The sequence below is a fragment of the Brevundimonas sp. UBA2503 genome, assembly GCF_002341485.1.
GTDB classification, from domain to species: Bacteria; Pseudomonadota; Alphaproteobacteria; order Caulobacterales; family Caulobacteraceae; genus Brevundimonas; species Brevundimonas halotolerans.
This window is the reverse complement of record NZ_DDOD01000022.1, coordinates 68032-121421: the sequence shown is the minus strand read 5'-3', so window position 1 is coordinate 121421 and position 53390 is coordinate 68032. Positions and strand designations below refer to the sequence as shown.

The following is a 53390-nucleotide window of genomic DNA, read 5'->3' as shown; positions in this document are numbered from 1 at the left end:
AGCACCATGGCATTGCCGTCACCCGTGCAGGTGTGGGCGCTGGTGGCCGAGAAATAGGCGCGGCCGTATCCGCCGGTGGCCAGAATGACCATCTTGGCGCGGAAGCGGTGCAGCTGGCCGGTGTCGAGCTGGAGCGCGGTGACGCCGGTGCAGGCGGCGGGGCCCGAGGCCTGGTCCTGCATGATCAGGTCCAGCGCGAAATATTCGACGAAGAACTTCACCTCGCGGCGCACCGACTGGCCGTACAGGGTGTGCAGGATGGCGTGACCGGTGCGGTCCGCGGCGGCGCAGGTGCGCTGCACCGGGCCCTCGCCATAGTTTTTGGTCATGCCGCCAAAGGCGCGCTGGTAGATCTTGCCTTCCTCGGTGCGCGAGAAGGGCACGCCCCAGTGTTCCAGCTCATAGACGGCCTTGGGGGCCTCGCGGACCAGATATTCGATGGCATCCTGGTCGCCCAGCCAGTCCGACCCCTTGACGGTGTCGTACATGTGCCATTTCCACGAGTCCTCGCCCATATTGCCGAGCGAGGCCGAGATGCCGCCCTGGGCCGCGACCGTGTGCGACCGGGTCGGGAAGACCTTGGTGACGCAGGCGACCTTCAGCCCCTCGCGGGCTGCACCCAGCGCCGCCCGCAGGCCCGAGCCCCCGGCGCCCACGACGACGACGTCATATTCGTGATCGACGAATTCGTAAGAGGCCAAACGACTAGACTCCGAAGCCGGCCGGCAGCGGGTCAGAGCCCACCGCCAGTCGTGTGATGAACAGCAGGCCGATGACGGCCAGAGACAGGCACAGCAGGGTGTTGAGGCCGAGCAGCAGGCCCAGGGTCGAGCGCTTGTGGATGTAGTCCTCGACGATGACCGTAATGCCCATATTCATGTGCCACAGGGTGACCAGCCAGGTGGCGGCCAGCAGCCAAGCGTTCAAGGGCTGGACGAACCAGTCAAGCGCGCCTTCATAGCCGGTGCCGGTGATCATGGCGGCGGACCACAGGGCCCACAGGGTCAGGGGCACCAGCACCAGCGACGACAGCCGCTCGGCCAGCCAGCCGCCCGCGCCCTTGCGCTCGGCGACCTTGACGTTCTTGCGATAGACAGACCTGTGCGCGCTCACAGCGTCACCTTTCCGGAAGCGAACAGCCAGCCCCAGAAGGCCAGGGTGGCGACGACGGCGAACACCAGGGTGATCGTCGTCAGGGTCGAGGCGCCCTTGGGCGACAGGCCCGCGCCGGTGTCCCAGATCAGGTGCCGGACCCCGGACGCCAGATGATAGAAGCCCGCCAGCGACAGGGCGAACCAGATGAGCAATCCAAACGGCGACCCGGCCAGACCGACAAAGGTGCCATAGGCCTCGGGCCCGAAGGCCAGCGCCCCCAGCCACAAGGCCACCAGCACGGTGCCGCCTGCGAGACCCGAGCCCGTAATGCGGTGCAGGATCGACCCCAGCATGGTCACATGCCAGCGCCAGATCTGCAGGTGGGGCGAAGTCGGACGGACGCGGCCGTTCGGCTGGGGAGTGTAGAACTGGGGCGGTCCGGCCTGATCGGCGGGGCTGCCCGAAAGGGGTTCCGACATGCGAATGGTTCTCAAAAAACCCGGGACAAATCAACGGACGGGAACGGCCAAGGCTTTAGAGAGCCGCGCGAGCCCCTGTCAACGAAACGCCGTGTCACAGGGGAAGTTACGAGACCGGAAACGTGCCGGGCAGGCGGGGTGGCCATCTGCCGCAGTCGCGCGTTAGGGTCGGACCATGATCGCGACTGTCCCTGCTTTTCTGATCGTCCTGTCCGGCCTGCAGGATCCCGGCCCGCCGCCGCAGGATCCGGTGCCCCTGCCCAGCCAGTCCCTGTATGAGGCCCCGGCCATCCGCCCGTTCGAGCCACCTGCAGGCTTCGGAGATGATGGTGCGGAGGGTGACAACAGCACCGGCACCTATCGCGGGCCGATCCGCGGCATGGTGACGATCAATGCCTATGAAGGTCAGTTCGAGGCCGGACCGACCGATGCGGCGCTGGCCTATGACCAGGGGGTGATCTCGGCCGAGATGCGCATGGATCAGCGCATGGGCCCGATGGACGGCGCCTGGCAGCTGGTCGATCCCGAGGGTGGTGTGCTGATGTCGATCGTGCTGGTCGATTATGGGCCGGGGCAGCCGATCGAGGGGGCATGGATGTCGCGCACCACACCCGCGGCGGGCACCCTGACGTCCGGAAGCCGGGACGGAGACACCGTCAGCCTGCTGCTGATCGGGGAGGGGCCGACCGAGGGCGGGCGGCTGGAGTTGCAACGGGTCGGGCGCGGCTGGTCCGGCACGCTTCAGGGCGAGCGCCGTCGCCTGAGAGTCAGCCTGGTCCCGAAACCGGACTAGGCTGCGCGGATGATCGCCATCAGGGTCTCGCGCTCGACATCTGGCCACGGCTGAGGTGTGCCGCGTCCCCAGACCGGATCGGGCCAGACCGGATCATCGCGCCTGCGCCCGATGACATGCAGATGCAGCTGGGCCGTGACATTGCCGAGCGCCGCCAGGTTCAACTTGTCGACCGGTCGCTCCAGCACCTCGCCCATCTGCCGGACCAGCGCTCCGGCGCGCAGCCCCTCGTCCAGAAACCGGGTCCGGTCCTCCGGCGACAGGTCCTCGATCTCGACCCTGCCGGGCACGCGCGGGATCAGGATCAGCCACGGAAAGCGCGCGTCGTCCTGCAGCCGCACCTGACACAGCGGCCAGTCGGTGACGGCAAGGGATCCGGCGTCAAAGGCCGGGTCGGCAGCAAAGGCGGTCATGCCCCAGCCTTGCAGTGCGGTGCGCCCGGGTCTAGACCGCCGCCCAGACTTTTTACCTCCCCATCGCTGACTGGAGACTGCCCATGGCTCGCGCCAAGATCGCCCTTATCGGTGCCGGAATGATCGGCGGCACCCTGGCCCACGTTGCGGCGCGCGAGGCGCTGGGCGACGTGATCCTGTTCGACATCGCCGAGGGCATGCCGCAGGGCAAGGCGCTGGACATCGCCGAGGCCACCGCCGTGATCGGCACCGACGTCTCGCTGAAGGGCGCCAATGCCTATGAGGACATCGCCGGCGCCGACGTCTGCATCGTCACCGCCGGTGTGCCGCGCAAACCCGGCATGAGCCGCGACGACCTGATCGGCATCAACCTCAAAGTCATGAAGGCTGTGGGTGAGGGCATCAAGGCGCATGCCCCCAACGCCTTCGTCATCTGCATCACCAACCCGCTGGACGCCATGGTGTGGGCCCTGCAGAAATTCTCGGGCCTGCCCAAGGAGAAGGTCGTCGGCATGGCCGGCGTGCTCGACTCGGCCCGCTTTGCCTATTTCCTCGCTGAAAAGACCGGCGTGTCGATCCAGGACATCCACGCCTGGACCCTGGGCGGTCACGGCGACGACATGGTGCCGATGGTGCGCCACTCGACCGTCGGCGGTCTGCCCCTGCCGGACGCGGTGTCGGCCGGAATGCTGTCGCAAGGCGAGCTGGACGCCATCGTCGAGCGCACGAGGAAGGGCGGCGGCGAGATCGTGGCCCTGCTGAAGACCGGCTCGGCCTTCTATGCCCCGGCGGAATCGGCCATCGCCATGGCCCGCTCCTATCTGCTGGACCAGAAGCGCGTCCTGCCCTGCGCCGTCTGGTTGTCGGGCGAATACGGTCTGTCGGACCTGTATGTCGGCGTGCCGGCCCTGATCGGCGCGAACGGCGTCGAAAAGGTCATCGAATTCTCGACCAATGACGATGAGAAGGCGATGTTCAAGAAGTCGGTCGAATCCGTCCAGGGCCTGATCCAGGCCTGCAAGGACATCGACGCCTCGCTGGCCTGAACCTGATCCCTCGTGATCCTGCCCGCGATCAGTTCGTGGGCAGGGTCACCGGGGCCGGGGCCGTGGTCTCGTTCGTGGGGGCGATCAGGCCTTCGATGAAGCGGGCCAGCAGTTCCAGCCATACGACCGTCGGGTCGTTCAGCTGATCGACGCCCAGACCAGCCAGCAGCAGCACGTCGAACTGCAGCACCGCGGACGGCGTGCCATCGACGTTCGACTGCAGATAAGCCTTCACAAAGCGCTGCTCGCGATTCCAGGCATTGATCCGGTCCAGCGACAGGCCGTCGGCCACGATGTTGGCGGCGAACTGGATGTCCTGACAGCGGCCCGCAGCGTCGCAGCCGTAGAAGAAGATCAACCAGTTGGCGCTGCCGTCATTGACCCGCAGCAGGGTCTGGCCCTCGATGGTCTGCGGCGCCTCGACCGTGGCGCCCTTTTCCATCAGCCAGGCGCGAACCTCCGCGGGGGTCAGGCCGACGACGGCCTCCTGCGTCGGGGCTGCGACCGGGACGGCCAGGGACGCCGCGCCCGGATCGGCGGCGGCGAGGGCGGGCATCGCCATCAGCAGGGCGGGGGCGGCGATCAGGGGCGCAAGGGCGCTCAAACGACGAAACATCAATATCTCCCTTTGAGGTTCATTTATCTGTGGGGGGCGAGGGGGGCGATCCTGTGGCGGACAACCAGGCCTTGCCGGTCATTTCCTTGAGGCGCGATACGGTGCGGCCAAATTCGAAGGTCTCCAGCCCTTCGGGATAGAGGTCCTCGGCCGGGGCGGCGGCCAGAACCACCAGCCGTGTGCGGGCTTCATACAGGGCATCGATCAGCGTCACCAGACGGCGGGCGGCGGCGTGGTCGTCGGGGCGGAGGACCGGCACATCCTCGAGGAACAGGGTGTGGAAACGGTCGGCCAGCGCCAGATAGTCATTGGCGCCCAGCGCCCTCTGGCACAGGTCGGCAAAGGTGGCGCGCGCCATGCCCCCCGCCGTTCGTTCGATGACCAGGTCGCGGCCCGTGACCTGCATATGAGTGGGCTCTTCCGGCTGGTCGCCTTTCAGGTCGTCCCACAGTTTGTCGAAGGCCATCCGGCGGCCCGTGTCGGCGGGGGCGTACCAGACGCGCGAGGTGGCCAGCCGGTCGATGCGCCAGTCTCTCGATCCCGCAACCTCGACCCTCTCGCAGCGGGCCTCGATGAGGTCGATGAAGGGCACGAACAGCTCGCGGTTGACGCCGTTGAGATAGAGGTCCTGCGGTCGGCGGTTCGAGGTCACGGCCAGCACCACCTTGTGCTCGAACAGGGCCTGGAACAGCCGGCCAAGGATCAGGGCGTCGGCGATGTCGGTGACCTGCAGCTCGTCAAAGCACAGCAGGCGGGCCTCCGAGGCGATCAGGGCGGCGACGGGGCCGATCGGGTCGTCGCCCTTCCACTGTCCGAAGGTGGCCTTGCGCGCCCGCTTGTCGCCCTCACGCCAGCGGCGCATCAGGATGTGAACGCGCGACAGGAAGGCGTGGAAGTGGGCGCGGGTCTTTCGCGGCTCCTGAATATTGGCGAAGAACAGGTCCATCAGCATGGACTTGCCGCGTCCGGGCGGGCCATACAGATAGATGCCGCGCACCTCGGGCACGCCGCCGAACAGGCCGCGCCGCTTCAGATCCTTTTCCAGCCGGGCGAGGGCTTTCAGGGCCGCGTCCTGACCCGGATCGGGCTTCAGGGAGCCGTCTTTCAGCTTTTTCGCGTGGACGCGTTCGATACGGGAGACCATGCGACGGGGATAGCGGGCGTCGCCGCGACTGAAAAGCGATTGCGTGGCCCGGGGGAATGACTACATGCAGGGCCTGCACACCCCCCGCCCCCAAGCCGCGATCAATCGCGTCGCGCGCCCGGGCGTCCGAAGAACAACCCGCCCTCAAGCAGCGAGGCTCCGTGAGCCAAGCGATAGGGCATAAGGATAAAGCCATGGGCTATCGCGTCGCCGTCGTAGGCGCCACCGGCAATGTCGGCCGGGAAATGCTGAACATCCTCGAGGAACTGAACTTCCCGGTGACGGAGATGCACGCGGTTGCGTCGCGCAAGTCCAAGGGCATCGAGGTCAGCTTTGGTGACTGGACGGTCAAATGCGAGAGCATCGACAGCTTTGACTTCTCGACCGTCGATCTGGTGCTGATGAGCGCCGGCGGCGATGCCAGCCGCGAATGGTCGGAAAAGATCGGCAAGGCCGGTCCGATGGTGATCGACAATTCCTCGGCCTTCCGCATGGATCCGGACGTGCCGCTGATCGTGCCCGAGGTGAACCCGGACGCGATCAAGCTGGCGACGAAGAAGAACATCATCGCCAACCCCAACTGCTCGACCGCCCAGCTGGTGGTGGCGCTGAAGCCCCTGCATGACGCGGCGAAGATCAAGCGGGCGGTGGTCTCGACCTATCAGTCGGTGTCCGGCGCGGGCAAGGCGGGCATGGACGAGCTGTGGACCCAGACCAAGGCCATCTATGGCCTCGGCGACGCCCGTCCCAAGCATTTCCCCAAGCAGATCGCCTTCAACCTGATCCCGATGATCGGGGCCTTCCGCGACGACGGCTATACCGAGGAAGAGGCCAAGATGTGGGCCGAGACCCACAAGATCCTCGACCCGGACATCCAGCTGACCGTCACCTGCGTGCGGGTGCCGGTGTTCGTCGGCCACTCCGAATCCGTCAATCTCGAGTTTGACCGTCCGATCTCGCCGGACGAGGCGCGGGAAATCCTGCGCGAGGCGCCCGGAGTGCTGGTCGTCGACAAGGCCGAGGCCGATGGCTATGTCACGCCGATCGACGCGGCCGGCGAATTCGCCGTCTTCGTCAGCCGTATCCGCAAGGACCCGACGGTCGAGAACGGCCTGAACCTGTGGGTGGTGTCGGACAATCTGAGGAAGGGCGCGGCCCTGAACGCTGTGCAGATCGCCCAGCTGCTGGACGAGACCGGCATGATCAAGCCTGCCGGCGGCTATCGCACCCTGACGGTCTGAGGTGACGACCGCCGCGCCCGACGGCCGGGCGGCCCTGCTGGCAGGGCTGGGCTGCTATGTCCTGTGGGGTCTGTCGCCGCTGATCTATCAGCCGATGGGTGCGGCGGGGGCGGATGCCTTTGAGATCATGGGCCACCGGGCAGTCTGGGGCCTGCTGTGGGCCACCGTGCTGGTCCTGTGGGCGCGCCAGTCGGACCAGGTCAAGGCCGCCTTTGCCGACCGCCGGACGCTGGGCTGGCTGATACTCTCGACCGGCCTTATCGCCCTGAACTGGGGCCTGTTCGTCTGGGCGGTCAACAACGGCCACACGCTGGAGACCAGCCTCGGCTATTATCTGAACCCGCTGTTCAACATGGCGCTGGGGGCCTGGCTGTTCCGCGAGCGGATCAGTCGCGCAGGGCTGGTGGCCATTGCGCTGGCCGCCACAGGCGTGGCCCTGCAGGCCGTGGCACTGGGGCGGCTGCCGATCATCTCGCTGACGCTGGCGGTGTCGTTCGCCGCCTATGGGGTGATCCGCAAGCGCGTGCGCGCCGATGCCCAGGCGGGCCTGTTCGTCGAATGTTTGATCATGGCGCCGTTCGGCCTGGCGTGGCTGATCTGGCTGCACAGTCAGGGGGCGGGGGTGTTTTTCGACAGTCCGAATGCCGCCTTCTGGCTGGCCATGGCCGGGCCGGTGACGGTCGGGCCGCTGGTGCTGTTCTCGTGGGCGGCGCGGCGCCTGCCCCTGACCACCATCGGCTTTCTGCAGTTCGTCGCCCCGACCATCAGCTTTGTCATCGGGGTCAGTCAGGGCGAGGATTTCACCTGGCTGCGCGGGGTGTCGTTCGGCTTCATCTGGCTGGGGGCCGCCGTCTTCCTGTGGGCGGCCTGGCGCCGGGCGCGACTGGCCCGCAAGGCGTTGGAATCCCAGGCTGAACCGGTCTAGCTGACCGCGCGGCGAAGGGTCAGCAGGGCCTGCTCGGTCAAAGCGACATCGCCGACCGCCAGAATGCGGCCGTCGTCCTTGGGGGTGTTGCCCAGCCAGTCGGTCACCGTGCCGCCCGCGGCCTCGACCAGGGCGACCAGTGCGGTCCAGTCCCAGGGCTTGAGCGCGGTCTCGGCGACCAGATCGATATGGCCCGAGGCCAGCATGGCATAGGCATAGGCATCGCAGCCCAGCCGGGCGAGGCGGGCGGTGGCGCGCACCTGTCGCCAGGCGCCCAGTTCGGCGCCGGTGAAGATGTCGGGGTCCGTGGTCGAGATCACGGCGTCATTGAGCCTGGGACAGGCGCGGGTGGCGATCGGCGTGTCTGTTCCACGGGCGACGCAGCGGGCGCCCGACGGGCCGCCCAGAAACACCTCGTCCAGATACGGCTGGGCGACGGCGCCCACGACCGGGCGTCCCTGATGGGTCAGGCCGATCAGGGTGGTCCACAGCGGCAGGCCGGCGACGAAGGCGCGGGTGCCGTCGACGGGATCCAGAACCCAGACCCATTCGGCATCGGGCCGGTCGGCGCCATACTCCTCGCCGACCACGCCGTGATCGGGAAAGGTGGACTCGATCAGGCGGCGCATGGCCGCCTCGGCCCCCCGGTCGGCCTCGGTCACCGGGTCGAAGGCGCCCGGTTCGCCCTTGTCCTCGGCCACAGCGCCCGTGCGGAACAGGGGCAGGGTCACGCCTGCGGCGACGCGGGCAAGCTCGAGGGCGAAGGCTTCATGTGCGGTCATGGGTGGGCGGCATACAGACGCCGCCGCCCGTCGTCACCCATTTAAGCGATGGCGTCGCCTTCCGAGTGCAGCGACTTGGCCAGATCCAGAAGGCGACGGCGCGGCCGCTCGCCCAGCTGGTAATAGGCCTGGATCAGGTCGAGGGTTTCCTTGCGGGAAAACATCTCACCCCCCGCACCCCCGGCGGTCTCGCTGCGCTCCAGCGCCTCGGTCAGGCCGTCATAGAAATAGCTGACGGGGGTCTCCAGCGCCTCGGACAGCTGCCACAGGCGGGCGGCCGAGATGCGATTGGCGCCGCATTCGTATTTCTGGATCTGTTGAAAGCGGATGCCGACCTGGGTGGCCAGCTGCTGCTGAGTCAGGCCCAGAAGGCGGCGGCGGCGGCGCAGACGGCGCCCCAGGTGAAGATCGATGTCAGTGGCCATGGCCAGTTTCCCCGTGTTGCGACCTGTCCCGAAACGGAACGGCTCGCCCTCCACGCGGCAAACCTCATGCCGGTATCGCGTCACGAGGGAATGACAGCGTTCGGCGATTGCGTCGGAATCCCGTCCTTCATGCAACCCGGCGCGACGGAGCGCATTTAAGGTTCAGCTTGGACACATATGGAAGGACGCACACATGAACATCATTTTCTGGATCATCGTCGGTATCATTGCCGGCTGGCTGGCTGAACAGATCATGGGCCGCAGCCACGGCCTGCTGACCAATCTGATCGTCGGTATCGTCGGTGCCGTGATCGGTGGCTTCCTGGCCAATGCCCTGGGCTTTGCCTGGGGTGGCTGGATCGGTTCGACCATCGTCGCCACCATCGGCGCCATCATCCTGCTGTTCCTGCTGGGACTGGTGAAGCGTCGCGCCTGATACGGGTGACGGACTGAAAAGAGAAAGTGCGGCTCCTTGCGGGGCCGCCCTTTTTTCATGTCCGGTTGAGCGCAAACCCTATTCGGGGCGGATGCGCTTCTTGCGGAACGAGGGGTTCAGGGTCTGCTTGCGCAGACGGATCGACTTGGGCGTCACCTCGACCAGTTCGTCCTCGTCGATATAGGCGATGGCCTGTTCCAGCGACATGACGCGCGGCGGTGTCAGGCGCACGGCCTCGTCCTTGCCCGAGGCGCGGACGTTGGTCAGCTGCTTGCCCTTGATCGGGTTGACGTCCAGGTCGTCCCAGCGGCTGTTCTCGCCGATGATCATGCCCTGATAGGTCTTTTCGCCCGCTCCGACGAACATGACGCCGCGATCCTCGAGGTTCCACAGGGCAAAGGCGGCGGTTTCACCGTCCGAGTTCGAGATCAGCACGCCCTTCAGGCGGCCGGCGATCTCGCCCTTGAAGGCTTCATAGTGGCTGAACACGCGGTTCAGCACGCCCGAGCCGCGCGTATCGGTCAGGAATTCGCCCTGATAGCCGATCAGCGAGCGCGACGGGCATTTCAGCTGGATGCGGGTCTTGCCGGCACCCGAGGGACCCATGTCGGTCATCTCGGCCTTACGCGCCGACAGCTTCTCGATGACGATGCCCGAGAACTCGTCGTCGACGTCGATCATGACGTCCTCGATCGGCTCCAGCTTCTCGCCGTTCGGACCTTCCTGGAAGACCACGCGCGGACGTGAGATCGACACCTCGAAGCCTTCGCGGCGCATGTTCTCGATCAGCACGCCCAGCTGCAGTTCGCCGCGACCGGCCACCTCATAGGCGTCGCCGCCCTGGGTGGTGGTGACGCGGATGGCGACATTGGCCTCGGCTTCTTTCAGCAGGCGGTCGCGGATGACGCGCGACTGGACCTTGTCGCCCTCGCGGCCGGCCAGCGGGCTGTCATTGACCGACACGGTCATGGAGATGGTGGGCGGATCGATCGGCTGGGCGGGCAGGGCGTCGGTGACTTCCATGGCGCACAGGGTGTCGGCCACGGTCGCCTTGGACATGCCTGCAATGGCGACGATGTCGCCCGCCTCGGAGCCCTCGTCCAGGGCCGTCCGCTTCAGGCCGCGGAAGGCCAGAACCTTGGTGATGCGGCCGCGCTCGATTTCCTTGCCTTCGCGGTCGAGGGCGTGGATCGCCATGCCGGGGACAGCCTTGCCGCTCTCGATCCGGCCGGTCAGGATTCGGCCCAGAAACGGGTCCGACTCGATCAGCACGTTCAGCATCTGGAACGGCTTGTCCTTGTTCTCCTGAACCTTGGGCGGCGGGACGTGGTCGACGATCAGGTCGAACAGCGGCGACAGGTCGTCATTGGGCTTGTCCAGGTCCAGCGTCGCCCAGCCGTTGCGGCCCGAGGCGTAGATGTGGGGGAAGTCCAGCTGCTCGTCGGTCGCGCCGATGGCGGCGAACAGGTCGAAGGTCTCGTTGTGGACCCGGTCGGGATCGGCGTGGGCGCGGTCGACCTTGTTGATGCACAGGATGGGACGCAGGCCCATCTTCAGTGCCTTGGTCAGCACGAATTTGGTCTGGGGCATGACCCCCTCTTCGGCATCGACCAGGATGACGCAGCCGTCCACCATGCCCAGGATCCGCTCCACCTCGCCGCCGAAGTCGGCGTGGCCGGGGGTGTCGATGATGTTGATACGGGTCTCGCCCGCCTTGCCGTTCCAGAGCACCGAGGTGCACTTGGCCAGGATGGTGATGCCGCGCTCTTTTTCCTGGTCGTTGGAGTCCATCGCGCGTTCGGTGGTCGCCTCATTGGCTCGGAAGACACCGGACTGGGCCAGCAGCTGGTCCACGAGGGTGGTCTTGCCGTGGTCGACGTGGGCGATGATGGCGACGTTGCGAAGGTTCATTGGAATATCAGACGTGCAGGGCGGCCGGCAGAGGCGGGCCGCAGGGTGAGGGCGACGGTGCGGGGAGCGCGCGCCTCATACAGGGCCGCGCGACGAAAGGCCAGCCATGGTCGCTTGGCGGTGCCGTTCCGTCGGTCTACAGCAGCGCCATGCCCGAACTTCCCGAGGTTGAAACCGTCAGGCGAGGTCTGGAGCCGGTGCTGGCCGGCGCCACCCTCGACCGGGTGCGCCAGAACCGCGCCGACCTCCGCTTTGCGTTTCCCGACCGGTTCGTGGACCGGATGGAGGGGGCGACCGTCCTGTCGGTCGGGCGGCGGGCCAAATATCTGCTGATGCCGCTGTCGACCGGCGAGACCTGGGTGACCCATCTGGGCATGACCGGGCGGTTCACCCTGGACGGCGAGATGCTGGGTGAGTTTGAGACCGACGCCCCGGCGAGGGGGCCGCATGAGCACCTGAGCCTGTACGCCACGGGCAAGGGCGTCGCCACGCGGGTGGGCTATGCCGACGCGCGCCGGTTCGGCTTCATGGGCCTGATCCCGACGGATGAGGTCGAGGCCCACCCCTGGTTTGCCGGGCTGGGGCCCGAGCCGATGGGCAATGCCTTCTCCGCCGATCATCTGAAGGCGCGCTTCAAAGACCGCCGTCAGCCGGTCAAGGTGGCCCTGCTGGATCAGCGCCATGTGGCGGGGCTGGGCAATATCTATGTCTGCGAGGCGCTGTGGCGGGCCGGCATTTCGCCGGGGGGCGCCGCCGGCAGCCTGTCACAGGCGCGGCTGGAGCGGTTGACGGTCGCGGTGAGGGATGTGCTGGGCGAGGCCATCGCGGCCGGCGGCTCGACCCTGCGCGACTTTGCCAATGCCGAGGGCGGTCAGGGCTATTTCCAGCACAGTTTCGACGTCTATGGCCGCGAGGGTCAGCCCTGCCGCCGCAATGCCGACCACCCTGTCATTCGCAGACAGGTCCAGGGCGGCCGCTCGACCTTCTGGTGCCCGGCCTGTCAGAAGCGGTGAAGGCCGCTTCGCCTTTCGCGCGGTGGCGAGGCTTGCTAAGCCGCCCGCACAGAAGATGGAGTCCCCATGACCGACACCTATGACACCCTGGCGATCGAGCGCCACGACGACGGCTATGCGGTGGTGACGCTGAACCGGCCCGAGGCGCTGAACGCGCTGAACTCGCAGCTGTTCAGGGATCTGGCGGCGTTTCTGGATGCGGTCGAGCATGACGACGCCGTCCGCTGTCTGATCCTGACGGGCGCGGGCGACAAGGCGTTCGCCGCGGGGGCCGACATCAAGGAGATGGCCGACCAGACCTATGCCCAGATGTATACGGGCAATTTCTTTGCCCTCGGCCACGACCGGATCACCCGGTTCAGGAAACCGATCATCGCGGCGGTCAACGGCTTTGCCTTGGGCGGGGGCTGCGAGCTGGCCATGCTGTGCGACTTCATCGTGGCCAGTGACAAGGCGAAGTTCGGCCAACCCGAGATCAATCTGGGCGTGGCCCCCGGCATCGGTGGCAGCCAGCGCCTGACCCGGCTGGTCGGGAAATCCAAGGCCATGGACATGGTGCTGACCGCCCGCATGATGGACGCGGCCGAGGCCGAACGCGCCGGGCTGGCCAGCCGTGTCGTGCCGCACGAGACCCTGATGGACGAGGTTCGCAAGATCGCCGCGCGCATCGCCGCCCAGAGCCCGCTGGCCGTCATGGCCAACAAGGAGATGGTCAATGCCGCGCTGGAGACGACCCTGACCCAGGGCGTCCAGTTCGAACGCCGCCTGTTCCACAGCCTGTTCGCCTTCGAGGACCAGAAGGAGGGGATGGCGGCCTTTGTCGAAAAGCGGAAGCCGACGTTCAGGGGGAAGTGAGCGGGTCTGCGGACTCGCGTTGACCCCTCAAGAGCTTTCCGCTATAGCCGCGCGCTCTTGAGATTTCCGCGCCGTGGACGGGTTCCGCGGCGCTTTCTGTTCAAAGGTTCTGACTGATGGCCAACAACGCCGGTGCCAAGAAGGCGATCCGCAAGATCGAGGCCCGTACCGAAGTGAACAAGGCGCGCCGCACGCGCGTTCGCACCTTCCTGCGCAAGTTCCAGGAAGCCGTGACGGCCGGTGACGCCACCGCCGCCAAGACCGCTTTCGTCGAGGCCCAGTCCGAAGTGATGCGGGCCGTGTCCAAGGGCGTGGTTCACAAGAATACGGGCTCGCGCAAGGTGTCGCGTCTGGCCGCCCAGCTGAAGAAAATTTCTGCAGCCTGACGACGACTGCTTCGGCGGCACTCTGACGGCCCTTCACGCAGCTGTCATACGAAAACCAATAGAATTCAACGGCGAGACAGGGTTTCCTGTCTCGCCGTTTGCATGTGTGCGGATAACCGTTCGCAACGAATTCTGTGCTCGCCTGTGTGGCGAAATCGACAATTTCTCAAGCGTGAAATGGCTTTAGCGGAGTCAACAAATTTAACTGCGTTTGGGGTCGCGAATCAGCGTTGACGCTCCTCGTCCCGGGAGTAGTTTGGACCTCCATCGCACTTCCATCCCAACACGGATGAAGGCGGCGCGGAACAAGGTTTCGTGTCGGTGGGAGATGTCTGTTCGAGTGCCTTACCAGGCCCGAAAAGCACCAGCTTTTCGGGGCGGGCGGGGTCGTCCCTGAAGTCAGGGGCGCCTCCGGGGTCATCGGGGAGGGGGTGCGAGGCAGAAGCTTGGGATGCGCGATGCAGGGTGGCACAATGATGGCGAGCGAGACGACGGCGATGACCGATCCGGACCGGATCTGGACGGAGGCGGCCGTGCGGCTGCGTTCGGAAATCGGCGACGGACCGTTCAGCTCCTATATCGCGCCCTCGGCGGTGCGGATGGACAGCTCGGGCCAGCTGATCCTGGTCACGCCCACCGCCTATGCCCGCGACTGGGTGCGCAAGAATGCCCTGCGCCGCGTCAATGAACTGTGGCTGGGCCTGGACGGCCTGTCGCGCCGGCTCGAGGTCCGCTGCCGGGCCGAAATGGGCTCGGTGCCGCCGGCCTCGGCCGTGCAGGGGGCGCCCGCTGCCTCCGCGCCCTCGGCCGGTTTCCAGCCCATGCCGGCCCCGACGGTCGGCCCTGTGGCCGACGGCCCGCGGGCCGTGCGCGCCGCCGGTCTTCAGGATCGCCTGACGTTTGACGGCTTTGTCGAGGGGCACGGCAATGCCTTTGCCCTGGCGATCGCCAAACAGGTCGCGGCCTGGGCCGACGGCCATTTCAATCCGGTCTTCCTGTGTGGCCCTTACGGCTTCGGCAAGACCCACCTGCTGAATGCTATCGCCTGGGAGGCCCAGCGCCTGCGGCCCGAGGCCCGGGTGGTCTATCTGACGGCCGAGCGCTTCCTGTCGACCTTCGTCAAGGCCATGCAGGACCGCCAGACGGCGGCCTTCAAGGACAGCCTGCGCAATGCCGACATGCTGCTGATCGACGATGTGCAATTCGTCGGCGGCAAGACCTCGACCCAGGAAGAACTGCTGTCGACCCTGACCGCCCTGATCCAGGACGGACGCCGGGTGGTGCTGTCGGCCGACCGGCCGCCGCTGGCCCTGACCGAGATTGAACCGCGCCTGCGCGGGCACATGGCCTCGGGCCTGACCTGCCCGATCGAGCCGGGTGACCGGGCGCTGAAGCTGGCCGTGGCCCGCAACCGGCTGGAAGCCCTGTCGCGTCTCGGTGTGGTCGATGGCGTGATCGGCGATGCGGTGCTGGAACATCTGGTGGACCGGACCCCGGGCTCGATGCGCGAATTGGAAGGCGCGGTCACGACGCTGGCCGCCGTTTCGGGCGGGCGGCTGTCGGCCCTGACGGTCGAGGATACGCAAAAGCTGCTGGGCGCGGCCCTGCGCGGCGGACCCGAGCGCCGCATCACCGTCGACGAAATCCAGAAGACGGTGTCCGAACACTTTAACCTTAAACAGGCCGACCTGCTGAGCGAGCGCCGCACCCGTTCGGTTGCCCGTCCGCGCCAGATCGCCATGTATCTGTGCAAGCAGCATACGACCCGGTCCTATCCCGACATCGGCCGGCGCTTCGGTGGGCGGGATCACACCACGGTGCTGCACGGCGTGCGCAAGATCGACAGCCTGCTGGCCACCGACGAACAGATCGCCCGCGACGTCGAGACCCTGACCCGCAAGCTGCGCGGTTAGGGCGAGCCGGGCTCGGGGCGGGGGTCCGTCCACACCCTTATCCACACCTGCCGTCCGGCTTGGCCAGGGGGCGGGGTCTGATGTTCAAGCCCTTTCTTGCTCTGGCCGCGCGATACGCTAGTGTCCAAGGCCCTTCTTTCTCGTGGCGTCCGTGAGTCGCCGCGTCCGGGCGAGACGACATGCAGCTGACTATCGAACGATCCGCGCTCCTCAGGGCTCTCAGCCACGTCCAGAGCGTTGTCGAACGCCGCAATACCATTCCGATCCTGGCCAATGTGCTGCTCAGCGCAGGCCGCGACCGGCTGTCGTTCTCGGCCACCGACCTCGACATGGAAATGGTCGATGAGGCCGAGGCTGTCGTCCAGGTCGAGGGGCAGATCACCGCCCCCGCCCACACCCTGTACGAAATCGCCCGCAAACTGCCCGAAGGGGCCGAGGTGTCGCTGGTCTATTCGGGCGACGATCCGCGCCTTACGGTCCAGGCGGGCCGGTCGAAATTCAATCTGCCGGTGCTGCCAGCGGGCGACTTTCCGGTCATGTCGACCGAGGCGGGCGGGTCGCGCTATTCGCTGGCCAAGGAAGACCTGATCCGGCTGATCGACAAGACCCGGTTCGCCGTCTCGACCGAGGAAACCCGCTATTATCTGAACGGCCTCTACCTGCACACGGTGGCCGAGGACGGCGTGCCCCTGCTGCGCACCGTTGCCACTGACGGCCACCGTCTGGCCCTGGCCGAGACCCCGGCCCCCGAGGGTGCGGCCGGCAGCCCCGGCGTGATCGTGCCGCGCAAGACCATCGATCAGGTCCGCCGCCTGCTGGACGACGGCTCGGGAGCAGTCGAGGTAATCGTCTCGCCGCAAAAGATCCGCTTCGAATTCGGCCAGGCCGCCCTGACCTCCAAGGTCATCGACGGCGCCTTCCCCGACTATATGCGCGTCATCCCCAAGGGGAATGACAAGCAAGCCGACATCGACCGCGCCGTCTTTGCCGCCGCCGTCGACCGGGTGGCCACCATCTCGGCCGAAAAGAGCCGCAGCGTGAAACTGGCCTTCGAGTTGGACCGCGTGACCCTGACGGTGCGCAATATGGAAGCCGGCCAGGGGGTCGAGGAGGTCGAGATCGGCTATTCCGAAGAGCCGTTCGAGATCGGCTTCAACGCCCGCTATCTGCTGGACGTCTGCGGCCAGATCACCGGCGAGACCGCCGCCTTTAAATTCGCCGACCCGGCCAGCCCGACCCTGGTCCTCGATCCCGGCGACCCCGGCGTCCAGTATGTGCTGATGCCGCTGAGGGTGTGAGCCTGAGTGGCGAGTGGCGAGTGGCGAGTGACGAGCGCACCTTCGTCGCCGCACTGATTTCCTACCGCGCAGCCTGCTCGCTGGGCAGGCGTGTGTTCTCGCAACTCGCCACTCGCCACTCGCCACTGGCGCAGCCGTGATCACCACCCTCACCCTCACTGATTTCCGTTCGTACGGGACCGCGCGGCTGGAGCCGGGGGCGGGGCCCGTGGTGCTGCATGGGCCGAACGGGGCGGGCAAGACCAATCTGCTGGAAGCACTGAGCCTGCTGACGCCCGGCAAGGGGTTGCGTGGGGCGACGGCGGCCGAGATGGGGCGGCGCGAACCGGGCGAGGCCTCGGGCCGGCCCTGGGCCGTGGCGGTCGAGTTGGACGACGACACCCGGCTGGGCACGGGCGTCCCCGGCAATGGCGCCGCGCGGCGCATTGTGCGCATCAATGGCGAGACGGCCCAGCCGGGCCGGCTGCTGGAGTATCTCAGGCCCGTCTGGGCCACGCCGGAGCAGGACCGGCTGTTTTCCGATGCGCGGGCCGACCGGCTGCGCTTTTTTGACCGGCTGGTGTTCGCCGCCGTGCCCGACCATGCGGCCGCGGTCGCCGCCTATGACAAGGCCCTGCGCGAGCGGCTGCGCCTGTTGCTGCAGGCGGCCGAGGGGGGTGAGGCCGACCCCCTGTGGCTGGACGCGCTGGAGGCCCGGCTGGCCGAGGCGGGGGCCCGCATGGCCGGGGCGCGGGTGGCGGCCCTGTCGGCGCTGCAAGACGCCATTGATGCCCGTGCCGGGCGACCCTTCCCCCAGGCCGATCTGGGTCTGGCCGGTGAGGCTGAGCGGCGCACAGGGGCGGGTGAGGAGGCGGAGACGGTCGAGGGTTTTTTGCGCGACGGTTTCCGGGCGGCCCGTACCCGTGACGGGGCGGCGGGCCGCTCGCTGTTCGGCCCGCACCGGACCGACCTGACCGCCCTTCACCGCGAAAAGAACCGACCGGCCGCCGAGGGGTCGTCGGGCGAGCAAAAGGCGCTGGTACTGAACCTGATCCTGGCCCAGATCACCCGTCTGGCCGACCAGACGGCACGGCCCTTGTTGCTACTGGACGAGGCCCCGGCCCACCTCGATGCCGACCGCCGCGCCGCCCTGTTCGACGAGATCGTGGCACTGGGCCGCGAGCGGGGCCTGCAGGCCTTCATGACCGGCACCGAACGCGTGCTGTTCGAGGGCCTGGAGGGGCGGGCGCGGTTCGTGCGGGTGGCCGGGGGCGGCCTCGCGGCGGAGTGAATTCAGGGTGGCTTCCACCACCCCTTTTCCTCGCAATTCCTGCCGAATTTCCTATATATTTAGCCGGTTCGATACGGGGCAGATTCGTCTGGCCAACCTTCCGTGTCCGCCCCTGTTTTCCGGGCCCGCCAGGCGGGCGTCTTATTGACCGACTTCATGACCGATCCGACTGCCGACATGCCCGAATACGGCGCCGATTCCATCAAGGTTCTCAAGGGGCTGGATGCTGTTCGCAAGCGCCCCGGCATGTATATCGGCGACACCGACGACGGCTCGGGCCTGCACCACATGGTCTATGAGGTGGTCGACAACGCCATCGATGAGGCTCTCGCCGGTCACGCTGATCTGGTGCAGGTGATCCTGAACGCCGACGGATCGGTGACGGTCACCGACAACGGGCGCGGAATTCCGACCGATATCCACGAAGGCGAGGGCGTCTCGGCGGCCGAGGTCATCATGACCCAGCTGCACGCGGGCGGGAAGTTCGACCAGAATTCCTATAAGGTCTCGGGCGGTCTGCACGGCGTGGGCGTGTCGGTCGTCAACGCCCTGTCGGACTGGCTGCAGCTGAAGATCTATCGTCATGGCAAATCGCACGAGATGCGCTTTGAGCGCGGCGATACGGTCAAGCCGCTGGTGGTCACCGGCGAGGCCCCGATCCGCGAGGACACCGGAAAGCCCCTGACCGGCACCGAGGTCACCTTCTATCCGTCGGTCACGACCTTTTCGCACATAGATTTCGACCTGAAGACGCTGGAACACCGCCTGCGCGAGCTGGCCTTCCTCAACTCGGGCGTGGTCATCAAGCTGATCGACCGTCGCCATCCCGAGCCGGTCGAGATCCTGTTGCACTATGAGGGCGGGGTCGGGGCCTTTGTCCGTCACCTCGACAAGTCGAAATCGCCGATCCTCAGCGACGTCATCGTCATTCGCGGCAAGAAGGATGGGATCGAGATCGATCTCGCCCTGTGGTGGAACGACAGCTACCACGAGACCATGCTGTGCTTCACCAACAACATCCCCCAGCGGGATGGAGGCACCCATCTGTCGGCTTTCCGTGCCAGCCTGACGCGCGTCATGGGCGCCTATATCGAAAGCTCGGGACAGGCGAAGAAGGAAAAGGTCTCGGTCTCGGGCGAGGACGCGCGCGAAGGTCTGACCTGCGTCCTGTCGGTCAAGGTGCCCGATCCCAAATTCTCCAGCCAGACCAAGGACAAGCTGGTCTCGTCCGAGGTTCGTCCGGCGGTCGAGGGCCTGTGCTCGGAAGGGTTGTCGACCTGGTTCGAGGAGCATCCGGTCGAGGCCAAGCTGGTGGTCGCCAAGATTGTCGAGGCCGCTGCTGCCCGCGAAGCCGCGCGCAAGGCCCGCGACCTGACCCGGCGCAAGTCGGCGCTGGAAATCTCCAGCCTGCCCGGCAAGCTGGCCGACTGTCAGGAACGCGATCCGGCCAAGTCCGAACTCTTCATCGTCGAGGGCGACTCCGCCGGCGGCTCGGCCAAACAGGCGCGCAACCGCGAGAACCAGGCCGTCCTGCCCCTGCGCGGCAAGATCCTGAATGTCGAGCGGGCACGCTTTGACCGGATGCTGTCGTCCGACCTGATCGGGACGCTGATCCTGGCGCTGGGCACCGGCATCGGTCGCGACGACTTCAACGCCGACAAGCTGCGCTATCACAAGATCATCCTGATGGCCGACGCCGACGTCGACGGCGCCCACATCCGGACCCTGCTGCTGACTTTCTTCTATCGCCAGATGCCCGAACTGATCGAGCGCGGCCATGTCTTCATCGCCCAGCCGCCGCTCTACAAGGTGACCAAGGGCAAGCACGGCCGTTATCTGAAGGACCAGTCCGAGATGGACGCCTATCTGATCGAGGAGGGCGTCAGCGAGGCCACTCTCGATCTGGAAGGTGGCGAACGTCGTACCGGCATGGACCTGCAGGGACTGACGCGCGAGGCCAAGGCCTTCAAGGCCAGCGTGGATCGCCTGTCGCAGCGCGCCCCGGCCTTCGCCATCGAACAGGCGGCGCTGGGCGGCCTGTTCGACGAGAACGCGCCGCTGGATCAGGCCCTGCTGGACCGGGTCTCGACCGGGCTGGACCGCTATGCCGAAGAGGGCGACGGCCCGTGGAGCGGGGCGCCAGGGGATCAGGGGGCTGTGGTCTTCAATCGCGTCCGCCGCGCCGTGGCCGAGACCATTGTGCTGGAAGAGGCACTGATCCGTTCGCTGGATGCGCGTCGTCTGGGCGAGCGCGCCCACGCCTTTGACGGGGTCTTTGACGTGCCCGCAACCTACCGCCGCAAGGAGCGGACGGCGACCGTGCGGGGCCCGCTGGACCTGTTTTCCGTGGTGCTGGAATCGGGCCGCAAGGGCCTGTCGATCCAGCGCTACAAGGGTCTGGGCGAAATGAACCCGGACCAGCTGTGGGAGACCACCCTGGACGCCAATGCCCGCACCCTGCTGAAGGTGCAGGTCAATCAGGCCGACGAGGCCGATGACCTGTTCGCCAAGCTGATGGGCGATGTCGTCGAGCCGCGCCGCGAGTTCATCCAGGAAAACGCCCTCGACGCCGCCGTCGACGTCTAGGCGTTAGCGGGTCTGGCCGATGAAGGCGGTCACGGTCGGGTAGGATCCCTGGGCGGAGCGCTTTTCATTGCAGACCACCTCATAGAGGAAGCCGTAATTGGTGCCCTCATTGACCGTGTCCCACTCTTCGATGGTTTCCTCGTAGCGGTCGGTCAGCTCGCCCCTGCCGTCGTAGCTGTCCGTGGCCAGGAAGCGGATTTCGCGGCTGCCACAGCGGAAGGCGTAGGTGTCGATCTCGTGGCTGAAATCGCTGCCAGTCAGCGGGACGCGGGCCATCCGCACGCGGGTGCCTCCTTCGGTCGTCACGATCTGGCCGGCATCGGCCAGATAGGCCGTGGTGGCGTTGCGGGAAAAGGGATGCCAGTCGGTGACGGGCGCGGTTGAAATCGGCGGGTCCTGGTCGGCAACGGGCATCAGGCCGAGGGCCAGGGCAGTGAGGATCGAAGTCAGCATCGGTGTCTCCCCCAAGAAGATCCGGTGACAGAAGAGGCCGATCACGCAAATTTGGCAAGAGCCGGATGATCTGCCTCATCCGGGCCGCGTTCCTGATGAGGATGGCTTCATGATCTCCCTGCTTGCCCTGACCAGTCTGATGCTTGCGCTGGCGACGCCGCTGGCGACCGGCCCCGAACTGGCACCTGCGCCTGGCCGGTTTGCGCCCGCGACCGAAGTGCCCGGCCAGCCTGTCAGAACTGCCGCTCAGCAGGCGCGGTTCACCTCGGACCGGATCGTCGTCGAGGTTCGCACGCCCGCTGATCCGAAACAGCCGGTGCGCGACGTGATCCTGATTCCGGGCCTCGCCTCGACTGCCCTGGTCTGGGAGCCGGTGGCCGAGCGGCTCAGCCGGACGCACCGGGTGCATCTGGTGTCGGTGCGTGGCTTTGGAGAACTGGGGGCGGGCGACAACGGACGCGGCTTGGTCGCAGGCCCGGTCGCCGCCGAGGTGGCCCGCTATATCCGCACCCGGGGTCTACGCGACCCGGCCGTCATCGGCCATTCCATGGGGGGGCAGATCGCCCTCAGACTGGCGTCCGATCCGGGGGTCGACCTGGGACGGATCATGATCGTCGACGCCGCGCCCTTCTTTCCATCGCTGGTCGATGACCGGGCCACCGGACAGGATCTGGAGCCGATCGCCGCCGTCGCCTATCAGGCCGTGCTGTTCCTCGGCGACGACGCCCTGGCCCGTCAGCCTTGGGCCGAGGGCATGGGCTCTACCGCTGGCGCGCTGGAGGCCTGGGTCGGCTGGCAGGGGGGCGATGCGCGGGTGCTGGCGCAAAGCCTGTATGAAGTCATGACCGTCGATCTGCGCCCCAATCTGGCGCGCATCAATGTGCCGGTGACCGTGGTCTATGGCTGGAGCCGTCGCGAGGACTCGCCCCGCTATCAGCTGCAATCGTCCTGGCAACAGGCCTACCGGGGCCTCAGGCGGCCGGCGCGGCTGGTGCCGATCGAGGGGGCCGAACACATGGTGATGATCGACCAGCCGGTGCGCTTCATGGCGGCGGTCGACGAGTTCTTAGGCAACCCCTGAGCCTGATCCGGAGCTCAGGCGGCCTCGACGTCGTGCGTCCGGGCAAGAACATCCAGCACGGCCCGGCCATAGGTGGTCAGCTTGGACTTGCCGATCCCGGGCACGCTCGACAGGGCATCCAGACTGGCGGGTCGCGCTTCGGCCAGCGCCAGCAGGGTGCGGTCCTGAAAGATGACATAGGGCGGCACACCCTGGGCATGGGCCACTTCGCGACGCCAGGCGCGGAGCGCCTCGAACCGCTCACGTGCCCCGGCGGGCAGCCGCGCCACAAGGTCGGTCGCCGGGGCCCGCCTACCGGCGGATCGCGCCGCCTGCGGGGCTTCGCGCCTTAGCCGCACCTCATGGGCGCCGCGATAGACGGCCCGCACGGCCTCCGGATCGCCGAGGCCGATCAGGGGACGTCCGTCGTTCGGGTCCTCGATCAGCAGGCCCTCGAACACCAGATGATCCAGAATGCGGCGCCATTCGCTGACCGGCAGGTCGCGCCCTATGCCCCAGGTCGACAGGCCCTGACCCAGACCCTCCCCGTCCTTCTGGCGTCCGGTCAGATGGTCGATGACCCGGCCCCGGCCATAGCGGCCCTCCAGCCGGTGGACGGCGGCCAGGGCCTTTTGCGCCTCGGTCGTCATGGCGACCTGTTCGGGCGGGCTGCGGCACAGGTCGCAGACACCGCAGGGCTCGGCGCCCTCTTCCCCGAAGTAGTGGCGCACCGCCTGCGGCCGGCAGACGGCCCCGTCCAGCATGCCATACAGCTGCCAGACCTTGCGGCGCTGGGCGGCCATGACCTCGGCGTCCATGGGGCTGCCGTCCAGTCGCTTCAGCGACCATGCCACATCGGCCGAACCGTAAAGGGTGATCCCCTCGGCCGGATCGCCGTCGCGCCCGGCGCGTCCGACCTCCTGCCAGTAGGCCTCAAGCGAGCCGGGCGGGTCGGCGTGCAGCACATAGCGGACGTCCGGCTTGTCGACCCCCATGCCAAAGGCGATGGTCGCCACCATCACCCCCTGATCGGCCTCGAGGAATTGGGTCAGCCGGTCATGGCGCTCGCGCGTCTCAAGGCCCGCATGATAGGCGACCGCGTCGTGACCGGCGCCAGCCAGCGCCTCGGCCAGCCGCTCGCAGCCCTTCCTCGATCCGCAATAGACGACGCCGGATACGCCGCGCCGGGCCTCGACCAGCTCGACCACCTGGGCCTCGGTTTTCGCCTGTCCGCCCGCCTTGGGCAGGGCTGAAAGGCGCAGGTTCGGACGGGCGAAACTGTCGACGAACACCTCGGCCGCCCCGATGTTCAGCGACTGCAGGATGTCGGCGCGGGTGCGGGCATCGGCGGTCGCGGTCAGCGCCACGGTCGGCACATGGGGAAAGCGCGCCTTCAGCCGCCCCAGATTGCGATAGTCAGGGCGGAAATCATGGCCCCATTGGGAGACGCAGTGGGCCTCATCGACCGCGATCAGCGACAGGTCCAGCTCGGCCAGCCGGTCCAGCAGATACGACTGGGCCAGACCTTCGGGAGAGACGTACAGCAGCTTGATCTCGCCCGCCCGTATCCGGCTCCACAGCGCCGCGCGGGCGTCGGAATCGAGCGAGGAATCCAGCCGCGCGGCGGGCACGCCCAACTGGTCCAGCGCCGCCACCTGGTCGCTCATCAGGGCAATGAGGGGCGAGACCACCAGCGCCAGTCCGGGCCGCATCAGGGCCGGGATCTGGTAGCACAGGCTCTTGCCGCCGCCGGTCGGCAGCACCGCCAGCACATCGCGCCCGTCCAGCACCGCCCGGATCGCCGGGGCCTGCAGGCCGCGAAAGTCGTCATGGCCCCAGATACGCTGCAGGAGGGCGCGGGTGTCCGGAAGGCTCCGGCTGGCGGACGAATCACAGGCCATGCCCGGTTCTGCCGGATGGGGCCGGACGTGTCACCCGTGCCCGGGGCGACAATTGCCGCTATAGGCCGCCTTATGAACAGCCTGATCTTCGGTCGCCCGCCGCTCGTCTTCGATCCGCCCACCGATGCGGTGCAGGTCTCGCCCCGCGTGCCCGGCGCGGCCGTGCTGGAAGATCTGGCGCCCGAAAGCGCGGATCAGGCCGTGGTCCATGCCCCCGCCGGTGCCATAGAGCGGCGCTATACGCTGGCGTTGGTGCTGCGGGCCCTGAAGCCGGGCGGTCGCCTCGATGTCATGGCGCCCAAGACCAGGGGCGGCGCCCGGCTGGCGAAGGAGCTGAAGGGCTTCGGGGTCGACTGCGAGGTCGTCTCCAAGGCCCACCACAAGCGGTGTCTGGCGACGCGACCGGACGCGCTGACCGGGATCGAGGTGTCGATCAAGGCGGGTGCCCTGCGACAGGATCCGGAGTCCGGCATCTGGACTCAGCCGGGCCTGTTCGCCTGGGACCGGGTCGATCCGGGCACGGCCCTGCTGATCCGGCACCTGGAGAGTCTGAAGGGGCGGGGCGCGGACTTTGGCTGTGGCCATGGCGCGCTGGGGCAGGCGGTGCTGGCGCAGGAAGCGGTCTCCGAACTGACCCTGATCGATCTGGATCGGCGCGCGGTCGAGGCGGCGCGACGCAACCTGACCGACCCGCGCGCCCGGCACCTGTGGGCCGATGTGCGCACGCTGGACAGCCTGACCGATCTGGATTTCGTCGTCGCCAATCCGCCCTTCCACGACGGCGGAGCCGAAGACCGGGCGCTGGGTCAGGCCTTCATCGACCGGGCGGCGAAGTCGCTGCGCACCGGGGGCATGCTGTGGATGGTCGCCAACCGGCACCTGCCGTACGAGGCTGGGCTGAAGTCGGCCTTCAAGGCAGTGCGGGCCGTGGTCGAAGGCGAGGGCTACAAGATCATCGAGGCGAAGAAGTGAAGACCCCCACCGCCCGTGTCGACCGCCTGCTGTCCTCGCTCGGCTATGGCTCGCGCACCGAAATGGCGCGGATGGCCAAGGCCGGCGGCATTGTGCTGGACGGGGTGGACCTGACCGATGTGTCGAAGCGGATCGCGCTTTCGCCCGACCTGCCGTCGCGGATGGAGATCGACGGCGAACCGCTCGATCCCCTGCCGGGGCTGGTGATGATGATGCACAAGCCGCTGGGCATGACCTGTTCGCACAAGGAGGACGGGGCGCTGGTGTTCGACCTGCTGCCGGGGCGCTGGCGCCGGCGCGACCCGGCCATCTCGACCGTCGGACGGCTGGACAAGCAGACCACCGGCCTGTTGCTGCTGACCGACGACGGGGTCCTGCTGCACCGGATCATCAGCCCCAAACGCCATGTGGCCAAGGTCTATCGCGCCACCCTGGCCCGTCCGCTGGAGGGCGGCGAAGATGCCCTGTTCGCTTCGGGCGAGCTGGTGCTGGAGGGCGAGGACAAGCCCCTGTCGCCCGCCATCCTCGAGGTCATCACCCCGACCGAGGCGACCCTGACGGTGACCGAGGGGCGCTATCATCAGGTGCGGCGCATGTTCGCGGCCGTGGGCAATCACGTCGAGACGCTGCACCGCGAGCGGGTCGGCGCCCTGACCCTGCCCGACGACCTGCCCCCGGGCGAATGGCGGCTGCTGAGCCCGGAGCAGATCGCCCTGATCTTCGCTTGACCGCCGGGACCCGCCGGTTCACCTGACCGCCATGACCTTGGCCAAGATCTGCGGGCTGACAACGCCTGAAACCCTGACCATCGCTGTCGAAGCCGGCGCCGCCTTCGTCGGTCTGGTGGCGTTCGAGAAAAGCCCGCGCCATCTCGCGCCCGAAGACGCGCGACGCCTGCTGGACCAGACCGGCCTGATGCAGGACCGCCGCGCGAAGGTCGTGGTGGTGACGGTCGATCCCGACGATGCCCTGCTGGCCGCCCTGACCCGGCATGTCGCCCCCGACTTCATCCAGCTGCACGGCCATGAGACGCCCGAGCGGGCGGAGGCGGTGCGAGCACGCACCGGGGCCGGGATCATCAAATGCCTGCCGGTCTCGGGGCCTGACGACCTGACGCCGGTCGCCGACTGGGCCCCGGTGGCCGATCACATGATGTTCGACGCCCGCACCCCGGCAGACGCCGCCCTGCCCGGCGGGATGGGATTGAGCTTCGACTGGACGCTGCTCAGGGGGGCGGATCTGCCGCGTCCGTGGTTCCTCGCGGGGGGGTTGAACCCGAGCAATGTGGTCGAAGCGGTGCGGCTGTCCGGCGCACCCATGGTCGATGTGTCCTCTGGCGTCGAGCGCGCGCCGGGTGTTAAGGAACCCGCCCTCATCCGTGCCTTTCTTGAGGCCGTAGGTACCCTCCCCGGGAAACAGTCATCGTGAACGCTTCGCTCTCAAACGCTTACACCTGGCCTGACGCCGAGGGCCGGTTCGGTCCGTTCGGCGGCCGGTTCGTCGCCGAAACCCTGATGCCCGCCGTCCACGAGCTGGAAGCGGCCTGGGACGCGGCGCGCGCCGATCCGTCGTTCCAGGCCGAGCTGGACGACTTCCTGACCCACTATGTCGGTCGACCCAGCCCCCTCTATTTTGCCGAGCGGCTGACCGAGCATCACGGTGGCGCCAATATCTGGTTCAAGCGCGATGAGCTGAATCACACCGGCGCGCACAAGATCAACAACTGCATGGGCCAGATCCTGCTGGCCCGCCGCATGGGCAAGACCCGCATCATCGCCGAGACCGGCGCCGGCCAGCACGGCGTGGCGACCGCAACCGTCTGTGCCCGGTTCGGCCTGCCCTGCATCGTCTATATGGGCGCTGCCGACATCGAGCGTCAGGCGCCGAATGTCTTCCGCATGAAGCTGCTGGGGGCCGAGGTGCGGCCCGTCACCAATGGCCGCGCGACGCTGAAGGAGGCCATGAACGAGGCCATGCGCGACTGGGTCTCGAACGTCGGCGACACCTTCTACATCATCGGTACGGCGGCGGGTCCGCACCCCTATCCGGCCATGGTCCGCGACTTCCAGAGCGTCATCGGGCGCGAGGCCAGGGAACAGATGCTGGCCCGCACCGGTCGCCTGCCCGACGCCTGTGTGGCGGCGATCGGCGGCGGTTCCAATGCCATTGGCCTGTTCCACCCCTTCATCGGCGATGAGGGTGTGCGCCTGATCGGCATCGAGGCCGCGGGTCTGGGGCTGGAGGGCAATTCCCACGCCGCCAGCCTGCAGGGCGGCCGCCCCGGCGTGCTGCACGGCAACCGCACATATCTGCTGCAAGACGACGACGGCCAGATCCTGGAGGGGCACTCGATCTCGGCGGGCCTCGACTATCCGGGCATCGGCCCGGAGCACGCCTGGCTGCACCAGACGGGCCGCGCCGAATACCGCGCCGCCACCGACGCCGAAGCGCTGGAGGCCTTCCAGCTGTGCTCGAAGCTGGAGGGCATCATCCCTGCGCTGGAGCCCAGCCACGCCCTGGCCCGCGTCGGCGAGGTCGCGGCCGAGGTCGGCAAGGGCGGAAACGTGGTCCTCAACCTGTGCGGTCGCGGCGACAAGGACATCTTCTCGGTCGCGAAGCATCTGGGGGTGGAGCTGTGACCACCGCCCGTATTGACGCCCGATTTGCTTCGCTGAAGGCCGAGGGTCGGGCGGGTTTTGTCGCCTATGTCATGGCGGGCGATCCGTCGCCCGGGGCCACGCTCGACATCCTGAACGGTCTGGTCGAGGCCGGGGCCGATGTGCTGGAGCTGGGCTTTCCCTTTTCCGATCCCATGGCCGAGGGGCCGACCATCCAGCGCGCCGCCCTGCGCGGGCTGAAGTCGGGCCTGACGCTGAAGGGCACGCTGGAGCTGGCGCGCCGGTTCCGCGAGGGGAATGCTGACACCCCCCTGATCCTGATGGGGTATCTGAACCCGGTCGAACAGATGGGCTATCAGGCCTTTGCCGAGGCGGCCGATGCGGCAGGCGTGGATGGCGTGATCATCGTCGATTGCCCGCCCGAGGAATCCGCCGATCTGGTCGAAGCCATGGATGCAGCCCGCCTGTCGTTGATCCGGCTGGCCACGCCGACCTCGGACGATGACCGGCTGAAGGTCATCGCGCGCGGCACCTCGGGCTTTGTCTATTATGTCTCGGTCGCCGGTGTGACCGGGGTCAAGGAAGCCGTCGCCGGCGATGTCGCGCCTGCCGTGGACCGTGTGCGCAACGCGACCGGCCTGCCCGTCGCGGTCGGCTTTGGCGTCAAGACACCCGAACGCGCCGCTGAAATCGCCCGCGTTGCCGATGCGGTGGTGGTTGGCTCGGCGCTTGTCGACCGCATCGAGGCCGCCGTGACCGAGAACCGTGATCCGGTGGCCGACGTTCTGTCCCTTGCCCGGGACCTGTCGCACGCCGTGCATAACGCGCGCGCCGCCGAAATCGTGTAGAAGACCGCCCATGGCTGATCGCAAGACCCCCGACCGTCCGCAACCGCCCGCGCGTCCCCCGGCACAAGCAAGGGGGGGCTGGCTGAGCCGCTTCGCGCCCGGGGTGCGCAAGATCGTCGGCCGCCGCGACACGCCCGACAATCTGTGGGTCAAGGACCCCGATACGGGCGAGATGCTGTATCGGTCGGACCTCGAGACCAGCCTGTGGGTCACGCCCACCGGCCGCCATATGCGCATCAATGCGCCGACGCGGCTGCGCTACACTTTTGACGACGGCGCGTTCGAACCCATCGACACCCCCGAGGTGCCCGAGGACCCGCTGAACTTCTCGGACGGCAAGCCCTATCGCGACCGTCTGGCTGCCGCGCGCAAGGCCTCGGGACGTCGGGACACCATGGCCATCGGCTATGGCGAGGTGGGCGGCAGCCCGGCCGTCGTGATCGTGCAGGACTTCACCTTCATGGGCGGTTCGCTGGGCATGGCTGCGGGCGAGGCCTTCATCGCTGCCGCCGAGGCTGCCATCGAACGCAAGGTGCCGCTGGTCTGCTACACCGCCGCCGGCGGCGCCCGCATGCAGGAGGGCGCGCTCAGCCTGATGCAGATGGCCCGCACCACCCTGGCCATCCAGGACCTGAAGGCCCAGCGCCTGCCCTTCATCGTGGTGCTGACCGATCCCACCACCGGCGGTGTGACCGCCAGCTATGCCATGCTGGGCGATGTCCACCTGGCTGAGCCCGGCGCCCTGATCGGCTTTGCTGGCCCGCGCGTGATCGAGGCCACCATCCGCGAGAAACTGCCCCCCGGCTTCCAGCGCGCTGAATATCTGCAGGAAAAAGGCATGGTGGACCGCGTCGTCCCCCGTGCCGACCTGCCCCGCGTGCTGGGTCAGATCCTGTCCATGCTGATGGACGGCCGCAAGGCGGCCTGACCGCCGTGGACCCGATCTCCGCGCGACTGCGGGCCCGGCATCCCCAAAGGATCGACCTGTCGCTTGAGCGGATGACCGCCCTGTGCGCGGCGCTGGGCGATCCGCAGCTGAGCCTGCCGCCTGTGGTCCATGTGGCCGGGACCAATGGCAAGGGCTCGACCATCGCCTTCCTGCGCGCCATGGCCGAGGCGGCGGGCTTGCGGGTCCACGTCTATTCCTCGCCGCATCTGGTGCGGTTCAATGAGCGCGTCCGGCTGGCTGGCAGCCTGATCAGCGATGCGGCGCTGGACGCCATCCTCGACCGGATCGAGGCCATCCCGGGCGAGGCGACCGTGTTCGAAAGCACCACGGCGGCAGCCTTTGTCGCCATGAGCGAGGTGCCCGCCGATCTGGCCCTGATCGAGGTCGGGCTGGGCGGATCGCTGGACGCCACCAATGTCCTGCCGGTGCCGCAGCTGGCCGTCATCACCCCGGTGGACCATGACCATGCGGAGTTCCTCGGCACCGATCTGGCAAGGATTGCGGGTGAAAAGGCCGGCATTCTGAAGCGGGGGGGGCGGGCTGTGGTTGCCCGCCAGCCCGAGGTCGCCCGCGACGTCATCGGCCGGGTCGCGGCCCGTAATGGCGTCGCCCTGTCGGTCATGGGCGAGGACATCGACGCCTTTGTCGAACACGGGCGGCTGGTCTTCCAGGGCGCCGACCGGCTGCTGGACCTGCCCCTGCCGAACCTTACGGGCCCGCACCAGATCGACAATGCCGGTCTGGCGGTCGCCGCCGCGCTCGACCTCGGCCTGACCGTGGACGCCATCGAGGCCGGTCTGACCTCGGCCGTCTGGCCCGCCCGCATGCAGCGGCTGAAGGCCGGGCCCTATGGCACCCGCGCAGAGGCTGCAGGGGCCGAGTTGTGGCTGGACGGCGGTCACAATCCCCACGCAGGCCGCGCCCTGTCGGAGGCCCTGCTGGAGCGTCAGCGTCGGGATCCCCGGCCCATGGCCCTGATCGTCGCCCTGCTGGCCTCAAAGGATGCGGGCGGCTTTTTCCAGACCCTGCGCCTGCTGGATGCACCAGTCATCACCGTCGATTTCGAGGGCGCGGCCGTCCCGGCCGAGGCGCTGGCGGCTGTGGCCCGGGGTCAGGGGCTGGGCGCCATGCCCGCCGACAGCGTGGACGAGGCGGTCCGCCGCGCGCTCGACCTCGGCGCCGGCCGCATCATCATCTGCGGCTCGCTCTATCTGGCGGGGGAAGTGCTGGCCGCGTCCGAGGACACCTGGCCGGTCTAGCCCTCAGGCTGCGGCGGTGCCGATCCCCTGTTCGGCCAGCCATTCGGCGATCTTGCCCTTGGGGATGGCGCCGACCTTCATCGAGGTCATCTGGCCGTCCTTGAACAGCATCAGGGTCGGGATGCCCTTCACGCCCAGTTTCGACGGGGTCATGGGGCTGTCGTCGATGTTCAGCTTGGCGACGGTGACCTGACCGGCCATTTCGTCGGCGATCTGTTCCAGCGCCGGTCCGATCTGTTTGCAGGGACCGCACCATTCCGCCCAGAAGTCGACCAGCACGGGGGTGGAGGCCTTCAGCACATCGGTCTCGAAGCTGTCGTCGGTGACCTTGATCGTCGTCATGGGGAGGCTCTCTGCAGGCGGGGCGGCGGGCGCCCCTCGGCTATCGGATGTGGGACGAATCCCGTCCCGTTCAAGGTGAAGACTACAGGGCGGGCACAAGCGCGTGAAGCGCCTGCCGCATCAGGCTTTCGGGAACCGGCGTCAGGCGTGGCCCGTCGGTCCACACCAGCGCGGCCTCGACCGTCCGCTCGGGATACAGCCGCCGCAGCACGGCCCAGTAGATCGCCAACTGGCGCACATAGGCCGGATCGGCGTCCTCGACGCGGTCCGGCGCCGGGCGGTTGGTCTTGAAATCGATCACCAGCACCCGCCGGGGCGTCACCACCAGCCGGTCCAGCCGTGCCGACACCACCACGCCCGCGGGCAGCTCCGGCGCCGAACCGGACAGCGCCACCTCCGCCCGGGAGGCCGGGCCGAATACCTCGGCGAAGCGGGCATCGTCCAGGACCCCCAGCGCCGCCGCGGCCATCTCGGCCTTCTGCGCCGCCTCCAGATCGGGCTCCCCCGCCAGCAGGGCGACTGCCGCCGCGCCCCGCCGATCGGGCGCCACGTCGGGCAACCGCTCCAGCAGGCGGTGTATCAGCTCCCCGCGCCGCCAGCGGCCCAGCCCGCCGCCGACCCACGACAGGGGCGACGGCGCGGGCGTGCGCGCGGCGTCCTCCATCCGGCCCGGGGCCATGCGACGCTCCGGCGCCTCGGCCCGAGGCGCGGTGGTCAGCCAGGCCGGCGGCGGCGGGACGGCGACGGCTGGCGCGGCGGTCCGCGCCATGGCCACCGGATCAGCGCCGTACCGCCGGGCCTCGCCCGTGGCGGTCTTCACCTCGCGCACCCCCTCCAGCCGCTCGAAGGCGGACAGGATCGGCGCCCACCACGCCTTCAGATTCTCCAGCTTGCGGTTGGAGGCGTAGCGTCCCGTGACGATCAGCCGGTCCCGCGCCCGGGTCAGGCCCACGTAGAGCAGCCGCAGCGACTCCTCCTCGCCCCGCCGCTTGCGCGCGTCCCGCGCCATTTGCGACGCGGCGCAGTCCTCGCCGGACGAGCCGCACCACAGGAAGGCGCCGCCTTCCGTCTCCAGCAGGGCGTCGCCCCGGGGCTCCTCGAAGATCACGTCGGGCAGGATCACCACCGGCGCCTCCAGCCCCTTGGACGAATGCGCTGTCATCACCCGCACCTCGCCGCGCGGCTCATCCATCTCGCGCTTGATGGTCTGGTCCAGCGAGGCCAGCAGGTGGCAGAACCGTTCCAGATCGGCCGGACCTCGCCCCTCCGCCGCGCGCGCCTGATCAAGGAAGGCGTCCATGGCGTCGGCCGCCTCGGATCCCAGCCGGGTCAGGAACCGCTGCCGCACGCTCAGGCCCCGCCCGTCCAGCCGGTTCAGCAGGCGGCCGTAAAGGTCGAACGGCGTCATGACGCGCGCCGCCTCGCGGAAATCGGCGATCAGGTCCCGCGCCTCCGCCAGCGTCGGATCCTGCCCGGCCCGCGCGTTCAGCACGCCCCACAGCGAGCCCTCGCGGCCATGAGCCAGTTCGAACAGCGCCTCTTCCGACAGGTCGCACAGGGGCGAACGCAACACCCCCGCCAGCGTCAGATCGTCGGCGGGCTGCAGGGCCACCCGCCCCAGCGCCAGCAGGTCCTGGAACACCGGATGGGCCGACAGGGTCAGCCGATCGGCTCCCGCTACCGGCACGCCCCGCTGCTTCAGCGCCCGCAGCACCTCCTCGAACATGGGTCCGCGTTTGCGCACCAGAATGAGCACATCGCCCCAGTCCATCGGGCGGAGGCCGGCCTTCTTGTCGTGCACCGCGTGCCCGGCCTCCACTGAGGTCCTGATCTCGTCGGCGATGCGCTCGGCCACCCGGCGGCGCGCGCCCCGCGCGGTCGAGGCGTCCAGCGGTTCGTCCCAGGCGCGGCGCTCTTCGTCGGTCTCGTCCTGCAGCGGCGGCCACAGGTCGATGGTCCCCGCCAGCCCGTCGGCGCGCGCGGCCTGATGCCGGATCAGGGCGGCGGCGTCCTCGCCCGCCTCGCCCCGGCCGGGGCTGAGGGCGCGGGCCAGGGCCGGCTCGGCGAACACCGCGTCCACGGCGGCCAGCACCTCGGCGGTGGAGCGCCAGGACTGCAGCAGCTCCACCCCCTGAAACACCCCGCCCACGCCGGTGATAGCCCGGTCATAGTCCTGCGCCTCGGCCGCCAGTCGCTCGGGCGCGGCCCCCTGGAACGAGAAGATCGACTGCTTTTCGTCGCCCACCACGAAGACGGTGCGCGCTGTCCCGTCCCGCGATCCGGCCCCGGTGAAGAACTCGGCGGTCAGGGCGCGCACGATGCTCCATTGCTCGGGCGAGGTGTCCTGCGCTTCGTCCACCAGCACGTGATCGACGCCGCCGTCCAGCTTGTAGAGCACCCAGGCCGCGCCCGGCCCGTCGGTCAGCAGATGCCGCGCCCGCTGGATCAGGTCTGCGAAGTCCAGCGCACCGGTCGTGGCCTTGGCCGTCTCATAGGACCGGCCATAGGCATAGGCCAGCACCAGCGCGGAGACCGTGTCCAGCGCCACCCTGGCCGCCCGGGCCCGCTCGAAATGCTGGGCCAGCCGCGCCTGCTCGCGCGCCAGCCAGTCCAGGGTCGCCGGGTCCACCGCCTTGGTGCCCAGCCGCTTGCGAGGCTCGCCCGTGCCGGTGAAGAAGATCTCGCGCGCCGCATCGACCGGCGCCTCGCCGGCCAGCACCGCCTCGGCCACCGCCTGAAGCTTCAGCCCCATGGGCTGGTCGCCCTTTTCGCCGCCCCGCGCGCAAGCCGCCGCCGCGTCCAGCCAGGCCGCCGCGTCGAAGTCCGGCGCCGTCACCGCCGCGTGCTCCGCCGCCTCCGGCTCGGTCCATCCCTCCAGCCCCACCGAGGCCGCCACCCGGTCCTGAAGGGTCGCCGCCCCGCCGTCCTCGGCCACATAGGCGGTCAGCTCGGCCCGCTTGGACTCGAACCGGTCGAACATGGCCTCGAAATCGGGCTGGGAAAGCTTTCCCGCCATGTGCAGATAGGCGCCCGCCAGCCCCGCAATGTCGTCGGCCAGCGCCACCCGGTCGCGGGCACGGCGGCGGATGTCGGCGGCCTCGGCCTCGTCGATGACGCGGAACAGGGGCGAGACCTCCGCCTCCACCGGAAAGCGCCGCAGCAGCTGCTCGCAGAAGGCGTGGATGGTCTGGATCTTCAGCCCGCCCGGCGTCTCCAGCGCCCTTGCGAACAGGGCGCGGGCCCGCGAAAGGTCATGGGCGTCGAAGCTGTCGGCCGCGCGCTCCTCCAGCTCGGCCAGCTGGTCCCTCAGCCGCGCGTCGCCGGCCACCGCCCAGTCGCCCAGCCGCTCGTACAGACGCCGCTGCATCTCCGCCGCCGCCGCCTTGGTGAAGGTCAGGCACAGGATCGCGCCGGGCGCCGACCCGGCCAGCAGCAGCCGCGCCACCCGGTTGACCAGGGTCGTGGTCTTGCCCGACCCGGCGTTGGCCATGACGAAGGCGTTGACCGCCGGATCGGCGGCGATGGCCTGGGGGGAGCGCGTCATCCCTCATCCTCCGCCGCCGTGGACCATTCGGCCACCCGGGCCAGATGGTCATAGTCCGACACCCGCGCCTGGGCGAACTGGGGCGCGATGCGCGAGCGGTAGGGCTGGCTCGGGCTGGCGTACTGCCGGATGCGTTGCCTCAGCCCCTCCACCGCCTCATCGGCCAGGGCGGGGGCCCCCGCCTCGCCGTTGCGATCCATGATCTCGCCCGCCGGGTCTCGCCCGGTCAGGCGCACATACAGAAGGTCGTCCGGCTCGGCCTTCAGCACGGCCCCGAACCCGCCCTCGCGAGCGATGGCGGCGGTCAGGGACAGCTGGGCGTTGAAACCGCTCTCAACCTGTTTCTTCGACGGCGGCGCGCCGGTCTTGTAGTCCATCACCGACAGGCGGCCCTCGGCCACCTCCATGCGGTCGGCCCGGGCGGTCAGCAGGAAGCCCTCGATGGGCGACCACTCGCCGTAGGCCTCCAACGCCACATGGGGCCGCCCGGCCCGGCGGTCGCGCTCGAACCCGGTCACCCAGTCCGCCATGCGCGCGCCCAGTGCCCGTTCGCGGGCCAGTGCCGCCGGGGTCATGCCCGCCGCCTCCAGCTCGTCCAGATAGCGCGTCAGGAACCGGTCCTGCGCCCCGGTCTCACCCAACGTCTCCCACTCGCGGGCGAATACCTCCAGCGCACTGTGGATGGCCGTGCCGCGCAGGCGGGCGTCCACCCGCTCGTCGGGGCGCTCCATCTGGTGCAGGTTCAGCACGAAGCGGGCGTAGGTGGCGTAGGGATCGCGCACCCATTCCTCCACCCGCGTCACCGACATCTTGTCAGGGCGCGCCGCGACGGGCGGCGTCGGGGCGGGGCGCTGGGCGGGCTTCAGGGTCTGCGGCGGATCGGCGTCGGGCGCGTCCAGCCGCCGGGCCAGATCATGCAGGTCCGGCCGCTGCGGCAGGCGCGGCGCCTCCGGGAACGCCCCGCGCACCAGCGTCTCGAGCCGCCACAGCCAGCGCGACTTCACCGACGGCTGATTGTCCCGCCGCTCCGTGTGCAACAGATAGACCTCCGGCGCGCAGGCGATCTGGGCGAAGTCGTGGGCCGACAGGCCGATGCGGCGCTCGGGCGGCGGCAGGCCCAGGGTCTTGCGCATGGGCCGGGAGAGGAACGGATCCGTCCCCCCGCCGCGCGGCCACACCCCCTCCTCCAGCCCCGCCAGAATGACCCGGTCGGCCCGGACCAGCCGCGCCTCGATGGCGCCCAGAATTCTCAGACGCAGATGCGCGTCGCCGCCCGTGCGCACCACCTCCGCGCCCATCAGCCGGCCCAGCAGTTCCGCAAAGGCGGAGGCGTTCAGCACGCCCGCCTCCGCGCCCTCGGTCATCAGGGCCGCCATCAGCCGCGCCGCGCTGGCCCCGTCCGGCCCACGCCAGATCTCAACGCCTTCGCCCAGCGCCTCCGCCGCCTCGCAGATCACCCGCGCCCAGTCGGCGGGCGGTGCCTCGTCCATGCCGGTCAGAGCCGACAGCACGCCCTCCAGCCGGTCCACCAGACCGTGGCCCGTGTCGATGCGCGCCTGATCTTCATCCTTGCGGCGCTTGCCGGCCCGATATCGGTTGGTCTCCAGCCGCCGTCGCACCGCGTCCCAGTCGGCGGGCCCCGCCCCACGCAGACCCTCGCGCTCCAGCGCCTCGATCTCGTCCGCCCCGGCCAGCGTCGTCCACGAATGCTTCAGAATGGCCAGCAGCGGGACCGCCCCGAAGGCCTTGGCCAGCTGCGCCAGCTGGGCCAGCCGCACGCCCGCCGGCGTTTCCGACAAAGGCGAACCCGCCGAGGAGTCGGCCTTCAGCCCCCACCGCCCCAACCGCGCCTGAACCCTTCGGGCGAACAGCGGATCGGGCGTCACCAGCGCAACGGTCTGCCCGGGTTTCTCCACCCCCTCCCGCATCAGCACCGCGGCCAGCGCGGCGGCGGCCTCCTCGGTGCGGGCGGTGACGGCGGTCAGGCCTTCCAGCCCCTCGGCGATGGGATCGCCGCCGCCCTCGCGCATTTCTGTGATGGCTTTCGTCCAGTCGGCGGTGGACTTCGGCGGCTTCAGCGCCTCGGCGATCAGTCGACGCCGCGCCCGGCCCAGACGCGCGCTCTCTCCCGCGTCCCGCGCGGGCCAGGCCCGTACCTCGGTCCGGTCAATGCCGTGCCGCCCGATCAGGCGTTTCAGCGCCCCCTGCGGATGCTGCTCGCCGTCGTCGTCTGCGATCTGGTCCCACGCCGTTTGCGACAGGTCCCGGTCCAGTCCCGGCAGCACCACACAGCCCGAGGGCGCGCGCGCCACCGCCCCCAGCACCGTCGCCGCCGCGGGCACCGTGCCCGTTGATCCCGCCGCGATCACCGGGAAGGTCGGCGGCCTTTCATCCCACGCCTCGGCCAGCCGCTTCAGCAGCGTCACCCGCCGCGCTGCCGGATCGCTCAGGCCCAGTTCGTCCAGCCGCCGGGGCCATGCCTCCACCGCCACAGCCAGGAAGGCGGCGGTAGAGCGCCAGTGCTCGGCCAGATCCGCATGGACCAGATCGGCGACCCGGGCCGGATCGGCCACCTCCTCGATCTGGCAGGAGTCCAGGAACGCCGCCAGCGCCTCGGCCATCTCCAGCGCGCGCAAAGGCTCGACCGCCCCCCCGTGGTGAGCGGCCACCAGTTGCGCCAACTCGAACCGGCGCTTCAGCGGCGAGATGGCGGGCTTCAGGTCCAGCTCCAGCTCGCCCGGCGCGAATGGTGGCTCGTCCTCCTCCAGATCGCCCAAGGGGCGCACCTGGGGCAGCAGCACGGGACGGTCGCCCGACAGCAGGGTCAGAGCTTCGGTGAAGGCCCGTGCCGCGCGCCGGTTGGGCAGCAGGATGACCGCATCGCTCAGGGTCTCGGGTGCGTCCTCGCCCAGCCAGTCCAGCACTCCCGCCGCCAGATCCTCCAGAAACGGCCGGTGCGCCTCGATGGACCACCAGCGCGGCCCGGCGCCCGCAAACGGATCGAACCGGCTCATGGGTTCGTCAGCCGGGCCTCGGCCTCGTCGCGGGCCCCGGGGTCACCGACGTGCATCCACTCCCCGTCCAGCACACAGCCGAACAGCCGCCCCTCGGCCGCCGACCGCCGCCACAGCCCGCTCAGCGAAAAGGCTCCGTCGGGCCCTCCGGCGACATAGCCGGGCCGACAGATGTGCACCCCCATATAGGCAAGGGGGGCCTCGGCCGCCTCGCCCCGGAAGGTCAGCTGGCCTTCCTCGCCGAGGAAGAAATCCCCGCCGCCCTCAAAGCCGATCGCCCCCTCGCGCCGCGCCAGCAGCAGGGCTGCGTCCATACGCTCCGGGTCCCACAGGGCCGCAAGCTCCGCCAGCGCATCGCCCCGGTCGGTCCAGACGCTGTCGATATTGGCGACGAACACCGCGTCATCGCCCAGAAGGGGGATGGCTTTCTTCAGACCGCCCCCGGTCTCCAGCAGTTCGGCCCGCTCGTCGGAAATGACGATCTCCGGCCCGCGCCCCCGCGCCGCCAGATGGGCCTCCAGCCGGTCTGCGAACCAGTGCACATTGACCACCGCCCGGATCACTCCGGCCCCACCCAACCGGTCCAGCACATGGTCGATCAGGGCCCGACCGCCCACCTCGACCAGCGCCTTGGGCCGGTCATCGGTAAGGGGCCGCATCCGCGTGCCCAGCCCTGCCGCCAGCACCATGGCTGTGGTCGGAACCGTCATCCGCGCATCTCCTTCGGAACATGACGGTCGAACCAACTCCTGACCTGCGACAGTTCCGGACGTTTCAGGTTTTGTTCCAGATGGCCCCACATGCGGGGCATGAACTGGCGATAACGCGGCTTGCCGTCCCGCGCGATCAGCCGGGCAAACACCCCCAGAATCCGCGCCTCGTTCAGCGCAGCCAGCGCGGCATAGTCGCGGCGGTATTCCTCGCGGTCGACCTGCATGATGTCGAAATAGTAGTCGAGCGCGACCGCCTCCAACTCCGGCGGCACATCGCGGCGGGCGTCCTGCAGCAGGGAGTGCAGGTCCCAGACCGGGTGGGCCAGCACCGCATCCTGAAAGTCGATCAGGCCGACGCGGCGATGGCCGCTACGGTCCGGCAGCCAAAGCAGGTTTTCGGCATGATAGTCGCGATGTGCCATCACCCAGGCCCTGGCCTCGCCCATGGCCACAACCGGTGCCCAGGCGGCCTGCCATTCGTCCCGCGCCGCCGGACCGAACTCCAGCCCTTGGTACAGTTTCGGCATCCACTCGACGAACAGGTCGGCACCCCCCTGAAGGGCTATGGCGTCATAGGTCAGCAGCGGCCAGTCGCCCCCCAGGCCGGGCATGACCTCGGGCAGCAGGCCGGTCAGGTGCAGCCGCGCAATGGCCTCGACGGCAGCCAGATACAGCGGCGCCTGCGGCTCGCCGTCCTCGATCACCCGGGCGAACAGGTCGTCGCCGAAATCCTCGATCACCGCCAGGCCGTTCGGCGCATCGACCGCCACGATCTCGGGCGCCGACAGACCCGCATAGCGCAGGTGTGCGGCGACAGCGGCAAAGGCCTCGATCCGTCCGGCCGACAGCCGCGCCACGGCGTTCCAGCCGGCCGCATGACGCTGTGCCGCCGTCCACGACGGGTCACAGGGCAGGGACTCGGTCGCTGGCGGCTGATCCATCAGCATCAGGGTCGAACCTGCAGGCGTGGTCAGCCGCTCATAGCGCCGGGTCGAGGCGTCGCCGGGCAGGGGATCGCGCCGGGCCTCGGCCAGCCCCGCTCCGGCGAGGAAATCGGCGATCAAGGCATTCCGCTCAGACATGCAGTTCCTTCAGCTTTCCGGCCCAGACCCCATAGCCCGTCAGGTGCGCCCGGCGGCCCGCGCCGTCGGCCTCCAGCGTGACCGACAGCCGGTCCGGGCTCAAGGCCTCGGCGCCGCCTGTCCCCAGACGTTCGGGCCATTCGATCAGCACGGCGCCGTCGTCGATCGCCTCATACAGGCCGATCTCGTCGATCTCACGCGGATCCTCCAGTCGGTAGAGGTCGAAATGGGCCACGGGCGGCGTGCTTTCATAGAACTGCACCAGGGTGAAGGTCGGGCTCGGTACATCCTCGTCGGGCCGGGTCAGGGCCCGGATCAGCCCCCGTGCCAGAGTCGACTTGCCCATGCCCAGATCGCCGCTCAGCAGCAGGGCCTCGCCCGCCGCCACATGCTGCGCCAGCGCCGCACCCAGCCGGGTCGTCGCCACCTCGTCGGCCAAAGGGATCTCGCGCACTTCAGGCAAAGGGGGCATCCGGCTGGCCGGGCAGGACCCGCTCGACATAGGCCTTCAGCGCATAGGTGGCGCGCGCCGCATCGGTGTCCAGTCGCCCGGCAGGGATGGTCGGCCCGACCGTCAGGCGGAACGTGCCCCCGGCCTTGTTCAGCATCTCGTGAAACAGGGTGATGTCGCGCAGCTCGGGCGAGATGCGGGAAAAGAGGTGGAACAGCCGCGAATAGGGCCCCGCCATATGGATCGGCACCACCGGCGCCCCGTATTTTCGCGCCAGACTGACGGCGGTCGGGGGCCATTCGGGGTCGGTCAGGCTGCCGTCTTTTGCGATGCGCGCCAGCCGCCCGGCTGGGAACAGCACCACGGGCCGCTCGGCCTCGAACGCGGCGCGGGCGGCCTCCAGCGTGGCGCGGGTCTTTTCACGGGTGCGCTTGGACGTCACCCATTCGACCGGAATGACCACCTCCCCCAGTCGCGGCGCGACCCGCAACGCATCGGCATTGGCGAAGAAGATCGCATCCGGTCGCCGCGCGCGGATGGCGTCATAGGCCGCGATGCCGTCGGCAATCCCGGTCGGATGGTTGCTGATGATCACACAGCGGCCGCTTTCCGGAATCCGGTCGGCGTTCATCACCTTGACGTCCAGCGCCAGCAGTTTCGAGACGTAATCCAGTGCCTCGGCCCCGCCCATCGGCGCCACCGCATCGGCCATCCGGCGCGCCTTGCCATAGCCCAGCAGGGCATAGAGAAACGGCCGGATCACCGGCCAGCCGACCGAGCCCGTCAGCCGCGGCGCGCGCTCGGCGATCAGCACATCGCAGATATGTCGGGAATCGGGGGCCACCGTCATGATCCGGTTGTCGCCGCTCCCGCGCGGTCGGGCAAGCGCGGTGTGCGAGCAGGCTTTGCCGGAGCCGCCCGGCGGTGCTACGCCTGCGTTCCTACGTTCTGGCAAGCCCAAGAGGTCCGGCGCATGCGATCCCTCCCGACATCCCTGATCCGCTCCACGGCGGCTGCAGCCGTTCTGGCGATCAGTCTGATCGCCGCCCCGACGGCCACCGCCCAGGACACGGGGGCAGAGCCCTTCACCTACGACATCATGCTGGGCCTCAACCGCCTGTCGGACCCGCAGGTCTCGCCCGACGGTCATTGGGTCACCTATCAGGTGCGCGAGGTCGATCCCGTCATGGGCGGCGGCGGCACCACCCTGTGGCTTCAGGACCTGACCGGCGACGCCAAGGCCCGCCCCCTGTTCCCGAATGGCGAAAAGGGCAACACCGTCCGCTGGGCCCCTGACGGCGGCACCCTCTATTTCCTGTCGTCGCGCTCGGGCTCGAACCAGATCTGGGCCACCGACACCGAGGGCACCGAACAGGTCCAGGTCACCGACCTGCCGTTCGACGTTCAGGGCTACAAGATCTCGCCGGACGGCGAGCGACTGGTCGTGGCGCTGGCCGTCTATCCGGACTGCGAGACGCTCGCCTGTTCAGTCGAGCGGTCAGAGGCCGAGGCCGCCCGCAGCAGCACCGGCCGCGTCTATGACCGCATGTTCGTGCGCCACTGGGACACCTGGAAGGACGGCACCCAGAACCATCTGTTCGTCGTCTCGCTGGGCGCCGATGGCCGGGCCGAGGGCAACCCGGTCTGGGTCACGCGCGGCTTTGACGGGGACACCCCCTCCAAGCCGTTCGGCGGCGAGGACGATTTCGCCTTCACGCCGGACAGCGAGGCGATCGTCTTTTCGGCCCGCGAGGCCGGCACGACCGAGCCGTGGAGCACCGATTTCGACCTGTGGCTGACCGATGGCCTCAGCGACAGCGGCGACTTCACCAATCTGACCGACAGCAACCCCGCCTGGGATGCCGGTCCGGTGTTCTCGCCCGACGGTCGCACCCTGGCCTATCGCGCCATGTCCCGCCCGGGCTTCGAGGCCGACAAATTCGCCATCATGCTGCGCGACATGGAAACCGGTCAGGTCCGCCAGATCGCCGCCAACTGGGACCGCTCGGCCAGCAGCCTGGCCTGGGGCCCCGACGGCAACACCCTCTATGTCACCGCCCAGGACACCGGCCACTATCGGATGTTCGCGGTCGATACCCGTAATGGTGCGGTCATCCCCTTCACCGGCGAGGGGTCGGTTGCCTCCAGCAGCCTGACACCCTCGGGCATCGTCTATTCGCTGGCCGCGCTGGATCAGCCGGGCGACCTCTGGTTCAAGACGTACAGGGGCCGCGAAATGCCGCGACGCCTGACCGAGGTGAATCCCGTCGTGGGTGAGCTGGCCTTTGGTGAGGCCGAGCAGTTCACCTTTGAGGGCTGGAACGACGAGACCGTCCACGCCTGGGTGATCAAGCCCGCCAACTATGTCGAGGGCGAAAAATACCCCGTCGCCTTCCTGATCCACGGCGGGCCGCAGGGCACCTTCAGCAACAACTGGTCGTGGCGCTGGAACCCCCAGACCTATGCGGGCGCCGGCTATGCGGTGGTGATGATCGATTTCCACGGCTCGGTCGGCTACGGCCAGGCCTTCACCGACTCGATCAGCCAGCACTGGGGCGATCGCCCGCTGGAAGACCTGCAAAAGGGCTGGGCCCACGCGCTGGACACCTATGACTTCCTCGACGGCGACCGGGCCTGCGCGCTCGGGGCCTCCTACGGCGGCTATATGGTCAACTGGATCGCGGGCAACTGGCCGAATGCCTTTAAATGCATGGTCAACCACGACGGCGTCTTCGACACCTTCAGCATGGGCTTTGCCACCGAAGAGCTGTGGTTCACCGAGTGGGAAAACGGCGGCACCCCGTGGGAGAACCCGCGCGGCTATCAGGAATTCAACCCGGCCAACCATGTCGACAAGTGGAACACGCCGATGCTGGTCATCCATGGCGAGCAGGACTTCCGCATCCCGACCTCGCAAAGCCTGTCGGCCTTTACCGCCCTGCAGCGCCAGGGCATCGAAAGCCGCCTGCTGATCTTCCCGGACGAGAACCACTGGGTCCTCAAGCCCCAGAACAGCCTGCAATGGCACAATGAGGTGTTCGGCTGGCTGGACAAACACATCGGCGAATAAGCGATCGCTGCAGGGCGTGAAAAAGGGGACGCCGGATCAAACCGGCGTCCCCTTCGTCATGTCAGGGGGTGAAGAGTCTAGCGGCGCAGGTCGGCGCGCTGTTCGCTGATCCGCTCATAGCGGGCGTATTCGCGCTCGGTCATGCAGCGCGGGGCCTCCCAACGCTCACCGGCATCGCGCGCCGCCAGCAGGTCTCGGGCCGAAACGAACACCGGACGCTCGCCATATTCGCGCTCGAAACTGGCGCGGGTGGCGGAATCCTCGGCACAGATCATCACGGCCTGGGCAGGCGCGCGCTGGGTCTTCGGATCGACCGAAGCCGAGGCGGGGACGGCCGCCGCAAGGGCCAGACCGGCAGCAAGGGACAGGGACAGGGCAGTACGGATCATGGGCGTGGGCCTCCAGCAAAAAGGGGACGCTCTCAGACGTCTTCCCGCACAGAATGCGCCGATTGATCTCAATGTAAATATTATATGACAGTTTGTGACAGAAAAAATGACATGTCCTTGGTATACGGCCTATTCTTCTGGCCCTTCCGCGCTTCCTCCCGTCATCCTCGGGCTTGACCCGAGGATCGGTGTCACCCGCGACGGCTGACGACGTGCCAGAACCGATCCTCCGATCAAGTCGGAGGATGACGAGGGGCTGAGGGCAGCAACCATCATGCCCGCCGCCCGAAACGCCAACCGTTTCAATACCCGTGCCGTTTGCCGCACCGTTCTTCCCGCGCGGGTCGTCGCCTCACCCATACTGTCCGGTTGCCACAACCCGGCTGATGGAGGCGCGCATTTCAGACCATTCAGACTATTCAGACGGTGTTTTTTCCCCACCCGCTCCCGGCGCTCCCCCACCCCGGGCAGCCAAATCGGCCGTTCGCGCGTATCTAGGGTCCCATGACGCTGATCCCGAGTTCCCCTATGACCCGCCGCGCTACCCTGGCGACCCTGCTGGGCGGGCTGGCTGTCGCCTGTTCGCCGCTGGGCCTGCTCAACAAGCTCGGCCCCCGCGATCCGGGTGCCCGACGCGTCGCCCGCGACCAGCCTTACGGCGACGACCCGCGCCAGAGGATGGACATCTATGCCCCGACCGGCGCCTCGCCCGCCGCGACGGTGCCGACGCTGGTCTTCTTCTACGGCGGCGGCTGGGATTCGGGATCGCGCGAGGTCTACGGCTGGGCGGCTCAGGCGCTGGCGGCCAAGGGTTTCGTCGTTGCCCTGCCTGACTACCGGCTGGTGCCCGAGGTTCATTTCCCCGGCTTCATCGAGGATGCCGCGCTGGCCACGGCCGTGGCGGCCGAGCTCGCGCGGGACCTCGGCGGGGACCCCGACCGGCTGGGCGTGCTCGGCCATTCGGCGGGTGCGCATCTGGCCCTGATGATCGCCCTGGACCGACGCTATATGGCCGCCGTCGACCGGCCCCGACTGATCAAGGCGGCGGCCGGGCTGGCGGGCCCCTACGAATTCCTGCCGTTCGACGTGAAGGCCTCGGTCAATGCCTTTGGTCGCGCGCCCGACCCCACCCTGACCCAGCCGATCACCTTCGCGCGGGCGGATGCCCCGCCCCTGTGGCTGGGCCACGGCACCGCTGACGAGGTGGTCCATGCCGAGGACACCCGCCTGCTGTGCGAGCGGATGGACGCGGTTGGCGGCACCTGCACCGCCCGCTTCTATGAGGGGCTGAACCACGCCGATCTGGTCGCGACCTTCGCGCCCCTGTTCCGCAAGAAGGCCCCCGTGCTGGCCGAGGTCTCTGACTTTTTCCACCGGACCTTGGATCGCCCGGCCTGAGCGCGCACAGTGCGGCCACGCTTGAAGGAGGATCCGTGATGCTGCGCCGTCTTGCTGTTGCCCTGGCCCTGACGCTGGTCACCGCCGCCCCGGTCTACGCCCAGACCGCCGTCGACCGGGCCGAGGCGGACTATCTGGCCGCAACGCCTCTGCCGGTCGACGCCCGCGATGCGGCCCGCGAGTGGCGCCTGTGGTGGCAGGAGACGGACCCCGCCGAACGCCCGGCCAGGGAGACGGAACGGATCGCCGAGCTGGAGCGCGCCACCGCCCGGGATCGCCAGTTAGCGGGCCACATCACCGACTTCGACTCCCTGGCCACCGCCTGCCCGCCGCTCGGGCCTGACGCCTGCCGGGTCGAGGCCGCCGGTGTGGTCTTGCTGCCGGCTGACGCGGAGACAGGAACGCCTGCCCGCAGCCTCTATTGGCAACAGCTCCGGACCGGCGGCCAATGGGATATGCCTCTGGCGGCCGTCGTCCTCTACACGCCGATGGCGGACGGGCGTCTCGAGGCCCGCAGCTGGGTGCAGACCGCGATCGTCCACGAGCCGCCGGTCCTGATCGAGGGGTATGACGACCTCTATGTCGCCATCCCCGGCTATCATGACGGCACCGGGCGCATGAATGCCGACGTCCTGTTCCGCTGGGTTCTCGACGCCGAGCACCCCTTCACCCAGATCGACGTGACCTCGTGGAAAGCCGACCTGGCCGACCAGCTGCCGCCCGGCCTCGCGGTGTGGAAGGGTGTCGGCTATCGCTGGCCCGCCCTGATGGCCGAGACCAGCCTGTGGCAGGACAATGACGCCAACTGCTGCCCGACCGGCGGCGACGCCTGGGTGTCGCTGGCGATCGAGGGGGACCGGCTGGTGGTCGAGCACCTGCAGGTCAATGATCCGCTCATTACCGCCGCCACGACCATTCCGGCCGACATCCTGGGCTGGGCCGGTCGCCGGCTGGGTTGCGACCACTGGAGCGGCGAGGACGCCTATGACGCCGAGCGCGGCGCCCAGATCGAGGCGGCCGTCGCCGAGTTGAAATGCGACAGCCTCGAGGCTGACGAGGCGGCGCTGGTCGCCCACTATGCCGGCGACGCGGTGTCTCTGGCCCTGATCGAACGGGTCCGCGGCACGGATTAGCGGCCCCGTCTCGCCAAGGTCATACTGTTCCGCTAGAGGAGGCCATGACAGAGCAAATGACCCCCGACGCGGTAATCGACCGCCTTGAATCCCTTTACGTCAAATCCGTCGACACCCTGCGCCAGGCGGTGCGGGACTTCGTCGACCACGGCGCCCGGCCCGATGCCGCCGCCCGTGCCGATGGCTTGTTCGCCTATCCCGAACTGCGCATCCGCTGGCACGGTGACCGGCCCCAGGACCTTCAGCCCCGCGCCTATGCCCGGCTGTCGAAGCAGGGCACCTATGCCACCACCGTCACCCGCCCCGACCTGTTCCGCAGCTATCTGAAGGAACAGCTGACCCTGCTGGCCGACGAATATGACGCGACCTTCGAGGTCGGCCTGTCGCGTCAGGAAATCCCCTTCCCCTATGTGCTGGACGGGGCCGAGGTGGCGCTGGACCGGTCAATGACGGCGGCGTTGGCCCGCTGGTTCCCGACGACCGAGCTGGCCCATATCGGCGATGAGATTCCGGACGGCCTGTTCGACACCTCAGGCGACTTTCCGCTGTCGCATTTCGACGGCCTTCGGACCGACTTCTCGCTGGCCCGGCTCAAGCACTACACCGGCACGCCGGTCGATGACGTCCAGTCCTATGTGCTGTTCACCAACTACAATCGCTATGTCGACGAATTCGTCAGCTGGGCCATCGGTGAGCTGAAACGCCCCGGCAGCCCCTATGAAACCCTGTCCTGCGCCGGCGGGGTGCTGATCACGCGCGACACCCCCGATCCCGAGGCCGCGATCAGCGACACGGCCTGGAAGAAGCACCAGATGCCCGCCTATCACCTGACGGCGCCGGGCGCGAAAGGCATCACCCTGGTCAACATCGGCGTGGGCCCCTCGAACGCCAAGACCATCACCGACCATCTGGCCGTGACCCGACCCCACGTTTGGCTGATGATCGGTCACTGTGGCGGCCTGCGCGCCAGCCAGTCGATCGGCGACTATGTGCTGGCCCACGCCTATCTCCGCGATGACCATGTGCTGGATGCGGTGCTGCCGCCGGACATCCCCATCCCCTCGATCGCCGAGGTCCAGCGCGCCCTCTATGACGCCACCAAGTCCGTCAGCGGAATGCCCGGCGATCAGGTCAAGCTGCGCCTTCGGACCGGGACCGTGGTGACCACCGACGACCGGAACTGGGAGCTGCGCTACACCCGCTCGGCCCTGCGCTTCAACCAGAGCCGGGCGGTCGCCATCGACATGGAATCGGCGACCATCGCGGCCCAGGGCTATCGCTTCCGGGTGCCCTACGGGACCCTGCTGTGCGTCTCGGACAAACCGCTGCACGGCGAGATCAAGCTGCCGGGACAGGCCAACCGCTTCTACGAAGGCTCGATCTCGGAGCACCTGCAGATCGGCATCCAGACCGTCGACCTGCTGCGCGAAGAGGGCGAGCGCCTTCACTCCCGCAAGCTGCGCGCCTTCGACGAGCCGCCGTTCCGCTAGGGCGCGGGTTTGCGCATCAGCTGCAGGGCGAAGCCGGTATAGGGTCGGGCAAAGGTCAGGAAGGACCGGACCCGGTCGGCCGTCGCCTCGATGTGGGGGCGCTCGATCCGGCCGGGATGGGCGGCGATCCAGTCGCGCGCCGCCCGGTCCATGGTGGCGACATAGGCGTCCCAGGTCGCATCGTCGGCCACGTGGATGTCCAGCACCTCCAGCCCGGCGGCCCCGGCTGCCGTGGTCCAGTCGGCCAGCGGCGTGCAGGCATTGGTCAGGGCCATGACCCGGGCCAGCGGCTCGGGCGGGCTCTCGGTCCAGTACAGGTCGCCCCAGACCAGCAGGCCTCCGGGCGCCAGATGGCCTGCCAGCGTGCGGAAGGCGGCGTCAGGATCGCGGTGCTCCTCGCCCACAGGATCGGTGGCGCCAACGCACAGGATGAGATCCTGGGGCGGCAGATCCTCCAGCAGGGTCAGCGACCGCATCCGGCTGAGCGTCACCCGGTCGGCGACCCCCGCCGCATGGATGCGCGACTGGGCCAGCGCCGCCACCGCCATATCGACCTCGACCGCGTCGACCACCATGGCAAAGTCGCGGGCCAGACTGATGGCAAGCGCCGCATTGCCCGCCCCGATCTCCAGCGCCCGGCCGCCCGGCTTCGGACCAGCCTGCGCCAGAAATGTCCGGAAGGTCTCCAGCGTCAGGGCGTTGCAGACCTCAAGGGCCTCATAGGCCAGTCGGTGGAAATTCATGCGCATGGCCCAGCCGTAACGCCATGGCTTGGCAAGGCCACAAGAAAGCACTTTACAACGCAAAGTATATGGGGCAATCAAGGGTCACACACGGGGCGCAGTGCCCCCGCTGACTGGAGGGAAGGGCCAATGCCCCATCACGACACCACGTCCCCGCAAGACGACATCGCCTACATCCGCGCCCTGGCCGAGGAAGGGCGCAACACCCCTGTCCTTGGCGGGGGCGTTCTGATTGTTGCCGGCACGGTCTTCGGGATCGCCTCCCTGATCCATTACGGAATCGACAGCGGTCTGATCGCCGCCGAACCGGTCGTCTACAACTACGTCTGGCTCGGCGCCCTCGTGCTGTTCTTCATCGGTCTGATTGGTCTCAAATCGAAGATCCGCAGCAAACCCGGAGCGCGTTCGGCGGTCAACCGGGCCGTCGGCGCCGGATGGATGGGGGTCGGCCTCGGCATCTTCACGATGGCGCTGTCGATGGCGATCCTGTCCTACAAGCTGCAGAGCGAGGTGCCGGTCTTTCTGTTTCCGTCGCTGATCTTCGCCCTCTACGGTGCGGGCTGGGCAGTGTCGGCGACCATGTCCGGACAGAAGTGGCAGTGGTGGCTGGCTATCGGTGGCTGGGTCGGCGCGCCAGCCATCGCCTCGCTCATCGGTACGCCGGTGCTGTGGCTGGGCTATGCCGCCGGACTGGTGTTGCTGGCCCTGATCCCCGGCCTGATCCTGGTGCGTCAGGAACCGGCCGAGGTGATCTGATGGAGCCATCGTTTGACATCAATGAGATCGATGACGTCATCCACGGCCGGGTGCGGCTGGGCATCATGGCCTATCTGTCCAGCGCGGGCATGGCGGATTTCAGCGATCTCAAGGCCCGGCTGAAGACCACGGACGGCAATCTGTCGGTGCATCTGCGCAAGCTGGAAGAGGCAGGCTTCGTCGAGATCACCAAGCGGTTCCAGGGTCGCAAGCCTTTGACCGAGGCGCAGTTGACCGACGCCGGCCGGACCGCCTTCATGGCCTATCTGGATACGCTGTCGGCCCTGATTCCGCCCCGCTGACCCGCCAGACGAAGGGTCACGGTGGCACGCCCGCCCGACTACGCTATGAGGGGGCATGAGCGAGCGACTGAGACGTTTTGAGGCGATCGACAACTTCCGCGACTTCGGTGACTACGCCGGGGTCGCGGGTCGGCATGTGCGGCCCGGGCGGCTGTTCCGCAGCGCCCATCAGGCCCGGGCGACCGAGGCGGATCTTGTGGCGCTGGCAGAGCTCGACCTCGGGGTGGTGGTCGACCTGCGCCGTCCCGGCGAGCGACGCGGCCAGCCCAGCCGCAGGCCCGCAGGCTTTGCCGCCAGGCTGATCGAGAGCGCCCACGACGACGGGGGCGAAGCGCCCCATATGACCTTCCTGAAGACGGCCGATCTGACCGAGGAGTCGGGCCGGGCCTTCATGACCGACACCTATCGCCGCCTGCCGTTCGAGGCGTCTCACATCGACCTGTTCCGCCGCTATTTCGAAGCGCTGGCCGAAAGCGACCGGCCGGTGCTGATCCACTGCGCGGCGGGCAAGGACCGGACGGGGCTGCTGGCGGCCCTGACCCACCATCTGCTGGGCGTCGGTCACGATGACCTGATGGCCGACTATCTGCTGACCAATACGGCGGTCGATCTTGAGGGGCAGGCCGGCTTCATCGCCGAACGGCTGAAGACTATGACGGGGCGTACAGCGTCGCATGCGGCGGTCGTGGCCTTTCTGGGGGTGGCGCCCGAGTTCCTGGACGCGGCCATCTCTGAGATGACGACGGCCCATGGCTCGGTCGACGAGTATCTGGCCGAGGCCTTGGGCATCGATACCGCCCGGCGCGACCGGATTGTGGAGCGGCTGTCGGCATGATCCGGCCTTACGCGGCGCGGCGGGAACGCGCCCTGCCGTGGCGCGATCCGTTGGAGATTCTGCAGGCCATCGGTGCGCGGGACGGTGCGCTGGGCCTGTTCAGCGGAACGGCTGGACGGGTGCTGATCGCCGCTGATCCGGATGCCATCCGTCAGATCGACGGGGATGCGGCGCAGGTCACGGCCCTGCTGGATGATCCCGCTTGGGCCGAAGGGGCGGTGCAGCTGTTGGCCTATGATGGCGGGGCCCGGCCCGCGGCGGGGCTGAGGCCGAAGGTCTGGCCCGACCTGATGGCGGCCCGCTATCCGGCCTGGCTGGTGTTCGAGACCGCGACCCGGACCCTGACGGCGGTCGGGCGAGGTGAGGATGCCGTTGAGGCTGAGCAGGCGCTCGATCTGGCCGAGGACTGGTCGCAGGCGGCGAGCGCGCGGGGCGCCATTGAGGGCCCTCTGTCCGCGACCTTTAACGCCGAGGCCGATGAGACGGCTTATCGCACCGCGGTGGCCGATGTTGTGGCGCGCATCGCGGCGGGCGAGCTGTTTCAGGCCAATATCGCCCGGGCATGGAGCGGAAAGTTGACGTGGGAAGCGGATCCGCTGGACGTCTTCCTGCGTCTGGTCCGCGACAGTCCGGCACCCTATGCGGCCTTCTGGCGGCGGGGGGAGCGGGCGCTGGTGTCCAACTCGCCGGAGCTGTTCCTGACGCTGGAACCGGGCGGACGGATCGAGACGCGACCGATCAAGGGCACTCGCCCGCGTCGCACCGACCCGGTCGCAGACCAGGCCGAGGTCGAGGCCCTGCTGGCGTCGGCCAAGGACCGGGCCGAGAATCTGATGATCGTCGACCTGATGCGGAACGACCTGTCGCGGGTCTGTGTGCCCTCTTCGGTCCGGGTCGAGCGCCTGTTTCACCCGGAGTCCTATGCCAATGTGCATCATCTGGTCTCGACCATCAGCGGCCGGCTGAGACCGGGGCAGGGCGTGGGACAGGTGATGGCCGCGACCTTTCCGCCGGGGTCCATCACAGGGGCGCCCAAGCATCAGGCCATGAAGGTGATTGCCGGGCATGAGCCGCCGCGCGGGCCGTGGTGCGGTAGCCTGCTGCTGCGGGAGGGGGAGGGGCGGATGACCGCCTCGGTCCTCATTCGCACCCTCGCCTTCGAGCAGCGGGAAGAGCGCTGGCACTGGCGGACGCAGGCAGGGGCGGGCATCGTCGCCGACAGCGATCCGGCGGCGGAATCCGCCGAGGTCCTGTCCAAAATCTCGGCGATCAGACGGGCCCTGATGGAATCCTAGGGCACCAGCGCCACGCGCTCGACCGTGCGCGGCCGCAGATAGAAGGTGTGCGAAAAGGTGGTGATCCCCGGCATCATATAGTCGACCGGGGAGTCGTAGTCGTAGAGCGACTCGGACACCACGACGCTCTCGCCGATCGCGATCAGGCCAGCGGGCACGGTGATGGTGCTGCCGGTGGTCCGGGCGGTCATGCCGCTGCCCCGGCTCCAGTCGATGCGCACCGTGCTGTCATCAATCCGTCGGGCGCTGGACACCCTGAGGCTCATGCCGGTGGCGGTGAAGGGCGCCATGATCAGCTCACCGACTTCAAAGATGTCGTCGATCTCGCCGGGCGTGATCCGCTCGCGCTGGGCGATCAGGTCGGCGACCATGGCGGCGGAATGGCTGGCGCGTTTCTGGGCCATATAGCCCTGACAGAATTCGGCCAGGCCGAAGTAGAAGAAGATCATCACCGGGGCCAGCATGGCGAATTCGACCGCGGACACGCCGCGTCGGTCGGATCCCAGTCGTTGCCAGGGGCGCCTGGGGATGCCGCGTCCGCTCATCGCCAGGGCTCGTTGCGGAAGGCGGTGGTGGCCGTCAGGATCGCCTTGCCGTCACCCATTCGCGCCAGCCCCTGTTCCAGGAAGGGGGTGAACAGGGTGTGCCGGTACCATGCGCGGACCAGCATCAGACTGCCCGGGTCGCCGCCGTCATAGCCGAGGCCGGCCTCGCTGAAGCTGCTACCGGCGGTCGGATCGGGCGGATTGGGATTGGTGAACTGGGGGATTTCGCGCACATCGACCGTAACCTTGGCCATGCAGTCGCTGGAGAAGATGCTCATCCGGCCGCACATGGAGGTTTTGAACTGGGTGGCATTGAAGCCCTGACTTTCGGCCTGGCCGGTGCGCACCAGACGGCCGGTCTCAATGACGGCATTCTCGAGGACGGAATCGAGCACGAAGACGAACGCCAGTTCCAGAACGGCGAACATCATGAAGAAGAAGGGCATGGCGACCATGGCGAACTCGACCGCGGTCGAGCCCCGACGCGCCGCGAGAAAGCGGTCAAGGGCCGTTCGCGATCGGGCCGCCCGGAGCATATTACGGCGTGCCGTCCGAACGCAGGCTGGGCGAGCAGGTGGTACCGCACGCCATTTCGGTCACCTGACCGCCGCGCCAGACCCGGACCTGACCGGAGTCTCCGGCGCTGACCACGATCTGGCTCTGGAAGACGGTGCGACCGATGCTGTCGACGGCGACGATCTGGGTCACGCCATAACCCTTGCCGGTGACGAACAGGGTGTTGGCATCGACGACGGTCACGTCGGCGATTTGCGGATTGCCAACGATTACGGAGCCGGCGGGGGCGCGCAGCTGGATGCGGGCGGTCTGGTCGATGTCGACCCGCAGCGGGTCCTGGGCCAGGGCCGGTGCGGCAATGGCCGAGGCCGCGAGGGCGGCGGCGGCGAACATCAGGGAGCGGGGCATGTAGCGAGCCATGGGGCGGTCTGCCTTCCAATATCATCAGCGCGCCCGCGTCAGGCGCGCGCGAGGCCCAAGGGACCACTGAATCCTCAAGAAAGGCTGAAAGCCTGCAAAAACGGCCATGTTAGAGTAAATATCCCGGTAACCATGAATAATCCAAGCAAAGCTGTTCACTTTACTTGTCCTTAAGCGGTGCCGTGCATGATGAGCATGTAGGGGGTCAAGCGGGCAAAACCGACGACCCTGATGGTGCAATCGTTAGCTCGCTCAAGGAAAAGGACTATCACATGACCAAGTTCATCTCGCGTTTCGCTCAAGACGAATCCGGCGCCACGGCCATCGAGTACGGCCTGATTGCCGCCCTGATCGCCGTCGTCATCATCTCGGCCGTGACCGCGCTCGGCACGACCATCAAGACCAAGTTCAATGCCGTTGTGACCGGCATGGGCGGCACCGCCGGCGCGTAACTGCCGACACGTCTTGAAAACCGAACGGGGGCCGGAGCGGAGACGCTTCGGCCCCTTGTCGTTGCGGCACGACTGTGCCCCCGTCCGTGTTTGCGGCGGGTTGGAGGGCAGGCGGAGCGCCGGGCCTTCGCCCGGAGTGAATGAGTATTACCGTTTCGACGAAAGCTGACGCTCCGCGCGGTGGTTTTCCGGAAGCTTGCGTCGGGTGGCCGT

Annotated in this window: 52 protein-coding genes; 29 read left to right on the top strand and 23 right to left on the bottom strand. The window is 68.3% G+C overall.

The genetic code is table 11. The annotated features are described in order from the left end of the window. The 3 genes from B4K74_RS10920 to sdhC all read right to left on the bottom strand — a co-directional run. Nucleotides 1–701 (bottom strand): FAD-dependent oxidoreductase (locus B4K74_RS10920; protein ID WP_286692947.1); only part of this gene is annotated, 701 nt, incomplete at its 3' end. Between the two features lie 4 nt (nt 702–705). Beyond that, nucleotides 706–1113, bottom strand: coding sequence for a succinate dehydrogenase, hydrophobic membrane anchor protein (gene sdhD / locus B4K74_RS10915; RefSeq protein ID WP_286692946.1), 408 nt, complete (start codon nt 1111–1113; stop codon nt 706–708). Continuing rightward, nucleotides 1110–1574 carry a succinate dehydrogenase, cytochrome b556 subunit gene (sdhC, locus tag B4K74_RS10910; protein ID WP_286692945.1) on the bottom strand — a complete coding sequence of 155 codons (465 nt, stop codon included), beginning with the start codon at nt 1572–1574 and terminating at the stop codon, nt 1110–1112. Before sdhC ends, sdhD begins: the two co-directional genes overlap by 4 nt. 175 nt (nt 1575–1749) lie before the next feature. Between sdhC and B4K74_RS10905 the strand changes: the two genes are divergently transcribed. Beyond that, nucleotides 1750–2367 (top strand): hypothetical protein, encoded by a 618-nt coding sequence (locus B4K74_RS10905; RefSeq protein WP_286692944.1) that lies wholly within the window; start codon nt 1750–1752, stop codon nt 2365–2367. On the opposite strand, the gene B4K74_RS10900 is transcribed toward B4K74_RS10905, so the two are convergent. Continuing rightward, entirely contained in the window at nt 2364–2780 is a 417-nt protein-coding gene (locus B4K74_RS10900) for an HIT domain-containing protein (protein WP_123287979.1), read from the bottom strand. The genes B4K74_RS10905 and B4K74_RS10900 overlap by 4 nt on opposite strands. A gap of 83 nt (nt 2781–2863) precedes the next feature. On the opposite strand from B4K74_RS10900, the gene mdh reads away from it, so the two are divergent. Then, nucleotides 2864–3826 (top strand): malate dehydrogenase, encoded by a 963-nt coding sequence (gene mdh, locus B4K74_RS10895; RefSeq protein WP_286692943.1) that lies wholly within the window; start codon nt 2864–2866, stop codon nt 3824–3826. A gap of 28 nt (nt 3827–3854) precedes the next feature. Here the strand turns inward: mdh and B4K74_RS10890 are convergent, their stop codons facing one another. Then, complete coding sequence (locus B4K74_RS10890) at nt 3855–4442, bottom strand: YbjN domain-containing protein (RefSeq protein WP_286692942.1); 588 nt, start codon at nt 4440–4442, stop codon at nt 3855–3857. 19 nt (nt 4443–4461) lie between these two features. Then, entirely contained in the window at nt 4462–5586 is a 1125-nt protein-coding gene (gene zapE / locus B4K74_RS10885) for a cell division protein ZapE (protein ID WP_286692941.1), read from the bottom strand. Between the two features lie 194 nt (nt 5587–5780). On the opposite strand from zapE, the gene B4K74_RS10880 reads away from it, so the two are divergent. Then, on the top strand, nt 5781–6827 hold the full coding sequence (locus B4K74_RS10880; protein ID WP_286692940.1) for an aspartate-semialdehyde dehydrogenase: 1047 nt from the start codon (nt 5781–5783) through the stop codon (nt 6825–6827). 1 nt (nt 6828) lies between these two features. Further along, nucleotides 6829–7752 (top strand): EamA family transporter RarD, encoded by a 924-nt coding sequence (rarD, locus tag B4K74_RS10875; protein ID WP_286692939.1) that lies wholly within the window; start codon nt 6829–6831, stop codon nt 7750–7752. On the opposite strand, the gene hisN is transcribed toward rarD, so the two are convergent. Both hisN and B4K74_RS10865 read right to left on the bottom strand, forming a co-directional pair. Beyond that, entirely contained in the window at nt 7749–8534 is a 786-nt protein-coding gene (hisN, locus tag B4K74_RS10870) for a histidinol-phosphatase (RefSeq protein WP_286692938.1), read from the bottom strand. The genes rarD and hisN overlap by 4 nt on opposite strands. Before the next feature lie 41 nt (nt 8535–8575). Further along, complete coding sequence (locus B4K74_RS10865) at nt 8576–8959, bottom strand: helix-turn-helix domain-containing protein (RefSeq protein WP_123288078.1); 384 nt, start codon at nt 8957–8959, stop codon at nt 8576–8578. 193 nt (nt 8960–9152) lie between these two features. Between B4K74_RS10865 and B4K74_RS10860 the strand changes: the two genes are divergently transcribed. Further along, nucleotides 9153–9395, top strand: a complete 243-nt coding sequence (locus B4K74_RS10860) for a GlsB/YeaQ/YmgE family stress response membrane protein (protein WP_123287986.1) — start codon at nt 9153–9155, stop codon at nt 9393–9395. Nucleotides 9396–9473: 78 nt separating this feature from the next. Here B4K74_RS10860 and typA read toward each other — a convergent pair whose 3' ends face one another. Beyond that, nucleotides 9474–11306, bottom strand: coding sequence for a translational GTPase TypA (gene typA / locus B4K74_RS10855; protein ID WP_123287987.1), 1833 nt, complete (start codon nt 11304–11306; stop codon nt 9474–9476). A gap of 149 nt (nt 11307–11455) precedes the next feature. On the opposite strand from typA, the gene mutM reads away from it, so the two are divergent. The 7 genes from mutM (at nt 11456) to gyrB (ending at nt 20627) form a co-directional block, all read left to right on the top strand. Continuing rightward, nucleotides 11456–12319: a bifunctional DNA-formamidopyrimidine glycosylase/DNA-(apurinic or apyrimidinic site) lyase gene (gene mutM, locus B4K74_RS10850; RefSeq protein ID WP_286692937.1), complete on the top strand. Its 864-nt coding sequence runs from the start codon at nt 11456–11458 to the stop codon at nt 12317–12319. Between the two features lie 66 nt (nt 12320–12385). After that, the gene (locus B4K74_RS10845; protein WP_286692936.1) at nt 12386–13174 is read left to right on the top strand and encodes an enoyl-CoA hydratase-related protein; all 789 of its coding nucleotides are present in this window, start codon (nt 12386–12388) and stop codon (nt 13172–13174) included. Between the two features lie 116 nt (nt 13175–13290). Then, on the top strand, nt 13291–13560 hold the full coding sequence (gene rpsT, locus B4K74_RS10840) for a 30S ribosomal protein S20 (RefSeq protein ID WP_123287990.1): 270 nt from the start codon (nt 13291–13293) through the stop codon (nt 13558–13560). A gap of 458 nt (nt 13561–14018) precedes the next feature. Beyond that, a complete protein-coding gene (dnaA, locus tag B4K74_RS10835) occupies nt 14019–15473 on the top strand; it encodes a chromosomal replication initiator protein DnaA (RefSeq protein WP_286692935.1) in 1455 nt (484 codons plus the stop codon). 179 nt (nt 15474–15652) lie between these two features. Continuing rightward, entirely contained in the window at nt 15653–16771 is a 1119-nt protein-coding gene (gene dnaN / locus B4K74_RS10830) for a DNA polymerase III subunit beta (RefSeq protein WP_123287992.1), read from the top strand. A 136-nt stretch (nt 16772–16907) separates the two neighbouring features. Beyond that, the gene (recF, locus tag B4K74_RS10825) at nt 16908–18041 is read left to right on the top strand and encodes a DNA replication/repair protein RecF (protein ID WP_286692934.1); all 1134 of its coding nucleotides are present in this window, start codon (nt 16908–16910) and stop codon (nt 18039–18041) included. 156 nt (nt 18042–18197) lie between these two features. Beyond that, nucleotides 18198–20627, top strand: a complete 2430-nt coding sequence (gene gyrB / locus B4K74_RS10820; RefSeq protein WP_286692933.1) for a DNA topoisomerase (ATP-hydrolyzing) subunit B — start codon at nt 18198–18200, stop codon at nt 20625–20627. A 3-nt stretch (nt 20628–20630) separates the two neighbouring features. Here the strand turns inward: gyrB and B4K74_RS10815 are convergent, their stop codons facing one another. Beyond that, a complete protein-coding gene (locus B4K74_RS10815; protein ID WP_286692932.1) occupies nt 20631–21080 on the bottom strand; it encodes a surface-adhesin E family protein in 450 nt (149 codons plus the stop codon). 109 nt (nt 21081–21189) lie between these two features. Between B4K74_RS10815 and B4K74_RS10810 the strand changes: the two genes are divergently transcribed. After that, the gene (locus B4K74_RS10810; RefSeq protein WP_286692931.1) at nt 21190–22161 is read left to right on the top strand and encodes an alpha/beta fold hydrolase; all 972 of its coding nucleotides are present in this window, start codon (nt 21190–21192) and stop codon (nt 22159–22161) included. Between the two features lie 14 nt (nt 22162–22175). Here the strand turns inward: B4K74_RS10810 and recQ are convergent, their stop codons facing one another. Then, complete coding sequence (gene recQ / locus B4K74_RS10805) at nt 22176–24041, bottom strand: DNA helicase RecQ (RefSeq protein WP_286692930.1); 1866 nt, start codon at nt 24039–24041, stop codon at nt 22176–22178. Nucleotides 24042–24113: 72 nt separating this feature from the next. Here recQ and B4K74_RS10800 point away from each other — a divergent pair, with 72 nt between their 5' ends. Genes B4K74_RS10800 through B4K74_RS10770 form a run of 7 tightly spaced genes read left to right on the top strand, consistent with a single transcriptional unit; the run spans nt 24114 to nt 30687 of the window. Continuing rightward, the gene (locus B4K74_RS10800) at nt 24114–25013 is read left to right on the top strand and encodes a class I SAM-dependent methyltransferase (protein WP_286692929.1); all 900 of its coding nucleotides are present in this window, start codon (nt 24114–24116) and stop codon (nt 25011–25013) included. Then, on the top strand, nt 25010–25741 hold the full coding sequence (locus B4K74_RS10795; RefSeq protein ID WP_286692928.1) for a 16S rRNA pseudouridine(516) synthase: 732 nt from the start codon (nt 25010–25012) through the stop codon (nt 25739–25741). Before B4K74_RS10800 ends, B4K74_RS10795 begins: the two co-directional genes overlap by 4 nt. 31 nt (nt 25742–25772) lie before the next feature. Continuing rightward, entirely contained in the window at nt 25773–26441 is a 669-nt protein-coding gene (locus tag B4K74_RS10790) for a phosphoribosylanthranilate isomerase (RefSeq protein WP_286692927.1), read from the top strand. Next, nucleotides 26438–27652: a tryptophan synthase subunit beta gene (gene trpB, locus B4K74_RS10785; RefSeq protein ID WP_286692926.1), complete on the top strand. Its 1215-nt coding sequence runs from the start codon at nt 26438–26440 to the stop codon at nt 27650–27652. Before B4K74_RS10790 ends, trpB begins: the two co-directional genes overlap by 4 nt. Beyond that, nucleotides 27649–28479 (top strand): tryptophan synthase subunit alpha, encoded by an 831-nt coding sequence (trpA, locus tag B4K74_RS10780; RefSeq protein ID WP_286692925.1) that lies wholly within the window; start codon nt 27649–27651, stop codon nt 28477–28479. The genes trpB and trpA overlap by 4 nt, the downstream gene beginning before the upstream one ends. Before the next feature lie 10 nt (nt 28480–28489). Beyond that, a complete protein-coding gene (accD, locus tag B4K74_RS10775; RefSeq protein ID WP_286692924.1) occupies nt 28490–29407 on the top strand; it encodes an acetyl-CoA carboxylase, carboxyltransferase subunit beta in 918 nt (305 codons plus the stop codon). Between the two features lie 5 nt (nt 29408–29412). Beyond that, nucleotides 29413–30687 (top strand): bifunctional folylpolyglutamate synthase/dihydrofolate synthase, encoded by a 1275-nt coding sequence (locus B4K74_RS10770; protein WP_286692923.1) that lies wholly within the window; start codon nt 29413–29415, stop codon nt 30685–30687. Nucleotides 30688–30690: 3 nt separating this feature from the next. Here the strand turns inward: B4K74_RS10770 and trxA are convergent, their stop codons facing one another. The 7 genes from trxA to B4K74_RS10735 form a co-directional block, all read right to left on the bottom strand. Next, on the bottom strand, nt 30691–31029 hold the full coding sequence (gene trxA / locus B4K74_RS10765) for a thioredoxin TrxA (RefSeq protein WP_123288002.1): 339 nt from the start codon (nt 31027–31029) through the stop codon (nt 30691–30693). Between the two features lie 82 nt (nt 31030–31111). Continuing rightward, nucleotides 31112–34573 carry a double-strand break repair helicase AddA gene (gene addA, locus B4K74_RS10760; RefSeq protein ID WP_286692922.1) on the bottom strand — a complete coding sequence of 1154 codons (3462 nt, stop codon included), beginning with the start codon at nt 34571–34573 and terminating at the stop codon, nt 31112–31114. Next, nucleotides 34570–37587, bottom strand: coding sequence for a double-strand break repair protein AddB (addB, locus tag B4K74_RS10755; protein ID WP_286692921.1), 3018 nt, complete (start codon nt 37585–37587; stop codon nt 34570–34572). Before addB ends, addA begins: the two co-directional genes overlap by 4 nt. Beyond that, entirely contained in the window at nt 37584–38297 is a 714-nt protein-coding gene (gene murU, locus B4K74_RS10750) for an N-acetylmuramate alpha-1-phosphate uridylyltransferase MurU (protein WP_286692920.1), read from the bottom strand. Before murU ends, addB begins: the two co-directional genes overlap by 4 nt. Continuing rightward, complete coding sequence (gene amgK, locus B4K74_RS10745; RefSeq protein ID WP_286692919.1) at nt 38294–39382, bottom strand: N-acetylmuramate/N-acetylglucosamine kinase AmgK; 1089 nt, start codon at nt 39380–39382, stop codon at nt 38294–38296. The genes murU and amgK overlap by 4 nt, the downstream gene beginning before the upstream one ends. Then, nucleotides 39375–39836 carry a tRNA (adenosine(37)-N6)-threonylcarbamoyltransferase complex ATPase subunit type 1 TsaE gene (gene tsaE / locus B4K74_RS10740; protein WP_286692970.1) on the bottom strand — a complete coding sequence of 154 codons (462 nt, stop codon included), beginning with the start codon at nt 39834–39836 and terminating at the stop codon, nt 39375–39377. Before tsaE ends, amgK begins: the two co-directional genes overlap by 8 nt. Before the next feature lies 1 nt (nt 39837). Further along, on the bottom strand, nt 39838–40683 hold the full coding sequence (locus B4K74_RS10735) for a GNAT family N-acetyltransferase (protein ID WP_286692918.1): 846 nt from the start codon (nt 40681–40683) through the stop codon (nt 39838–39840). 123 nt (nt 40684–40806) lie between these two features. Here B4K74_RS10735 and B4K74_RS10730 point away from each other — a divergent pair, with 123 nt between their 5' ends. Beyond that, complete coding sequence (locus B4K74_RS10730) at nt 40807–42903, top strand: alpha/beta hydrolase family protein (RefSeq protein ID WP_286692917.1); 2097 nt, start codon at nt 40807–40809, stop codon at nt 42901–42903. A 77-nt stretch (nt 42904–42980) separates the two neighbouring features. Here B4K74_RS10730 and B4K74_RS10725 read toward each other — a convergent pair whose 3' ends face one another. Further along, nucleotides 42981–43292, bottom strand: a complete 312-nt coding sequence (locus tag B4K74_RS10725; RefSeq protein ID WP_286692916.1) for a hypothetical protein — start codon at nt 43290–43292, stop codon at nt 42981–42983. A 528-nt stretch (nt 43293–43820) separates the two neighbouring features. Here B4K74_RS10725 and B4K74_RS10720 point away from each other — a divergent pair. Genes B4K74_RS10720 through B4K74_RS10710 form a run of 3 tightly spaced genes read left to right on the top strand, consistent with a single transcriptional unit; the run spans nt 43821 to nt 47313 of the window. Next, the gene (locus B4K74_RS10720) at nt 43821–44690 is read left to right on the top strand and encodes an alpha/beta hydrolase (protein WP_286692915.1); all 870 of its coding nucleotides are present in this window, start codon (nt 43821–43823) and stop codon (nt 44688–44690) included. A 38-nt stretch (nt 44691–44728) separates the two neighbouring features. Then, nucleotides 44729–45823, top strand: a complete 1095-nt coding sequence (locus B4K74_RS10715) for a hypothetical protein (RefSeq protein WP_286692914.1) — start codon at nt 44729–44731, stop codon at nt 45821–45823. 44 nt (nt 45824–45867) lie between these two features. Then, nucleotides 45868–47313, top strand: coding sequence for an AMP nucleosidase (locus B4K74_RS10710; RefSeq protein WP_286692913.1), 1446 nt, complete (start codon nt 45868–45870; stop codon nt 47311–47313). Here the strand turns inward: B4K74_RS10710 and B4K74_RS10705 are convergent. After that, the gene (locus tag B4K74_RS10705) at nt 47310–48056 is read right to left on the bottom strand and encodes an SAM-dependent methyltransferase (RefSeq protein WP_286692912.1); all 747 of its coding nucleotides are present in this window, start codon (nt 48054–48056) and stop codon (nt 47310–47312) included. The two genes, B4K74_RS10710 and B4K74_RS10705, sit on opposite strands and share 4 nt — an antisense overlap. A gap of 129 nt (nt 48057–48185) precedes the next feature. On the opposite strand from B4K74_RS10705, the gene B4K74_RS10700 reads away from it, so the two are divergent. Genes B4K74_RS10700 through B4K74_RS10685 form a run of 4 tightly spaced genes read left to right on the top strand, consistent with a single transcriptional unit; the run spans nt 48186 to nt 51244 of the window. Beyond that, nucleotides 48186–48812 (top strand): hypothetical protein, encoded by a 627-nt coding sequence (locus B4K74_RS10700; protein ID WP_123288014.1) that lies wholly within the window; start codon nt 48186–48188, stop codon nt 48810–48812. Next, nucleotides 48812–49114, top strand: a complete 303-nt coding sequence (locus B4K74_RS10695; protein WP_123288015.1) for a winged helix-turn-helix domain-containing protein — start codon at nt 48812–48814, stop codon at nt 49112–49114. Before B4K74_RS10700 ends, B4K74_RS10695 begins: the two co-directional genes overlap by 1 nt. Nucleotides 49115–49169: 55 nt before the next feature. After that, complete coding sequence (locus B4K74_RS10690) at nt 49170–49949, top strand: tyrosine-protein phosphatase (protein ID WP_286692911.1); 780 nt, start codon at nt 49170–49172, stop codon at nt 49947–49949. After that, complete coding sequence (locus tag B4K74_RS10685) at nt 49946–51244, top strand: anthranilate synthase component I family protein (RefSeq protein WP_286692910.1); 1299 nt, start codon at nt 49946–49948, stop codon at nt 51242–51244. Before B4K74_RS10690 ends, B4K74_RS10685 begins: the two co-directional genes overlap by 4 nt. Here the strand turns inward: B4K74_RS10685 and B4K74_RS10680 are convergent. From B4K74_RS10680 to B4K74_RS10670, 3 genes are read right to left on the bottom strand one after another with little or no spacing between them, the layout of a single operon-like run. Then, nucleotides 51241–51729 (bottom strand): TadE family protein, encoded by a 489-nt coding sequence (locus B4K74_RS10680; RefSeq protein ID WP_241153206.1) that lies wholly within the window; start codon nt 51727–51729, stop codon nt 51241–51243. The two genes, B4K74_RS10685 and B4K74_RS10680, sit on opposite strands and share 4 nt — an antisense overlap. A gap of 56 nt (nt 51730–51785) precedes the next feature. Continuing rightward, nucleotides 51786–52325, bottom strand: a complete 540-nt coding sequence (locus B4K74_RS10675) for a TadE/TadG family type IV pilus assembly protein (protein WP_123288019.1) — start codon at nt 52323–52325, stop codon at nt 51786–51788. A gap of 1 nt (nt 52326) precedes the next feature. Further along, the gene (locus B4K74_RS10670; RefSeq protein ID WP_123288083.1) at nt 52327–52713 is read right to left on the bottom strand and encodes a pilus assembly protein N-terminal domain-containing protein; all 387 of its coding nucleotides are present in this window, start codon (nt 52711–52713) and stop codon (nt 52327–52329) included. Between the two features lie 284 nt (nt 52714–52997). Between B4K74_RS10670 and B4K74_RS10665 the strand changes: the two genes are divergently transcribed. Then, nucleotides 52998–53177: a Flp family type IVb pilin gene (locus B4K74_RS10665; RefSeq protein ID WP_123288020.1), complete on the top strand. Its 180-nt coding sequence runs from the start codon at nt 52998–53000 to the stop codon at nt 53175–53177. Nucleotides 53178–53390 lie beyond the last annotated feature (213 nt).

Excerpts from the sequence above, each read along its gene's own strand:
- B4K74_RS10905 (WP_286692944.1), top strand. The coding sequence starts at position 1,750 with ATGATCGCGACTGTCCCTGCTTTTCTGATCGTCCTGTCCGGCCTGCAG.
- B4K74_RS10860 (WP_123287986.1), top strand. The coding sequence starts at position 9,153 with ATGAACATCATTTTCTGGATCATCGTCGGTATCATTGCCGGCTGGCTG.
- zapE (WP_286692941.1), bottom strand. The coding sequence starts at position 5,586 with ATGGTCTCCCGTATCGAACGCGTCCACGCGAAAAAGCTGAAAGACGGC.
- B4K74_RS10725 (WP_286692916.1), bottom strand. The coding sequence starts at position 43,292 with ATGATCCGTACTGCCCTGTCCCTGTCCCTTGCTGCCGGTCTGGCCCTT.
- B4K74_RS10890 (WP_286692942.1), bottom strand. The coding sequence starts at position 4,442 with ATGTTTCGTCGTTTGAGCGCCCTTGCGCCCCTGATCGCCGCCCCCGCC.
- dnaA (WP_286692935.1), top strand. The coding sequence starts at position 14,019 with ATGCAGGGTGGCACAATGATGGCGAGCGAGACGACGGCGATGACCGAT.
- B4K74_RS10715 (WP_286692914.1), top strand. The coding sequence starts at position 44,729 with ATGCTGCGCCGTCTTGCTGTTGCCCTGGCCCTGACGCTGGTCACCGCC.
- B4K74_RS10845 (WP_286692936.1), top strand. The coding sequence starts at position 12,386 with ATGACCGACACCTATGACACCCTGGCGATCGAGCGCCACGACGACGGC.
- B4K74_RS10810 (WP_286692931.1), top strand. The coding sequence starts at position 21,190 with ATGATCTCCCTGCTTGCCCTGACCAGTCTGATGCTTGCGCTGGCGACG.
- B4K74_RS10705 (WP_286692912.1), bottom strand. The coding sequence starts at position 48,056 with ATGAATTTCCACCGACTGGCCTATGAGGCCCTTGAGGTCTGCAACGCC.
- mutM (WP_286692937.1), top strand. The coding sequence starts at position 11,456 with ATGCCCGAACTTCCCGAGGTTGAAACCGTCAGGCGAGGTCTGGAGCCG.
- B4K74_RS10880 (WP_286692940.1), top strand. The coding sequence starts at position 5,781 with ATGGGCTATCGCGTCGCCGTCGTAGGCGCCACCGGCAATGTCGGCCGG.
- B4K74_RS10815 (WP_286692932.1), bottom strand. The coding sequence starts at position 21,080 with ATGCTGACTTCGATCCTCACTGCCCTGGCCCTCGGCCTGATGCCCGTT.
- B4K74_RS10865 (WP_123288078.1), bottom strand. The coding sequence starts at position 8,959 with ATGGCCACTGACATCGATCTTCACCTGGGGCGCCGTCTGCGCCGCCGC.
- accD (WP_286692924.1), top strand. The coding sequence starts at position 28,490 with ATGGCTGATCGCAAGACCCCCGACCGTCCGCAACCGCCCGCGCGTCCC.
- B4K74_RS10730 (WP_286692917.1), top strand. The coding sequence starts at position 40,807 with ATGCGATCCCTCCCGACATCCCTGATCCGCTCCACGGCGGCTGCAGCC.
- B4K74_RS10670 (WP_123288083.1), bottom strand. The coding sequence starts at position 52,713 with ATGCCCCGCTCCCTGATGTTCGCCGCCGCCGCCCTCGCGGCCTCGGCC.
- B4K74_RS10900 (WP_123287979.1), bottom strand. The coding sequence starts at position 2,780 with ATGACCGCCTTTGCTGCCGACCCGGCCTTTGACGCCGGATCCCTTGCC.
- amgK (WP_286692919.1), bottom strand. The coding sequence starts at position 39,382 with ATGTCTGAGCGGAATGCCTTGATCGCCGATTTCCTCGCCGGAGCGGGG.
- addA (WP_286692922.1), bottom strand. The coding sequence starts at position 34,573 with ATGACGCGCTCCCCCCAGGCCATCGCCGCCGATCCGGCGGTCAACGCC.
- typA (WP_123287987.1), bottom strand. The coding sequence starts at position 11,306 with ATGAACCTTCGCAACGTCGCCATCATCGCCCACGTCGACCACGGCAAG.
- mdh (WP_286692943.1), top strand. The coding sequence starts at position 2,864 with ATGGCTCGCGCCAAGATCGCCCTTATCGGTGCCGGAATGATCGGCGGC.
- B4K74_RS10735 (WP_286692918.1), bottom strand. The coding sequence starts at position 40,683 with ATGACGGTGGCCCCCGATTCCCGACATATCTGCGATGTGCTGATCGCC.
- gyrB (WP_286692933.1), top strand. The coding sequence starts at position 18,198 with ATGACCGATCCGACTGCCGACATGCCCGAATACGGCGCCGATTCCATC.
- B4K74_RS10675 (WP_123288019.1), bottom strand. The coding sequence starts at position 52,325 with ATGCTCCGGGCGGCCCGATCGCGAACGGCCCTTGACCGCTTTCTCGCG.
- addB (WP_286692921.1), bottom strand. The coding sequence starts at position 37,587 with ATGAGCCGGTTCGATCCGTTTGCGGGCGCCGGGCCGCGCTGGTGGTCC.
- recQ (WP_286692930.1), bottom strand. The coding sequence starts at position 24,041 with ATGGCCTGTGATTCGTCCGCCAGCCGGAGCCTTCCGGACACCCGCGCC.
- B4K74_RS10695 (WP_123288015.1), top strand. The coding sequence starts at position 48,812 with ATGGAGCCATCGTTTGACATCAATGAGATCGATGACGTCATCCACGGC.
- B4K74_RS10685 (WP_286692910.1), top strand. The coding sequence starts at position 49,946 with ATGATCCGGCCTTACGCGGCGCGGCGGGAACGCGCCCTGCCGTGGCGC.
- B4K74_RS10700 (WP_123288014.1), top strand. The coding sequence starts at position 48,186 with ATGCCCCATCACGACACCACGTCCCCGCAAGACGACATCGCCTACATC.
- B4K74_RS10690 (WP_286692911.1), top strand. The coding sequence starts at position 49,170 with ATGAGCGAGCGACTGAGACGTTTTGAGGCGATCGACAACTTCCGCGAC.
- B4K74_RS10720 (WP_286692915.1), top strand. The coding sequence starts at position 43,821 with ATGACCCGCCGCGCTACCCTGGCGACCCTGCTGGGCGGGCTGGCTGTC.
- sdhC (WP_286692945.1), bottom strand. The coding sequence starts at position 1,574 with ATGTCGGAACCCCTTTCGGGCAGCCCCGCCGATCAGGCCGGACCGCCC.
- B4K74_RS10790 (WP_286692927.1), top strand. The coding sequence starts at position 25,773 with ATGACCTTGGCCAAGATCTGCGGGCTGACAACGCCTGAAACCCTGACC.
- B4K74_RS10800 (WP_286692929.1), top strand. The coding sequence starts at position 24,114 with ATGAACAGCCTGATCTTCGGTCGCCCGCCGCTCGTCTTCGATCCGCCC.
- hisN (WP_286692938.1), bottom strand. The coding sequence starts at position 8,534 with ATGACCGCACATGAAGCCTTCGCCCTCGAGCTTGCCCGCGTCGCCGCA.
- murU (WP_286692920.1), bottom strand. The coding sequence starts at position 38,297 with ATGACGGTTCCGACCACAGCCATGGTGCTGGCGGCAGGGCTGGGCACG.
- B4K74_RS10665 (WP_123288020.1), top strand. The coding sequence starts at position 52,998 with ATGACCAAGTTCATCTCGCGTTTCGCTCAAGACGAATCCGGCGCCACG.
- dnaN (WP_123287992.1), top strand. The coding sequence starts at position 15,653 with ATGCAGCTGACTATCGAACGATCCGCGCTCCTCAGGGCTCTCAGCCAC.
- trxA (WP_123288002.1), bottom strand. The coding sequence starts at position 31,029 with ATGACGACGATCAAGGTCACCGACGACAGCTTCGAGACCGATGTGCTG.
- B4K74_RS10710 (WP_286692913.1), top strand. The coding sequence starts at position 45,868 with ATGACAGAGCAAATGACCCCCGACGCGGTAATCGACCGCCTTGAATCC.
- rpsT (WP_123287990.1), top strand. The coding sequence starts at position 13,291 with ATGGCCAACAACGCCGGTGCCAAGAAGGCGATCCGCAAGATCGAGGCC.